The 57,671-nt window shown below is 71.5% G+C and carries 46 protein-coding genes (1 of these 46 cut by a window edge); 31 read left to right on the top strand and 15 right to left on the bottom strand.

Features of this window, described 5'->3' with window-relative positions; genetic code table 11:
* Nucleotides 1-493: 493 nt before the first annotated feature.
* Nucleotides 494-2,803 (bottom strand): beta-xylosidase/alpha-l-arabinosidase, encoded by a 2,310-nt coding sequence (locus ACZ5XS_RS00120; RefSeq protein WP_468646831.1) that lies wholly within the window; start codon nucleotides 2,801-2,803, stop codon nucleotides 494-496.
* A gap of 122 nt (nucleotides 2,804-2,925) precedes the next feature.
* On the opposite strand from ACZ5XS_RS00120, the gene ACZ5XS_RS00125 reads away from it, so the two are divergent.
* The 5 genes from ACZ5XS_RS00125 to ACZ5XS_RS00145 all read left to right on the top strand — a co-directional run bounded on the left by ACZ5XS_RS00125 (nucleotide 2,926) and on the right by ACZ5XS_RS00145 (nucleotide 8,466).
* Complete coding sequence (locus ACZ5XS_RS00125; RefSeq protein WP_468646833.1) at nucleotides 2,926-3,993, top strand: LacI family DNA-binding transcriptional regulator; 1,068 nt, start codon at nucleotides 2,926-2,928, stop codon at nucleotides 3,991-3,993.
* A 119-nt stretch (nucleotides 3,994-4,112) separates the two neighbouring features.
* On the top strand, nucleotides 4,113-5,459 hold the full coding sequence (locus ACZ5XS_RS00130; protein WP_468646835.1) for a glycoside hydrolase family 10 protein: 1,347 nt from the start codon (nucleotides 4,113-4,115) through the stop codon (nucleotides 5,457-5,459).
* Nucleotides 5,460-5,552: 93 nt separating this feature from the next.
* The gene (locus ACZ5XS_RS00135; protein ID WP_468646837.1) at nucleotides 5,553-6,614 is read left to right on the top strand and encodes an LCP family protein; all 1,062 of its coding nucleotides are present in this window, start codon (nucleotides 5,553-5,555) and stop codon (nucleotides 6,612-6,614) included.
* Between the two features lie 119 nt (nucleotides 6,615-6,733).
* Nucleotides 6,734-7,090: a YciI family protein gene (locus ACZ5XS_RS00140; RefSeq protein ID WP_217235189.1), complete on the top strand. Its 357-nt coding sequence runs from the start codon at nucleotides 6,734-6,736 to the stop codon at nucleotides 7,088-7,090.
* A gap of 74 nt (nucleotides 7,091-7,164) precedes the next feature.
* Nucleotides 7,165-8,466 (top strand): RNA polymerase sigma factor, encoded by a 1,302-nt coding sequence (locus tag ACZ5XS_RS00145; protein WP_468646839.1) that lies wholly within the window; start codon nucleotides 7,165-7,167, stop codon nucleotides 8,464-8,466.
* Between the two features lies 1 nt (nucleotide 8,467).
* Here ACZ5XS_RS00145 and ACZ5XS_RS00150 read toward each other — a convergent pair whose 3' ends face one another.
* Nucleotides 8,468-9,637 carry a THUMP-like domain-containing protein gene (locus tag ACZ5XS_RS00150; protein ID WP_468646840.1) on the bottom strand — a complete coding sequence of 390 codons (1,170 nt, stop codon included), beginning with the start codon at nucleotides 9,635-9,637 and terminating at the stop codon, nucleotides 8,468-8,470.
* A gap of 90 nt (nucleotides 9,638-9,727) precedes the next feature.
* Here ACZ5XS_RS00150 and ACZ5XS_RS00155 point away from each other — a divergent pair, with 90 nt between their 5' ends.
* The 7 genes from ACZ5XS_RS00155 to ACZ5XS_RS00185 all read left to right on the top strand — a co-directional run bounded on the left by ACZ5XS_RS00155 (nucleotide 9,728) and on the right by ACZ5XS_RS00185 (nucleotide 16,123).
* Nucleotides 9,728-10,624 carry a polysaccharide deacetylase family protein gene (locus tag ACZ5XS_RS00155; RefSeq protein ID WP_468646842.1) on the top strand — a complete coding sequence of 299 codons (897 nt, stop codon included), beginning with the start codon at nucleotides 9,728-9,730 and terminating at the stop codon, nucleotides 10,622-10,624.
* Nucleotides 10,621-11,439, top strand: a complete 819-nt coding sequence (locus ACZ5XS_RS00160; protein WP_468646844.1) for a polysaccharide deacetylase family protein — start codon at nucleotides 10,621-10,623, stop codon at nucleotides 11,437-11,439. Before ACZ5XS_RS00155 ends, ACZ5XS_RS00160 begins: the two co-directional genes overlap by 4 nt.
* Nucleotides 11,440-11,721: 282 nt before the next feature.
* Nucleotides 11,722-12,030 carry a co-chaperone GroES gene (gene groES, locus ACZ5XS_RS00165; protein ID WP_171145943.1) on the top strand — a complete coding sequence of 103 codons (309 nt, stop codon included), beginning with the start codon at nucleotides 11,722-11,724 and terminating at the stop codon, nucleotides 12,028-12,030.
* A 128-nt stretch (nucleotides 12,031-12,158) separates the two neighbouring features.
* Entirely contained in the window at nucleotides 12,159-13,784 is a 1,626-nt protein-coding gene (gene groL / locus ACZ5XS_RS00170) for a chaperonin GroEL (RefSeq protein WP_468646846.1), read from the top strand.
* Nucleotides 13,785-14,123: 339 nt separating this feature from the next.
* A complete protein-coding gene (locus tag ACZ5XS_RS00175; RefSeq protein ID WP_468646848.1) occupies nucleotides 14,124-14,438 on the top strand; it encodes a hypothetical protein in 315 nt (104 codons plus the stop codon).
* A 6-nt stretch (nucleotides 14,439-14,444) separates the two neighbouring features.
* Nucleotides 14,445-15,782 (top strand): hypothetical protein, encoded by a 1,338-nt coding sequence (locus tag ACZ5XS_RS00180; RefSeq protein WP_468646849.1) that lies wholly within the window; start codon nucleotides 14,445-14,447, stop codon nucleotides 15,780-15,782.
* Nucleotides 15,783-15,883: 101 nt separating this feature from the next.
* Nucleotides 15,884-16,123 (top strand): hypothetical protein, encoded by a 240-nt coding sequence (locus ACZ5XS_RS00185; protein WP_468646851.1) that lies wholly within the window; start codon nucleotides 15,884-15,886, stop codon nucleotides 16,121-16,123.
* A 69-nt stretch (nucleotides 16,124-16,192) separates the two neighbouring features.
* On the opposite strand, the gene ACZ5XS_RS00190 is transcribed toward ACZ5XS_RS00185, so the two are convergent.
* The 3 genes from ACZ5XS_RS00190 to ACZ5XS_RS00200 form a co-directional block, all read right to left on the bottom strand.
* Nucleotides 16,193-16,888 carry an ester cyclase gene (locus ACZ5XS_RS00190; RefSeq protein WP_468646853.1) on the bottom strand — a complete coding sequence of 232 codons (696 nt, stop codon included), beginning with the start codon at nucleotides 16,886-16,888 and terminating at the stop codon, nucleotides 16,193-16,195.
* Nucleotides 16,889-17,290: 402 nt separating this feature from the next.
* On the bottom strand, nucleotides 17,291-18,064 hold the full coding sequence (locus tag ACZ5XS_RS00195; RefSeq protein WP_468646855.1) for an SDR family NAD(P)-dependent oxidoreductase: 774 nt from the start codon (nucleotides 18,062-18,064) through the stop codon (nucleotides 17,291-17,293).
* A gap of 98 nt (nucleotides 18,065-18,162) precedes the next feature.
* Nucleotides 18,163-18,831, bottom strand: a complete 669-nt coding sequence (locus ACZ5XS_RS00200) for an MOSC domain-containing protein (protein ID WP_468646857.1) — start codon at nucleotides 18,829-18,831, stop codon at nucleotides 18,163-18,165.
* An 80-nt stretch (nucleotides 18,832-18,911) separates the two neighbouring features.
* Between ACZ5XS_RS00200 and ACZ5XS_RS00205 the strand changes: the two genes are divergently transcribed.
* The gene (locus ACZ5XS_RS00205; RefSeq protein ID WP_468646859.1) at nucleotides 18,912-19,808 is read left to right on the top strand and encodes a LysR family transcriptional regulator; all 897 of its coding nucleotides are present in this window, start codon (nucleotides 18,912-18,914) and stop codon (nucleotides 19,806-19,808) included.
* A gap of 130 nt (nucleotides 19,809-19,938) precedes the next feature.
* Here ACZ5XS_RS00205 and ACZ5XS_RS00210 read toward each other — a convergent pair whose 3' ends face one another.
* Nucleotides 19,939-20,262 (bottom strand): WhiB family transcriptional regulator, encoded by a 324-nt coding sequence (locus ACZ5XS_RS00210; protein WP_468646861.1) that lies wholly within the window; start codon nucleotides 20,260-20,262, stop codon nucleotides 19,939-19,941.
* A 381-nt stretch (nucleotides 20,263-20,643) separates the two neighbouring features.
* Between ACZ5XS_RS00210 and ACZ5XS_RS00215 the strand changes: the two genes are divergently transcribed.
* From ACZ5XS_RS00215 to ACZ5XS_RS00230, 4 genes are all read left to right on the top strand, one after another.
* Nucleotides 20,644-21,255, top strand: coding sequence for a response regulator transcription factor (locus tag ACZ5XS_RS00215; protein WP_003948568.1), 612 nt, complete (start codon nucleotides 20,644-20,646; stop codon nucleotides 21,253-21,255).
* A 266-nt stretch (nucleotides 21,256-21,521) separates the two neighbouring features.
* Complete coding sequence (locus ACZ5XS_RS00220; RefSeq protein ID WP_217235177.1) at nucleotides 21,522-22,109, top strand: sigma-70 family RNA polymerase sigma factor; 588 nt, start codon at nucleotides 21,522-21,524, stop codon at nucleotides 22,107-22,109.
* 175 nt (nucleotides 22,110-22,284) lie between these two features.
* A complete protein-coding gene (gene guaB / locus ACZ5XS_RS00225; RefSeq protein ID WP_468646863.1) occupies nucleotides 22,285-23,793 on the top strand; it encodes an IMP dehydrogenase in 1,509 nt (502 codons plus the stop codon).
* 116 nt (nucleotides 23,794-23,909) lie between these two features.
* On the top strand, nucleotides 23,910-25,034 hold the full coding sequence (locus tag ACZ5XS_RS00230) for a GuaB3 family IMP dehydrogenase-related protein (protein ID WP_468646864.1): 1,125 nt from the start codon (nucleotides 23,910-23,912) through the stop codon (nucleotides 25,032-25,034).
* A gap of 100 nt (nucleotides 25,035-25,134) precedes the next feature.
* On the opposite strand, the gene ACZ5XS_RS00235 is transcribed toward ACZ5XS_RS00230, so the two are convergent.
* Nucleotides 25,135-25,680: a hypothetical protein gene (locus ACZ5XS_RS00235; protein ID WP_468646866.1), complete on the bottom strand. Its 546-nt coding sequence runs from the start codon at nucleotides 25,678-25,680 to the stop codon at nucleotides 25,135-25,137.
* A gap of 146 nt (nucleotides 25,681-25,826) precedes the next feature.
* Nucleotides 25,827-27,035 (bottom strand): nucleotide sugar dehydrogenase, encoded by a 1,209-nt coding sequence (locus tag ACZ5XS_RS00240; RefSeq protein ID WP_468646868.1) that lies wholly within the window; start codon nucleotides 27,033-27,035, stop codon nucleotides 25,827-25,829.
* Nucleotides 27,036-27,325: 290 nt separating this feature from the next.
* Between ACZ5XS_RS00240 and ACZ5XS_RS00245 the strand changes: the two genes are divergently transcribed.
* On the top strand, nucleotides 27,326-29,032 hold the full coding sequence (locus tag ACZ5XS_RS00245; RefSeq protein ID WP_468646870.1) for a glycerol-3-phosphate dehydrogenase/oxidase: 1,707 nt from the start codon (nucleotides 27,326-27,328) through the stop codon (nucleotides 29,030-29,032).
* A gap of 202 nt (nucleotides 29,033-29,234) precedes the next feature.
* Here ACZ5XS_RS00245 and ACZ5XS_RS00250 read toward each other — a convergent pair whose 3' ends face one another.
* Nucleotides 29,235-30,278 carry a serine hydrolase domain-containing protein gene (locus ACZ5XS_RS00250; RefSeq protein WP_468646872.1) on the bottom strand — a complete coding sequence of 348 codons (1,044 nt, stop codon included), beginning with the start codon at nucleotides 30,276-30,278 and terminating at the stop codon, nucleotides 29,235-29,237.
* A gap of 169 nt (nucleotides 30,279-30,447) precedes the next feature.
* Between ACZ5XS_RS00250 and ACZ5XS_RS00255 the strand changes: the two genes are divergently transcribed.
* The 8 genes from ACZ5XS_RS00255 (at nucleotide 30,448) to ACZ5XS_RS00290 (ending at nucleotide 46,483) form a co-directional block, all read left to right on the top strand.
* The gene (locus ACZ5XS_RS00255) at nucleotides 30,448-32,667 is read left to right on the top strand and encodes a serine/threonine-protein kinase (RefSeq protein ID WP_468647495.1); all 2,220 of its coding nucleotides are present in this window, start codon (nucleotides 30,448-30,450) and stop codon (nucleotides 32,665-32,667) included.
* Between the two features lie 188 nt (nucleotides 32,668-32,855).
* Nucleotides 32,856-35,888: a protein kinase gene (locus ACZ5XS_RS00260; RefSeq protein WP_468646874.1), complete on the top strand. Its 3,033-nt coding sequence runs from the start codon at nucleotides 32,856-32,858 to the stop codon at nucleotides 35,886-35,888.
* Between the two features lie 177 nt (nucleotides 35,889-36,065).
* Nucleotides 36,066-37,880 carry a serine/threonine-protein kinase gene (locus tag ACZ5XS_RS00265; protein WP_468646876.1) on the top strand — a complete coding sequence of 605 codons (1,815 nt, stop codon included), beginning with the start codon at nucleotides 36,066-36,068 and terminating at the stop codon, nucleotides 37,878-37,880.
* A 68-nt stretch (nucleotides 37,881-37,948) separates the two neighbouring features.
* Nucleotides 37,949-39,268 carry a serine/threonine-protein kinase gene (locus ACZ5XS_RS00270; RefSeq protein ID WP_468646878.1) on the top strand — a complete coding sequence of 440 codons (1,320 nt, stop codon included), beginning with the start codon at nucleotides 37,949-37,951 and terminating at the stop codon, nucleotides 39,266-39,268.
* A gap of 92 nt (nucleotides 39,269-39,360) precedes the next feature.
* Nucleotides 39,361-41,049: a serine/threonine-protein kinase gene (locus tag ACZ5XS_RS00275; RefSeq protein ID WP_468646880.1), complete on the top strand. Its 1,689-nt coding sequence runs from the start codon at nucleotides 39,361-39,363 to the stop codon at nucleotides 41,047-41,049.
* 138 nt (nucleotides 41,050-41,187) lie between these two features.
* Complete coding sequence (locus ACZ5XS_RS00280) at nucleotides 41,188-42,882, top strand: serine/threonine-protein kinase (RefSeq protein WP_468646882.1); 1,695 nt, start codon at nucleotides 41,188-41,190, stop codon at nucleotides 42,880-42,882.
* 137 nt (nucleotides 42,883-43,019) lie between these two features.
* Nucleotides 43,020-44,633 carry a succinic semialdehyde dehydrogenase gene (locus ACZ5XS_RS00285; RefSeq protein WP_468646884.1) on the top strand — a complete coding sequence of 538 codons (1,614 nt, stop codon included), beginning with the start codon at nucleotides 43,020-43,022 and terminating at the stop codon, nucleotides 44,631-44,633.
* Between the two features lie 74 nt (nucleotides 44,634-44,707).
* Complete coding sequence (locus ACZ5XS_RS00290) at nucleotides 44,708-46,483, top strand: GMC family oxidoreductase N-terminal domain-containing protein (RefSeq protein WP_468646886.1); 1,776 nt, start codon at nucleotides 44,708-44,710, stop codon at nucleotides 46,481-46,483.
* A 140-nt stretch (nucleotides 46,484-46,623) separates the two neighbouring features.
* On the opposite strand, the gene ACZ5XS_RS00295 is transcribed toward ACZ5XS_RS00290, so the two are convergent.
* On the bottom strand, nucleotides 46,624-47,670 hold the full coding sequence (locus ACZ5XS_RS00295) for an LAETG motif-containing sortase-dependent surface protein (RefSeq protein ID WP_468646888.1): 1,047 nt from the start codon (nucleotides 47,668-47,670) through the stop codon (nucleotides 46,624-46,626).
* Between the two features lie 228 nt (nucleotides 47,671-47,898).
* On the opposite strand from ACZ5XS_RS00295, the gene ACZ5XS_RS00300 reads away from it, so the two are divergent.
* On the top strand, nucleotides 47,899-49,056 hold the full coding sequence (locus ACZ5XS_RS00300; RefSeq protein WP_468646890.1) for a hypothetical protein: 1,158 nt from the start codon (nucleotides 47,899-47,901) through the stop codon (nucleotides 49,054-49,056).
* A gap of 641 nt (nucleotides 49,057-49,697) precedes the next feature.
* On the opposite strand, the gene ACZ5XS_RS00305 is transcribed toward ACZ5XS_RS00300, so the two are convergent.
* Complete coding sequence (locus tag ACZ5XS_RS00305; RefSeq protein WP_468646892.1) at nucleotides 49,698-49,979, bottom strand: chorismate mutase; 282 nt, start codon at nucleotides 49,977-49,979, stop codon at nucleotides 49,698-49,700.
* A gap of 325 nt (nucleotides 49,980-50,304) precedes the next feature.
* Between ACZ5XS_RS00305 and guaA the strand changes: the two genes are divergently transcribed.
* A complete protein-coding gene (guaA, locus tag ACZ5XS_RS00310; RefSeq protein WP_468646894.1) occupies nucleotides 50,305-51,876 on the top strand; it encodes a glutamine-hydrolyzing GMP synthase in 1,572 nt (523 codons plus the stop codon).
* A 15-nt stretch (nucleotides 51,877-51,891) separates the two neighbouring features.
* On the opposite strand, the gene ACZ5XS_RS00315 is transcribed toward guaA, so the two are convergent.
* Nucleotides 51,892-52,359 carry a pyridoxamine 5'-phosphate oxidase family protein gene (locus ACZ5XS_RS00315; protein ID WP_468646896.1) on the bottom strand — a complete coding sequence of 156 codons (468 nt, stop codon included), beginning with the start codon at nucleotides 52,357-52,359 and terminating at the stop codon, nucleotides 51,892-51,894.
* 141 nt (nucleotides 52,360-52,500) lie between these two features.
* Here ACZ5XS_RS00315 and ACZ5XS_RS00320 point away from each other — a divergent pair, with 141 nt between their 5' ends.
* The gene (locus ACZ5XS_RS00320; protein WP_468646897.1) at nucleotides 52,501-53,310 is read left to right on the top strand and encodes a class II aldolase/adducin family protein; all 810 of its coding nucleotides are present in this window, start codon (nucleotides 52,501-52,503) and stop codon (nucleotides 53,308-53,310) included.
* 18 nt (nucleotides 53,311-53,328) lie between these two features.
* Here the strand turns inward: ACZ5XS_RS00320 and ACZ5XS_RS00325 are convergent, their stop codons facing one another.
* A complete protein-coding gene (locus tag ACZ5XS_RS00325) occupies nucleotides 53,329-54,222 on the bottom strand; it encodes a DUF4429 domain-containing protein (protein ID WP_468646899.1) in 894 nt (297 codons plus the stop codon).
* 155 nt (nucleotides 54,223-54,377) lie between these two features.
* Here ACZ5XS_RS00325 and ACZ5XS_RS00330 point away from each other — a divergent pair, with 155 nt between their 5' ends.
* Together ACZ5XS_RS00330 and ACZ5XS_RS00335 are read left to right on the top strand one after the other, a co-directional pair.
* On the top strand, nucleotides 54,378-55,667 hold the full coding sequence (locus ACZ5XS_RS00330; protein WP_468646901.1) for a hypothetical protein: 1,290 nt from the start codon (nucleotides 54,378-54,380) through the stop codon (nucleotides 55,665-55,667).
* A 223-nt stretch (nucleotides 55,668-55,890) separates the two neighbouring features.
* A complete protein-coding gene (locus ACZ5XS_RS00335; protein ID WP_468646903.1) occupies nucleotides 55,891-56,421 on the top strand; it encodes a DoxX family protein in 531 nt (176 codons plus the stop codon).
* Nucleotides 56,422-56,520: 99 nt separating this feature from the next.
* Here ACZ5XS_RS00335 and ACZ5XS_RS00340 read toward each other — a convergent pair whose 3' ends face one another.
* Both ACZ5XS_RS00340 and ACZ5XS_RS00345 read right to left on the bottom strand, forming a co-directional pair.
* Nucleotides 56,521-56,763 (bottom strand): hypothetical protein, encoded by a 243-nt coding sequence (locus ACZ5XS_RS00340; protein ID WP_468646905.1) that lies wholly within the window; start codon nucleotides 56,761-56,763, stop codon nucleotides 56,521-56,523.
* Nucleotides 56,750-57,671: the 3' portion of a PspC domain-containing protein gene (locus ACZ5XS_RS00345; RefSeq protein ID WP_468646907.1), read on the bottom strand. The gene runs 575 nt beyond the window's last position; the window shows 922 of its 1,497 coding nt (coding positions 576-1,497); its start codon lies beyond the right edge, outside the window — the gene reads right to left on this strand; its stop codon occupies nucleotides 56,750-56,752. The genes ACZ5XS_RS00340 and ACZ5XS_RS00345 overlap by 14 nt, the downstream gene beginning before the upstream one ends.

The following is a 57,671-nucleotide window of genomic DNA, read 5'->3' on the forward strand; positions in this document are numbered from 1 at the left end:
GCATGCCTGGCTCCGACGATGCCTGCGCCTCGGCGCCGAGCGTGCCCCGCCCCGGCAGCCACCCCGCCCCCGCTCCGGCGCCGAGTACGCCTGGCGCCGACCATGCCTTGCGCGGCGCGGACCATGCTCCCGCCTCGGCGGTCACCATGCCTTGCGCGGCGCGGACCATGCTCCCGCCTCGGCGGTCACCGTGCCTCCGCCGGGGCGGCCGCCGTGTCTCCGCCGGGCGGCCATCACGCCCCCCGCTGCGGCGCCGAGCACGCCTGGCGCGACCATGCCTTGCGCGGCGGTCGCCATGCGCCCCGCCCGGCGGTCACCATCCCTCCGCCGGGGCGGCCACCACGCCCCCGCATCGGCACCGAGCACGCCCCGCCTTGGCGCCGGGCGCCCCGTCCCGGCGCCCGCCATGCCTCCGACGCGGCGGGCTGCGCGGTCGCCGCGGCGATGGCTCGTCCTCGGTTCATGGCGGGCGTAGCGGCCGAGGCGGCCGAGGTCAGTCCACGCCGGACACCTCCGCCTCGCAGTGCAGCCTGCGGTCCGGACCCAGTACCCGCACCGGTCCCGTGAGGGTCAGCCGGGCCGTGTGGCGTACGTCCGCGCTGGAGACCGCCAGCCGCAGTTCCAGCGCGCCCGGTTCGACGACCCTTCGGCCGGAACGGTCGGTGAACGCCGACAGGTCCGGGTGGAAGCGGAAGGTGACCCGCGAGGACCGGCCCGGCTCCAGCTCCAGGCGCCGGTAGCCGATCAGGCGGACGTCGGGGCGGGTGACCGTGGCGACCGGGTCGTGCAGGTACAGCTGGACGACCTCGGCGCCGGCGCGGTCGCCCGCGTTGCGGACCGTGACCGACACGTCGTACGTCCCGTCGGTGTCCATCTCCGGGGCCGGGCCGCCCTGGAAGTCCTCCCACACGAACTCCGTGTAGGAGCGGCCGTGTCCGAAGGCGTACAGCGGTGTCGGGTCCAGGTTGCTCACGTCCGCGCGCAGGCCCAGCGGCGGCTGCAGGTACGTCCAGGGCTGGCCGCCGGGGACGCGCGGGACGCTGACCGGCAGCCGGCCGGACGGGTTCACGCGGCCCGACAGCACTCCCGCCACCGCCGGGCCGCCCTCCTCCCCGGGGAAGAACGCCTGGACGACGGCGGCGAGCCGGCCCTCCCAGCGGCCCAGGGCGTACGGGCGGCCGGTGAGCAGGACGAGGACGACCGGGACGCCGGTCGCCACCAGAGTGTCCAGCAACTCGGCCTGGACTCCCGGCAGCCGCAGGTCCGTCGCGTCGCAGCCCTCGCCCGAGGTGCCCCGGCCGAACAGGCCCGCCCGGTCGCCCAGTACCGCCACGCAGACGTCCGCCTCGGCCGTCCGTGCCACCGCCTCCTCGAAGCCGGAGGTGTCCGGGTCCGACACCCCGCAGCCCTGAGCGAACGCCACCTTGGCGTCCGGGAGTTCGGCCCGCAGGGACTCCAGGAGCGTGGGAATGTCCACGCCCGTCGGCACCTCGGGGTGCTGTGTGAGGACATGGGAGGGGAACGAGTAGCAGCCGAGCATCGCCAGCGCGTCCGCCGCCCTCGGGCCGACCACCGCGACGCGTGTGTCGGGGGCCAGGGGAAGCAGGCCGTCCGGGTTGTCCAGCAGCACCACCGACTCCTGAGCCAGGCGGCGGGCCACCGCCCGGTTCGCCGTCGAGTCGAGGTTGATGCGGCCGGCCGGCTCCGGGTCCCAGTCCTCGTCCAGCAGGCCCAGTTCGCACTTCTGGAGCAGCACCCGGTGGACCGCCCGGTCGATCAGGGACTCCGGGACCGCGCCCGCCCTGACCGCCTCCAGCAGCGGTTTGCCGTAGCACCTGAGTGTCGGCAGTTCCACGTCGACGCCGGCCGACAGCGCCGCGTGCGCCGCCTCCGCCTCGGTTCCCGCCACCCGGTGCTGGGTCTGCAGGAAGCCGATGCCGAAGTAGTCGGCGACCACCGTGCCGGTGAAGTCCCACTGCTCGCGCAGGAGTCCGGTCAGCAGGCCGGGGTCGGCCGAGGCGGGGACGCCGTCCGTGTCGGTGTACGCGGCCATCACCGAGCGGGCGCCGCCCTCCCGCAGAGCCATCTCGAACGGCGGGAGGACCACGTCGGCGAACTCGCGGACCCCCGCGCGCACGGGAGCCTGGTTGCGGGCGCCCGCCGAGGAGGCGTACCCGGCGAAGTGCTTGAGCGTGGCGATGATCCCGGCCGATTCGAGGCCGCGGACATAGGCGGCGCCGACCGTGCCGACCAGGTACGGGTCCTCGCCGATGGTCTCCTCGACGCGGCCCCACCGGGGATCCCGTACGACGTCCAGGACCGGGGCGAGGCCCTGGTGGACGCCGACCGAGCGCAGGTCCTCGCCGATGCGGCGGGCCATCTCCTCGACCAGCGCGGGGTCGAAGGCCGCGCCCCAGGCGAGCGGCACGGGGTAGGCGGTGGCCTGCCAGGCCGTGAAGCCGGCCAGGCACTCCTCGTGGGCGATCGCGGGGATGCCGAAGCGGCCGGCGTCGGCGATGCGGCGCTGGGCGCGGGCCAGTGCCTGCGCGCCCAGCGCCGGGTCCACCGGGGCCGTGCCGAAGGGGCGGGTGAGCTGGCCCAGGCCGTGGGTGATCAGCTCGTCCCAGTCGTAGTCGGTGGTCATCTCGCTCTGCAGGGGGGCGACTCCGTCGCCGTCCGTGGCGGCGCCCACCCACACGCCGTACAGCTGGGCGGTCTTCTCCTCCAGGGTCATCCGGGAGAGGAGGTCGTCGACGCGGGCGGCGGCGGGCAGGGCGGGGTCACGCCAGGGGGCGGTGGTCATGTAACTCCTGTCGGGGTCGATGGCCCTCTCGCGAATGTTTCGAGATGTAAGTCGAATGTTTTGGGAACCTAGGGCGGTGAGAGGGGTTCGTCAAGAGGTCGCGCAGGGATACGATCGCCGCCATGACACCCCCGGAGCCCGCAGAAACCCGGACGACAGCCCCAAGGGCCGGACGGTCCGCGCAGACCGCGACGCTCGCCGAGATCGCCCGCGAGGCCGGTGTTTCGGCGCCGACAGTTTCGAAGGTCCTCAACGGCCGTGCCGATGTCGCCCCGGCGACCCGCAGTCGCGTGGAGGGCCTGCTGCGCGCGCACGGCTACCGGCGCCGGCGTGCCGAGGCGAGCCGCTCGCCCCTGATCGACCTGGTCTTCCACGAGCTGGAGAGCGCCTGGGCGATGGAGGTCATCCGGGGCGTGGAGAACGTGGCGCGGGACGCCGGGCTGAGTGTGGTGCTCAGCGAGAGCGCGGGGCGGCTGACCCCGGGGCGGACCTGGGCCGACCAGGTCGCCGCCCGCCGGCCGCACGGCGTGATCCTCGTACTGTCCGGGCTCGACGAGTCCCAGCGCGCCCTGCTCGGCAGCCGCTCCATCCCGTTCGTGGTGATGGACCCGGCCGGCGACCCGGGCGCCGACGTGCCCTCCATCGGCGCCACCAACTGGCAGGGCGGCCTCGCCGCCACCCGGCATCTGGTCGAGCTCGGGCACACCCGGATCGGCGCGATCAGCGGACCGTCCCGGATGATGTGCAGCCGCGCCCGCATCGACGGCTACCGGGCCGCCCTGGAGACCGCCGGACTGCCCGTCGACCCGGGGCTGATCGCGGCCGGCGACTTCCACCACGAGGCCGGCTACCGGCGCGGCCTGGAGCTCCTGCGCCGCCCGGACCGGCCCACCGCCGTCTTCGCCGGCAACGACCTCCAGGCGCTCGGGCTGTACGAGGCCGCGCGCGAGCTGGGGCTCAGGATCCCGGAGGACCTGAGCGTGGTCGGCTTCGACGACCTGCCGGTGGCGCCGTGGGTGGGGCCGCCGCTGACGACCGTACGACAGCCCCTGACGGAGATGGCGGAGGCGGCCGCCAGGCTGGTCCTCGACCTCGGGCGCGACGCCGGCGCCACGTCGGCGGCGACCCGGGTGGAGCTGGCGACGAGTCTGGTGGTGCGGGCCAGTACCGGGACGCCGCCCACGGCGTAGGACGTGCCGGTGCGGAGGTCGCGGGGAGGCCTGTTTCCGTATTGACCGGTGTGGTGACGCACCCCACACTGCTCCGAAGCCAGTCGGTTGTTCGACCGAAACTTTCGGAGGCACCCGCAATGAGATCTCTGAGATCGGGCTCAACCCTCACATCACTGCTCAGCGGCGTCGCCCTGCTCGGCGCGCTGCTGGTCGCGGCGCCCGCGGCGCACGCCGCCGACACACCCCTGCGCGACCTCGCCGACGCCAAGGGCAAGGTCATGGGCACGGCGGTCACCGGATCCAAACTCACCGGGACGTACGGCGACACCGCCGCCCGCGAGTTCAACGCCCTCACCCCCGGCAACGCCATGAAGTGGGCCTCGGTCGAGCCGGCCCAGGGCACCTTCGACTGGGCCGAGGCCGACCAGATCGTCGCCTTCGCCGAGGCCAACGGACAGCAGGTGCGCGGCCACACCCTGGTCTGGCACAGCCAGAACCCGGGCTGGCTGACGAACGGCACCTGGACCGCGGCCCAGCTGAGCCGGCTGATGAACGACCACATCGCGCTGGAAGTCGGCCGGTACAAGGGCCGGCTGGCCACCTGGGACGTGGTCAACGAACCGTTCAACGAGGACGGCACCTACCGTCAGACCCTCTGGTACAACGGCCTCGGCGCCGACTACATCGCCCAGGCCCTGACCGCCGCGCGCGCCGCGGACCCGGCCGCCAGGCTCTACATCAACGACTACAACGTCGAGGGCGTCAACGCGAAGAGCACCGCCCTGTACAACCTGGTCAAGTCCCTGAAGGAGCGCGGCGTCCCGATCGACGGGGTCGGGCTCCAGGCCCACCTCATCGTCGGCCAGGTGCCGTCCACGCTCCAGCAGAACATCCAGCGCTTCGCCGACCTCGGCGTGGACGTGGCGATCACCGAGCTGGACATCCGGATGCAACTGCCGTCCGACAACGCGAAGCTGACCCAGCAGGCCGCCGACTACAGGGCGGTCGTCGGCGCGTGCGTGGCGGTGGCCCGGTGCGTCGGCGTCACGGTGTGGGGCTTCACCGACTCCGACTCCTGGATCCCGGACACCTTCCCGGGGCAGGGCGCGGCGACGCCGTACGACGAGAACTACGCGCCGAAACCGGCGTACCACGCGATCGCTCAGGCGCTCGGCGGCAGCCAGTCCACGGAGGGCTGCACGGCGACGTACAGCGTGACCAGTCAGTGGAACGCCGGCTTCACCGGGCAGGTGCGGATCGCCTGTGCGGGGGCGGCGCTGTCGTCGTGGAAGGCCGGCTGGACGTATGGCGCCGGCCAGCGGATCACCCAGGCATGGAACGCCACCTGCACCCAGACGGGGACGGCGGTCAGCTGCTCCAACGCCTCCTACAACGGGACGGTCCCGGACGGCGGGTCGGTCACCTTCGGGTTCAACGCGTCGTGGAGCGGGAGCAATCCGGTGCCGGTGGTGACACTGGGGTGAGACTGCCCTGAGAAAGGTGAGATTTTCTGAAGAAAACCGTCCCCCGATCCCGTCCCTAACATTCTCCTAATAATTCGGACTTACGTTCCTCCCGTGACCGGACGTGAAGAGAACGGCGACGAGGGCAGACGGAGGGGCCGGCGGTCGACAGCGCTCAAGGCCGCCGGTCTCACACTCGCGGGCGCACTGGTGCTGGGCACCGCCGCGGCGGGCTGGGCCTACTGGCACCTCAACAGCAACATCAAGAGCGTCGACATCAACAACGCGCTCGGCGACGACCGCCCCGCGAAGGCGGTGACGACACCGACCCCGTCCGGTTCCGCGTCGGCCACCGCCTCCCCGCTGCCCACCGAGGCGCTGAACATCCTCGTCCTCGGCTCGGACTCACGCAGCGGCGAGGAGAACCAGGAGCTCGGCGGCGGCGACAGCTCCGGCGCCCGGTCCGACACGGCGATGGTGGTGCACCTCGACGCGGGCCGTACGACGGCGACCGTGGTCAGCATCCCCCGCGACACGCTCGTCACCCGGCCGTCCTGCCCGCGGTCGTCCGGGGGGACGACGGCGGTGGCGTACAACTCGATGTTCAACGGCGCGTACTCGGTGGGCGGGCCGGTGTGCGCGGTCAAGACGGTCGAGTCGATCACCGACGTCCGCATGGACCACTACATCGAGATCGACTTCGCGGGCTTCGCCAAGCTGGTGGACGCGCTCGGCGGGGTCACCGTCACCACGGACCAGGACATCGACGACGACGACAGCCACCTGAAGCTGGCGGCCGGCACCCACGAACTCGACGGCGACCAGGCCCTCGCGCTCGCCCGCACCCGGCACGGCATAGGCGACGGCAGCGACCTCGGCCGCATAGGTCTCCAGCAGATGCTGGTGAAGGCCCTGCTGGAACAGATCTCCTCGACGAACCTGCTGTCCGACCCCGCCAAGCTGTACCGGGTCGCCGACGCGGTCACCGGCAGCCTCACCACGGACACCGGCCTCGACTCCCTGACCGAGCTGATGCGCCTGGGTGAAAGCCTCAAGGTACTGTCGGCGGACCGGGTGACGACGGTGACGATGCCGGTGGTGACCGCACCCTCGGACTCCAACCGGGTGGTGGCCGACGAGCCGGAGGCGGGCGAGCTGTGGGAATCGCTGCGCTGAGCGGACACGCGGGAAAACCCGGAAGATTTTCCTCGACCCTGTCGATCCGGGTGCCGCCCGGTCGACGCAGGGGTGAGAGGCCGGGAACAGCCCGGCCCACGACACGAGGAGGCGGCACCATGCCGCGCTATCTCTCCCTGGTCCAGATCGACGAGTCCACCGCCCCCGCCGAGGGCCCCAGCCCCGAGCTGATGCAGCGGATGGGCGAGCTGATCGACGAGATGACGAAGGCCGGGGTCCTGCTGGACACCGCCGGGCTGACGCCGACCGCGCAGGGCAGCCGGGTGCGCTGGGAGGGCGGGCAGCTGTCCGTCACGGACGGGCCGTTCACGGAGGCCAAGGAAGTCGTCGGCGGTTACGCGATCGTCCAGGCCAAGGACAAGGCCGAGGCGATCGAGTGGACCAAGCGGTTCCTGAAGGTGCACGAGGAGCACTGGACGGTGACGTGCGAGGTGCGGGAGATCGCCGAGGGCTGAGGACCGGCTGAGGACCGGCTGAGGACCGGCTGAGCGTTTGGCGGCAGGCCGGTGCGGGTGTCTGATGGTGGGCTGTGACACCACAGCCCACCGCCGACCCGCGCGGAGCCGCGGAAGATCCGCGCGGAGCCGCGGAGGACCCGCGCGGAGCCGTCGAAACCGTCTTCCGGATCGAGTCGCCCCGCATCATCGCGGGCGTCGCCCGCATCGTCCGGGACGTCGGCATCGCCGAGGAACTGGCCCAGGACGCGCTGGTCGCGGCCCTCGAACAGTGGCCGCGCGACGGCGTCCCCGACAACCCGGGCGCCTGGCTCATGGCCACCGCCCGGCACCGCGCCGTCGACCTGATCCGGCGCCGGGAGAACTACACCCGCAAGCTGGCCGAGATCGGCCGGACCCTCACGGACGCGGCCCCGCCGGAGGAGCCCGCCGACCCCGAGGACATCGACGACGACCTGCTCCGCCTGGTCTTCACCGCCTGCCACCCGGTCCTGTCCGCCGAGGCCCGCACCGCCCTCACCCTGCGTCTGCTCGGCGGCCTGACCACGCCCGAGATCGCCCGCGCGTTCCTGGTGCCCGAGGCGACGGTGGCCCAGCGCATCGTGCGCGCCAAGCGGACGCTGGCGGCCAGGAACATCGCCTTCGAGGTCCCCTACGGCCCCGACCGCGAGGCCCGCCTCGGTTCCGTCCTCGACGTCATCTACCTGATCTACAACGAGGGTTACGCCGCCACGGCCGGCGACGACTGGCTGCGCCCGGGCCTGTGCGAGGACGCCCTGCGGCTGGCCCGCGTGCTGTCCGCCCTGATGCCGAAGGAACCCGAGGTCCACGGCCTGACCGCCCTGCTGGAGTTCCAGACGTCCCGGTCCGCGGCCCGAACCGGCCCGAACGGCGAGCCCGTCCTCCTCAAGGACCAGAACCGCCGCCGCTGGAACCGCATGCTCATCGCCCGCGGCATCACCGCCCTCGGCCGCGCCGAAGCCACCGGCGCCCCGGGCCCCTACGCCCTCCAGGCCGCGATCGCCGCCTGCCACGCGATGGCGCACTCCTACGAGGAGACCGACTGGCGGACGATCTCCACCCTGTACTCCCTGCTCGCCGCCCGCGCCCCCTCCCCGGTCGTCGAACTCAACCGCGCGGTCGCCGTGTCGATGGCGGACGGCCCGGGCCCGGCGCTGGAGATCGTCGACGCCCTGGCCGCCGAACCGGCCCTGCGGGACTACCACCTGCTGCCGAGCGTGCGGGGCGATCTGCTGATGCGTCTTGGCCGTACGGCTCAGGCGCGGGCGGAGTTCCTGCGGGCGGCGGAGCTGACGCACAACACGCGGGAACGGGAACTGCTGCTGAGGCGGGCGGCCGAGGCCGGGGCTTCCTGAGTCAGACGGGGTGCCCGACGAGCATGGTCGGCGCCCCGGCGACCCGCGTCATGAACACGGTCGCCGAGTTCGGGCCGTGCTGCTTGGGCAGGGCCTTGCGGCGCAGTTCCTCCGGCTCGACCGCGGAGCCCCGCTTCTTCACGGTCAGGATGCCGACCTCGCGCTCCCGCAGCAGGGCCTTCAACTTCTTCACGTTGAAGGGCAGTCGGTCGGTGATCTCGTACGCGGAGGCGTACGGGGTCACGTGCCGCTCGTCGGCCGTGATGTAGGCGATCGTGGGGTCGATCAGCCCGCCGTCGAGCTCCTCGGCGACCTCGGCGACCAGGTGGGCGCGGATGACGGCGCCGTCGGGCTCGTACAGGTACCGGCCGACGGACCGGACCCGGGGGTCGGGCAGGCCCCGGCCGAGGAGCGTCCGCGGGCCCGGCAGCAGGGTCGCCCGTACCGTCCCCGGCTCCGTGCGGAACCACAGCACCGCCTCCTTGACGTCCCCGCCGTCCGAGATCCACTCGGCCTCCGCCTCGGCGGGGACGGCCTCGTGGGGGATGCCCGGGGCGACCTTCAGCGCGGCGGCGCGGGACGCCGTACGGGCGGCCTGGACGGCCCAGGACAGCGGTGGCGAGTACGCCTCCGGGTCGAAGATCCGGCCGCGCCCGCCACGCCTCGCCGGATCGACGAACACGGCGTCGTAGCCGGCGGTCTCCACCTCCGTGACGTCCGCCTCCCGCACCTCGATGAGGTCGGCCAGCCCGAGCGCGTCGGCGTTCGCCCGGGCCACCGCCGCCGTCGCCGGGTCCCGGTCCACGGCGAGCACCCTGATCCCCGCCCGGGCGAGCGCGATCGCGTCCCCGCCGATCCCGCAGCACAGGTCGGCGACGGACCGCACGCCCTCCGCCCGGAAGCGCGCGGCCCGGTACGACGCCACGCTCGCCCTGGTCGACTGCTCGACGCCGTTCGGCGTGAAGAACATCCGCCCGGCGTCCTCGGCCCCGAACTTCGCCGCCGCCCGCTGCCGCAGCCGCGCCTGCCCGAGCGCCGCCGACACCAGTTCGGCGGGGTGCTCGCGGCGCAGCCGGGTGGCGACGGCGAGTTCGTCGGCGGGGGCGGTGCCGCGCACCGCGTCGAGGAGGGCGCGGCCCTCGGGGGTGAGGAGGGGGGCAAGGTCGTTCACCGGATCATTGTGGGCCAGTCGGTGGACGGTGTGCCTCCGGTGGCGGTGTCGGCCCGGGTTCGCGACGGCGTCCTGCGAGGATCCGGCACCATGCGAACAGTAGGACAAACATACAAAAAGCGGTCAGCGGTGACGGTGCGGCCCGGTATCGCCGTTCTCGCCGTCGCGGCCCTCCTCTCCGGCTGTGCGCAGGGCGGCGGCGCCGAGGTGCGGCCGGCCCTCGGCCAGCAGCGCGCGAAGGAGGGGGGCGCGGCCAAAGTGAGGGCCGCGCGCCAGGCCAGGGTGGCGGCGGCGAAACGCTGGGGCCTCAGGACGGTCCCGCTCCTGCCCCCGCGCCCGCCTGCCGTCAAACCGACGATCACCACCCGCAAGGGCTTCGAGGTGGACGGCCACGCCGGCCTGCCACCGGTCTTCACGACGGTCCCCACCAAGCAGAAGATCGTCTTCCTCACCATCGACGACGGTGCCGAGAAGGACCCGGCGTTCCTGCGGATGATGAACGAACTGAAGATCCCGTACACCGCCTTCCTCAGCGACTACCTGATCAAGGAGGACTACGGCTACTTCAAGAAGATGCAGGACGCCGGGGTCACCCTCAACAACCACACCCTCCGTCACCCCTACCTGCCCGGTTTGTCGTACGCCCGCCAGAAGCGCGAGATCTGCGGCATGCAGGACGTGATCGAGGAGCGCTACGGCCGGCGCCCCACCCTCTTCCGCCCGCCCTACGGCAACTACAACGAGGCCACCCTGCGTGCCGCCGCGTCCTGCGGCATCAAGTACGCGCCCCTGTGGAACGAGGAGATCTTCGTCGACCGCTGGGAGTACCGCGAGTGGGACCGGGAGATCCGCCCCGGCGACATCGTCCTCAGCCACTTCCGGGGCCCGGAGATCTGGAAGGGCACCATGCCGGACATGATCCGCCGCTTCCTGAACAAGATCACCAAGGAGGGGTATGCCGTGGCCCGCCTGGAGGACTACCTGTGAAGTGGCGGGCGCTGACGGCCGGCGCGCTCGCCGCCACCCTCCTCACCGGCTGCGCCCGGTCCGTCGCCCCCACCGAACGGCCGGGCGAGAAGACGGCCCAGTGGACGGCCCAGCGGACGGGCCGGGACGGCCCCGAAGGCGCGGGTGAGCGGCCGTACCGCCGATGGGGACTCGCCGCCCCGCTGCGTCCGGCCCCGAAGCCGGCCGCCCGGCCCGCTGCCGCGCGCCCGGGCAGCCCGCCCGTCCTCGACCGCGTCCGCACCCCCGACCGGGTCGTCTTCCTCACCTACGACGACGGCGCCGAAAAGGACCCGCGCTTCGTCGACATGGTCCGTGAACTGCGGCTCCCGGTCAGCATGTTCCTCACGGACAGTGTCGCCGGGCCGGGATACGGCCAATTCGCCCGCCTCCGGTCGGTCGGCGCGAGCATCCAGAACCACACCCTCGACCATCCCGCGCTGCGCGGGCTGCCGTACGCCGGACAGCGCGCCGAGATCTGCGGCCAGCAGGACAAACTCCGCTCCCGCTTCGGCATCCGCCCCCGCCTCTTCCGCCCTCCCTACGGCACGTACGACGCCACCACCCTGCGCGCCGCCGCCGACTGCGGCCTCTTAGCGGTCGTCCTGTGGCGGGCCTCGGCGGAGAACGGCGAGCTGACCTTCACCAACGGCGCGAGCCGCCTGCGGCCGGGCGACATCGTCTCGGTGCCCTCGGGCGAACCGACCGACGACACGCTGACGGAACGAACCGTCCGAGTACTGCGGGAGATCCAGGGGAGAGGGCTGACGGTGGGACGGCTGGAGGACTACGTCTAGGCCGGCTTTCCGGTACGGGTGCAGGCCACTGACGGCGCGGGACAGGCATCCGCAGCAGGCGCCCCGAGGGCGGACGCCGGGGGGAAACCTCGGCGCCGCGCCGCACGGGATTGGCACTCCGCTTGACCGAGTGCTAATCACAGTCATAGTCTCGGACCTGGCACTCCCCCCTGGAGAGTGCCAACTAGCGACGGGCAGGTCCGGCACCCGCGACGACGGATCCACCTGGTCGCCACCTCAGACAGTTAACCCCGTGAGATCTCCGAAGGGGGAGGTCGGATCGTGACGACCACCAGCTCCAAGGTTGCCATCAAGCCGCTCGAGGACCGCATTGTGGTCCAGCCGCTCGACGCCGAGCAGACCACCGCCTCTGGCCTGGTCATTCCGGACACTGCCAAGGAGAAGCCCCAGGAGGGCGTCGTCCTGGCCGTGGGCCCGGGCCGCTTCGAGGACGGTAACCGTCTTCCGCTCGACGTCGCCGTCGGCGACATCGTGCTCTACAGCAAGTACGGCGGCACCGAAGTGAAGTACAACGGCGAGGAATACCTCGTCCTCTCGGCCCGCGACGTGCTCGCGATCATCGAGAAGTAATTCACCTCGCTTCGCCTCACCGCGAAGCACATTGCTTGAGCTGCGCCCCTGGCCCCCCGCGATCACATGAGCCGGGCGCCGGGGGCGCGGCTAATTTCACCTAGATTTCCGAGAGGGCTCACGCTCCCATGGCGAAGATCCTGAAGTTCGACGAGGACGCCCGTCGCGCCCTCGAGCGCGGCGTCAACAAGCTCGCTGACACGGTCAAGGTGACGATCGGCCCCAAGGGCCGCAACGTCGTCATCGACAAGAAGTTCGGCGCCCCCACCATCACCAACGACGGCGTCACCATCGCCCGCGAGGTCGAGCTCGACGACCCGTACGAGAACCTCGGTGCCCAGCTGGTGAAGGAGGTGGCGACCAAGACCAACGACATCGCGGGTGACGGCACCACCACCGCCACCGTGCTCGCCCAGGCTCTGGTGCGCGAGGGCCTGCGGAACGTTGCCGCGGGTGCCTCCCCGGCCGCCCTGAAGAAGGGCATCGACGCCGCGGTCAAGGCCGTCTCCGAGGAGCTCCTCGCGACCGCCCGCCCGATCGACGAGAAGTCCGACATCGCCGCCGTGGCCGGGCTGTCCGCCCAGGACTCGCAGGTCGGCGAGCTCATCGCCGAGGCGATGGACAAGGTCGGCAAGGACGGTGTCATCACCGTCGAGGAGTCCAACACCTTCGGTCTGGAGCTGGACTTCACCGAGGGCATGGCCTTCGACAAGGGCTACCTGTCGCCGTACTTCGTGACGGACCAGGAGCGCATGGAGGCCATCCTCGAGGACCCCTACATCCTCATCAACCAGGGCAAGATCTCCTCGATCCAGGACCTGCTGCCGCTGCTCGAGAAGGTCATCCAGGCGGGTGCCTCCAAGCCGCTGCTGATCATCGCCGAGGACGTCGAGGGCGAGGCCCTGTCGACCCTGGTCGTGAACAAGATCCGCGGCACCTTCAACGCGGTCGCGGTCAAGGCCCCCGGCTTCGGTGACCGCCGCAAGGCGATGCTGCAGGACCTGGCGGTCCTCACCGGCGCCACGGTCATCTCCGAGGAGGTCGGCCTCAAGCTCGACCAGGTCGGCCTGGACGTGCTGGGCTCCGCCCGCCGCGTCACGGTCACCAAGGACGACACGACCGTCGTCGACGGCGCGGGCAACTCGGCGGACGTCACGGGCCGCGTCGCCCAGATCAAGGCTGAGATCGAGAACACCGACTCCGACTGGGACCGCGAGAAGCTCCAGGAGCGCCTCGCGAAGCTGGCCGGCGGCGTGTGCGTGATCAAGGTCGGCGCCGCCACCGAGGTGGAGCTGAAGGAGAAGAAGCATCGCCTGGAGGACGCCATCTCCGCGACCCGCGCCGCGGTCGAGGAGGGCATCGTCTCCGGTGGTGGCTCCGCTCTGGTGCACGCCGCCAAGGTGCTCGAGGGCGGCCTCGGCAAGACCGGCGACGAGGCCACCGGTGTCGCCGTCGTCCGCCGCGCGGTCGTCGAGCCGCTGCGCTGGATCGCCGAGAACGCCGGCCTGGAGGGCTACGTCATCACCTCCAAGGTCGCCGAGCTCGAGGCGGGCCAGGGCTTCAACGCCGCCACCGGCGAGTACGGCGACCTGGTCAAGGCCGGCGTCATCGACCCGGTCAAGGTCACCCGCTCCGCCCTGGAGAACGCCGCCTCCATCGCCTCCCTCCTCCTCACGACCGAGACCCTGGTCGTCGAGAAGAAGGAAGAAGAGGAGCCGGCCGCCGCGGGTCACTCCCACGGCCACTCCCACTGAGGCACGGCACACCACCGAGGCCCGGCACCCCGCGAGGGTGCCGGGCCTCGGCGTGTGTGCGGATGCTTGGGAGACATGGCGGTCGATGCGGGTGAAGCCGTTCACAGGTGATCATGCCTGGCCTGTTCATGGCAGACTTGGCATGGACAGGCACATGTGCTCAGGCAATGTCACAGCCGGACGGGGGCGGACATGAGTTCGTGGGAAGAGGAGTGGGGCCAGCTCAAAGCGGATGCCCTGGGGCGTCAACAGCAGTCGGCTCACATGCAGTTGAACCAGCTCCCTGCCGATGGAGGCGCTTCCTCCGGCAGCCCGGGTGCTCGTGGAGACGGGTTCTCCGTGAACGCGGACTCCATCGACGGCAGTTCGCATCTGCTCATCGAGATCGCAGGCGTCCTCTACGAGGGGCGGATGGACGGAGAGAACGCGACGATGTGCCGCGTTCCCCGGTCCCACTCAGACGTGGCCTCGAACGTCGAGACCTTCGCCCGCTACGCCAAGGACCAGTACGACGACGCGGTCGTGCTGCTCGCGGCACTGGCCGGCCACCTGAGGTCTGCGAACACCACGTACACCAAGTACGACCAACACGTCCGTGGGCAGTTGAACGCCGTTCTCGTCCAGGGGAGCTACGTCGAAGCCAAGGACCGGTGATCCACCGTGGCCTACCGCAAGGACGTGGAGTTCCTGGACGACTCCAATCCGGCGCTCATCGGGCGCAGTGCAGCGGAGTTCACGCGCCTGTACAAGCTGATCGACACCACCGACGACGCCTTCCGCAAGGCGGTCAAGGTGGACTGGCAGAGCGAAGCGCGTGACCTGTACGTCAAACGCCTGGGCGAATCCAAGGAACTCACCGACGCCCTGGCGGGAGCCTTCAGCACGGTGGGAAAGGCCCTCTCCTCGTACGCGGAGGCGGTCACCACGGCCAAGAGCCACTACGAGAGCGGGCAGCACACCGAGGGCAAACTCTCCGAGGTGATGTCCCGGGAGGCCAGCGCGATCACCCCGACCGCACGTGCCGCCGAGCCTCTGCGGCAGTGGGAGGACCTCCGGGACTCCACCGGCGTGCTGGACTGGTTCGCCGAGCTGACCGTCGACGTGGACGCGATCCGCGAGGACGCCGAGCGCTACTACAACCAGACCAAGGGCCATTACGGTGACGCCCTGCGGGTGGAGTCCGAGGCGCGCGAGAAGTGCGTCGCCGACGTCAAGGCCGCGTACCGTTCCCTGCCCGACTTCCGCAGCCCCCTCGGCGACCCGGGGCAGTTCCTCAAGAACCTGGGCCCGCTGGGTGCCGAGGCGCGGCAGGCGACCGACAACCCCTACGCCCAGCTACCGGGCGCGGGGCCGAAGGTGGACGAGTTTCCCACGCTGGGTGACGACGTCGTCATCAGCGAGACGCTGTACCGCATCAAGATGCGCGTCGACGGTCTGCCGGAGGGCCAGGGCAACAACTACTGGCTGTGGTCCAACTCGGACGAGGGCCGTCGAGACTACATCTCGGGGAACAAGGAACTCATCAGAGCCGCCGCGGCGGACTCAGGGCTGCCGCCCGAGATGATCGCGGGTATCGCCTGGCAGGAGGTCGAGGGCGACCCCGGTTGGCTCGACGACGCCGCGTACGAAGGACGACGGAACATTCCCGGCCTCACCGACGCCGACCAGACCTCGATGGGCCCCATCGCCATCCAGGTCCGCCGGGCCGCCGAAGTACTCGGGTACGACCCGAACAACCTCACGGACATGCAGCGGGACACCGTCGTCGAAGCGACCAAGGACCCGGCCCAGAACATGTTCATCGCGTCCGAGTACCTGGCCCAGCTCAAGGCCGAGAGCGAGTTCGCGGACGTACCGCCGGAGCAGATGACCCGCGCCCAGATGCAGGAACTGGCCGCCCGCTACAACGGCGGCCCTTACTACGAGAGCGACGACGCCCAGGCATATGGTCGCGGCTTCGACCGGAAACTGGATGACGCGAAGGAGGCGCTCAGGTGAGCTCCAGCCCGACGGCGGACGTGCGCGAGGGCCGGCGGTCGAGGGCCTCCAGCTCGATCGGCACCGCCGTGTGCGCACTAGTGGTCGCTCTGGGAGCTCTCGTGACGGGCTATGTCGTGCTCACGGCCTACATGGTCGAGCCGGACGGCCCGTGGGACCGGCAAGCCGTCACCAATTCCGGCGTCGCGGCCGGTATCGGCTTGGCCTTCTCGATTGTGTTGACCCTGCTGACGTGGATGTTCGTCAGGGCACAGTGGTTGCGCCGGTGGTGGTACGCCGTCCCCACGGTGCTGGCCGTCGCCGCGCTGCTGCGACTGACGTTGCTCGCGCCGGAGATCTGACACGGCGAGCCAGGTCAAGGCAGAAGGAACCCCCACTCCGAAGGGAGCGGGGGTTTTCCCCTTCGCGGGTCACGGGGTCTGAGCGACCGCCCCCAACTGCTCCAGCAGACCCGCACGGTCGTACTGCCACCAGCCCTCGCAGATCATTCCGTCCCGGAACCGGTGCCAGGTCGTCCCCGTCATGGCGACCTCCTGCCCGGTGGCCGCGATCCCCAGGAACTCGCCCTTGTGGCGCCCCGTCCAGGTCCACCGCGTGCAGACCCGGTCCCCCTCGGCGACCTGGTCGTCCACCCGGAACGAGAAGTCGAAGGACCGCCGCCAGCCGGAGTACTCCTCGCGCGCCCCGCGCAGGCCCAAGTCCTGCGGATTGGCGGGATCATGATCCACGTAGTCGTCCGTGAACCGCTCGAACATGGCCTCAGCCTCGCCCCGGCCGGCGTCCACGAAGAACTCCCGCGCGACTCCGCGGTTGAGCTGCTCGTCGCGCACCACGTCCAGGTCGGTGAAGGTCGGCATCCCGTCACACAGGGCGACCAGCTCCCGGAAGACCCGCTCGGTCTCAGGCAGATTCGAGTTCCGCATCGCTTCTTCGTACGACGGAAACTCCACGATCTCCACGAAGTGCGACGCGTCCGACAGATCCTTCCCCACCACCGCGTGCGTCGCGGTCCGCTTCCCCCGGGTCTGCTCGACCCAGGCGTCCATCAGCCGATTCATCTCCTCGAACCGGCTGGTCCTGCAGTCGATGAGCTGTACAAACGTCATGACACCGCCTCCGGCCCCCCTGGGTCCGGCTGAACAACACCATTCTCCCACCAGGACCCCTCGGCGCCTCCTGCCGTCACCGGAGACCACAACAGTGTCCTGCTCGCCCCGCAGGTGCGCTCGGCCTGCTGGGAACAGGTCCGCAGGATCGCCCCGCCCGAACTGGTCGGCCGGGAGCGGGAACTGACCGACTGAACCCGCCACCGGGCGTAGGGATCGCGCCCTTCTTCGTGACGGCCCGTCCGGGCGCGCAGAACGACGTGACGGCGGCCCTGTCCTCGCACAGCGGTGGTCGGATCCCTGCCCAGCCCGCCCTGGTCAGGTGCCTTCCGGATGCGGTGCCGCTCGTGGTCAGGGAGGCGCTCCCCATGAAGACGGCCCGTCGTGGTGATCGTGCGGTGCCTACTGCGGCCCGTACTTCCGCCCGGTCCGCGAGCTGATCCCACCCAGCACCCCCCGAGGCATCACCTTCACCACCCCCATCATCGCCTTGTACCGAGGATCCGGAATCGACACGGTCCTCCCGCGCGCCAGATCCCCCAACGCCGCCGCCACCAGCTTGTCCGCGTCGAGCCACATCCACCCCGGGATGTTGTCCGTGCCCATCCCGGCCCGCTGGTGGAACTCCGTGCGGACGAAGCCCGGGCACAGCGCCATCAGCCGGACTCCGCTCCCCGCCAGGTCCTTCGCCGCCCCCTGCGTGAACTGTACGACCCACGCCTTGGACGCGCCGTACGTCCCGCGCGGCAGGAAGGCCGCCACCGACGCGACGTTGACGACGCCCCCGCGGCCCCGCTCCCGCATCGCCTCCGTCGCCGCCGACGTCAGTCGCAGGACCGCCTCGCAGTGCACCTTGAGCATCATCAGCTCGTCAGTCATGGACACGTCGAGATAGCGGCCCTTGTTGCCGAAGCCCGCGTTGTTGATCAGCAGGTCGACGGGGTTCTTGCGGTCGGCCAGGCGGGCGGCGACCGCTTCGATGCCGTCGTCGGTCGCCAGGTCGGCGGTGAGGACCTTCGCCTCGATGCCGTGCCGGTCGTGCAGTTCGGTCGCCTGTTCCCGCAGTCGCTTGGTGTCGCGGGCGACGAGGACGAGGTTGTGCCCGTCCGCCGCCAGCCGTCGCGCGAAGGCGGCGCCGATGCCCGCGGTGGAACCCGTGATGAGAGCCGTTGTCATGGCGCAAGGTTAATGACCCGGACTGTGCGCGTCCGCTCTCCGCACGGGGACTCCCACTGAGTGGAGACGTGGCGAGGGGCAGGGCCCGTGAACGCTCGTCAGGTTCCGTTCTTCGCCACGTACTCCCGCGCCCAAGCCCGTATCTCCGGGTGCAGCGCCTCACCCGCCACCAGCAGCCGCGGCTGCAGGCGCCGCTCGGTCGTGGTCGCCCGGAACACCAGGGCCACGGTCACGTCGTGGTCGGGGCGGTGGACGATCTCGACCGGGTCCCCGGCACGGATCTCGCCCGGTCGTATCACCCGCAGATACGCACCCGGCGCTCCCTTCTGCGTGAACCGCTTCACCCACCGCTCCTCACCCATATGGCCCTGGAAGGTGACGCACGGGATCCGCCCGCTGCTGACTTCCAGCACCACCTCGGATCCGACCCGCCAGCGCTCGCCGATCAGCGCGCCGGAGACGTCGATGCCCTCGGTGGTGAGGTTCTCGCCGAAGGAGCCATGGGGCAGTGCCCGTCCCAGCTCGCGCTCCCAGTCGTCCAGGTCCTCGCGTGCCACCGCGTACACCGCCTGGTCGTCGCCGCCGTGGTGCTGCCGCTTGCACACCGCGTCCCCGGCGAGCCCGCTGCCGCCGATGCCCTTGGGGCCGGGGGCCGACACCCGCACCGGCTCCAGCACCGGCTGTTTGTCGATGCCGGTGACACCTTCCGGACCATCCGTGTACGGCACGGCCTTCGGACGGCCCAGGTTCACAGAAAGAAGCCTCATGGCGGCACGGTACGGCGCGGGCGGCAAAGCGGCGACACATTATTCGGCATCTTCCCCAAGGCCCGCTTATGCTCGACTCCGTGATCGAGGCCCGTCATCTCCGCGTGCTGCGCGCCGTCGCCACCACCGGCTCCTTCTCGGCGGCGGGGCGCGAACTGGGCTGCACCCAGCCCGCCGTCAGCCAGCAGATGAAGGCACTGGAGGCGTCCGTCGGCACGCCGCTGCTCATCCGCAGCGGGCGCGAGATGCGGCTGACCCAGGCCGGCGAGGCGCTGGTGCGGCACGCCGCCGGGATCCTCGCCGGGCTCACCGCGGCCGAGGAGGAGGTCGCCGCCATCGCGGGCCTGCGCGCCGGACGGGTCCGGCTGGTCTCCTTCCCCAGCGGCAGCTCCACCCTCGTACCGACGGCACTCGCGGCCCTGCGCGCCGAACACCCCGGCACCCGGGTCTTCCTGGAGGAGGCCGAACCGCCGCAGTCCGTCGCCCTGTTGCGCGAGGGTGACTGCGACCTGGCGCTCGCCTTCCGGTACGAGGGGGCGGCGGGCGCCGAGGAGTGGGACGACCTCGTCGTACAGCCCCTGCTGACCGACCGGCTGGTCGCTCTCGTCCCCGAGAGGCACCGGCTCGCGCGCGCGGAGTCGGTCTCCATCGGCGAGCTCGCCGGGGAGCCGTGGATCGCCGGCTGCCCGCGCTGCCGCGGTCAGCTCGTCGAGGTGTGCGAGAGCGCCGGCTTCACCCCCCGCATCGACTTCGCGACCGACGACTATCCGGCGGTCGTCGGCCTGGTGGGCGCGGGACTCGGCGTCGCCGTCCTGCCGCAGCTCGCCGTCGAGTCCGTACGGCCACGGGGCGCTCGCACGGTGACGCTGGAACCGGCGGTCCGGCGGGAGATCGTCGCGCTCACGCTGCCCGACCTGGCTCAGGTGCCGGCGGTGGCGGCGACCCTGGACCAGCTGGCGCGCGCGGCGAAACGCTGACGCGCGCGCTCCGAGAAGATGCGCCCGGAGCACCCGGAGCACCCGGAGCACCCGGAGCAAAAATTAGGGGCACGCGTGCGCGTGCCCATATCGCAGAAACGTTCCTTCAGTTGTGCGGTCTTTCGGTTGCTCAGTTGCTCGAAGGGCCGTCCCCGGCCGCCGCCGACACCAGCCGGTGGCGTGCCCGCCCCATGAGCTCCTCGCGCTCGTCCTCGGTCAGCCCGCCCCAGACGCCGTACGGCTCTCTCACCGCCAGCGCGTGCGCCGCGCACTGCGCGCGCACCGGGCACCTCATGCAGACCTCCTTGGCCGAGTTCTCGCGAGCACTCCGGGCCGCACCGCGCTCACCCTCCGGATGGAAGAAGAGCGAGCTGTCCACCCCTCGGCAGGCGGCCAGGAGCTGCCAGTCCCACAGGTCAGCGTTCGGTCCGGGAAGGCGGGAGAAATCTGCCATTGCGTGACCCCTTGTAGCCGTTCTGGGCGGATACGGTGTCCACGACCGTACATCTACGATCTAAGGAGATGAAAATATGACTCATTGCGAATCTAGCCTCAGACACTAAGAAATGGGAAGAAAAGGGTCTGAATGGGGCATGGCTTGTGATGAAACGTTGCGGGTCCACCGCGCATGCCTGCACCGTGTCCGCGCCCTCACGTAGAGTGCCGAAGATGGCACACGGCCCCGTAACTCTTTCGAGTGACCGTCGTTGAGAGTGCGGAGGCGGTTGAAGCAACAAGGGCTCGGGCAGGCGTCCGAGACGGTCGACCGCACAGGTGACGATTTCGTACCAGCCTGGAGGCTCAAGGTGACGTGCATCAGCTGCGGAGGACGGCCATGACATCCGTCCTCGTCTGCGACGACTCCCCGCTTGCCCGAGAGGCGCTCCGCCGCGCGGTCGCGACCGTGCCCGGTGTCGAGCGCGTGACGACGGCGGCCAACGGCGAGGAAGTCCTCCGCCGCTGGGGTGCCGACCGCTCGGACCTGATTCTGATGGACGTACGCATGCCCGGTCTGGGCGGCGTCGAGACCGTCCGGCGGCTGCTGTCCGCCGACCCCGGTGCGCGCATCATCATGCTCACCGTCGCCGAGGACCTCGACGGCGTGGCGCTCGCGGTCGCCGCCGGTGCCCGTGGCTATCTGCACAAGGACGCCTCGCGCGCCGAACTGCGCGCCACCGTCACGCAGGCCCTCGCCGACCCGACCTGGCGGCTGGCCCCGCGCCGGCTGCGCTCCGCCGAGATGGGCGCCGCGCCGACGCTCACCGCGCGCGAGATCCAGGTCCTCGAAGGCATGAGTCACGGCCGCTCGAACGCCGAGATCGGCCGCGAGCTGTTCCTCTCCGAGGACACCGTCAAGACGCACGCCCGGCGGCTGTTCAAGAAACTCGGCGCCTCGGACCGCGCGCACGCCGTGGCGCTCGGTTTCCGCTGGGGCCTGGTGCGCTGAGCAGGGCCGGGTGTGTCGTAGCGGGGGTACGGAAATCCCCGCCTGCCGCATGGCGGGCGGGGGTGGCGACGGGGCCCACCGGGTGCCCGCTGCTCGTTTCGCCGCGGATGCCGCATCCTTGAGGTGTGGAGTTCCTCGGGGACGAGTCGATCGAGCGGGAGGGGAGGGCGCAAGGGATGAGTTCCGGCGCACCTGCTCATAACGCTTCGGTGCACAACGACCAGGGCGATGCCGCGCATCGGATGCCGTCAAGGCACCATGGACCGATGCGCGACGACGAGGCGGGCACTGCCCACGGGGCGATCGGCGGGCTCGTGCATCGCGCCGTCGACGGGGACGAGCAGGCCACACACGACCTGCTCGCCCATGTCCACCCCCTGGCCCTGCGCTACTGCCGCACCCGTCTGTCCCGCCTTCCCGGCGACGCCCGGCACTTCGTCGAGGACCTGGCCCAGGAGGTCTGCGTAGCGGTCCTCCTCGCCCTGCCTCGCTACAAGGACACCGGTCGCCCCTTCGAGGCGTTCGTCTTCGCCATCGCCGCGCACAAGGTCGCCGACCTGCAGCGGGCGGCGATGCGTCACCCGGGTTCGACGGCCGTCCCCTCGGACGAGATGCCCGAGCGGCCCGACGACTCGCTCGGCCCCGAGGAGCGGGCGCTGCTCAGCAGCGACGCCGAATGGGCCAAGAAGCTCATGGCCAACCTGCCCGAGAACCAGCGGGAGCTGTTGCTGCTGCGCATCGCGGTGGGCCTCACGGCCGAGGAGACCGGCCAGATGTTGGGAATGTCACCCGGAGCGGTCCGGGTGGCCCAGCACCGGGCCCTGAGCAGACTGCGGGCGCTGGCCGAGCAGTAGGGCCCGCCGCGGTGCAGCCCCGGATGACCAGGCCTGCGCCGGATATGAACAGGCGTCCGCGGAATTCCGTACGAACATACGAAGCCCGGAGTCATCCGGAACCGTGGAATTCGGGAGCTGAGCTTCCCGTTAGCATGGACATCCGCACCGAGCAAGGCCATTTGGGGAAGGTGTCATGACTGCCAACGTCGACGGAGTGCCCGGAAAATTCGCGACCCTCGGGCTGACCTACGACGACGTGCTGCTGCTGCCGGGCCCGTCGGACATGGCACCCGACGAGATCGACACCGCCTCGTACGTCTCCAAGAACGTGCGGGTCAACATCCCGCTCCTGTCCGCCGCCATGGACAAGGTCACCGAGTCGCGCATGGCGATCGCGATGGCCCGCCAGGGCGGTGTCGGCGTTCTGCACCGCAACCTCTCCATCGAGGACCAGGCCAACCAGGTCGACCTGGTGAAGCGCTCCGAGTCCGGCATGGTGGCCGACCCGATCACGATCCACCCGGACGCCACGCTCGGCGAGGCCGACGCACTGTGCGCCAAGTTCCGCATCAGCGGTGTCCCGGTGACCGACGGCAACAAGAAGCTGCTCGGCATCGTCACCAACCGCGACATGGCCTTCGAGACCGACCGTACGCGCCGGGTGCGCGAGGTCATGACGCCGATGCCGCTGGTCACCGGCAAGGTCGGCATCTCCGGTGTCGAGGCCATGGAGCTGCTGCGCAAGCACAAGATCGAGAAGCTTCCGCTGGTCGACGACGGCGGGATCCTCAAGGGCCTGATCACGGTCAAGGACTTCGTGAAGGCGGAGAAGTACCCGAACGCCGCGAAGGACGGCGAGGGCCGTCTGCTGGTCGGCGCCGCGGTCGGCGTGGCCGGTGACGCCTTCGAGCGGGCCCAGGCCCTGATCGAGGCGGGCGCCGACTTCATCGTCGTCGACACCGCCCACGGCCACTCCCGCCTGGTCGGCGACATGGTCGCCAAGATCAAGTCGAACTCGGCCGGCGTCGACGTCATCGGCGGCAACATCGCCACCCGCGACGGCGCCAAGGCGCTCATCGACGCCGGTGTCGACGGCATCAAGGTCGGTGTCGGCCCCGGCTCCATCTGTACGACCCGTGTCGTCGCCGGCATCGGCGTCCCCCAGGTCACCGCCATCTACGAGGCTGCGCTCGCCGCCAAGGAGGCCGGCGTCCCGGTCATCGGCGACGGCGGCCTGCAGTACTCCGGCGACATCGCCAAGGCGCTGGTCGCGGGTGCCGACACGGTGATGCTCGGTTCGCTGCTCGCGGGCTGCGAGGAGTCGCCGGGCGAGCTGATGTTCATCAACGGCAAGCAGTTCAAGTCGTACCGCGGCATGGGGTCGCTCGGCGCCATGCAGTCCCGCGGCGACCGCAAGTCCTTCTCCAAGGACCGCTACTTCCAGGAGGGCGTCGCCTCCGACGAGCAGCTCGTCCCCGAGGGCATCGAGGGCCAGGTGCCCTACCGCGGCCCGCTCTCCTCGGTGGTCCACCAGCTCGTCGGCGGCCTGCGCCAGTCGATGTTCTACGTCGGCGGCCGGACCGTACCCGAGCTCCAGGACAACGGCCGGTTCGTCCGGATCACCTCGGCGGGCCTCAAGGAGAGCCACCCGCACGACATCCAGATGACGGTCGAGGCACCGAACTACAGCCGCAGCAAGTGACCCGCACGCGCGCGTGAGGCTGGCAGGGGGCGGCTCCGGGGCATCCGGGGCCGCCCTTGTCGTACCCGTCGGCGATACTGGAAGACGCTGAAACGCATCAGGGAAAGGCCACACACGTGACTGAGATCGAGATCGGGCGCGGCAAGCGCGGCCGCCGGGCGTACGCCTTCGACGACATCGCCGTCGTCCCCAGCCGCCGTACGCGGGACCCGAAGGAGGTCTCGATCGCCTGGCAGATCGACGCCTACCGATTCGAGCTGCCCTTCCTGGCCGCCCCCATGGACTCGGTCGTCTCCCCGGCCACCGCGATCCGCATCGGTGAGCTCGGCGGTCTCGGGGTGCTGAACCTCGAGGGCCTGTGGACGCGGCACGAGGACCCGCAGCCGCTGCTGGACGAGATCGTCGGCCTGCCGGTCGAGGCCGCGACCCGCCGCCTTCAGGAGATCTACGCCGCTCCCATCAAGGAAGAGCTGATCGGGCAGCGCCTCAAGGAGGTGCGCGACTCGGGCGTGGTCACCGCGGCGGCGCTCTCCCCGCAGCGCACCGCCCAGTTCTCCAAGGTGGTCGTGGACGCGGGCGTGGACATCTTCGTCATCCGCGGTACGACGGTCTCGGCGGAGCACGTCTCCGGTTCGCACGAGCCGCTGAACCTGAAGCAGTTCATCTACGAGCTCGACGTGCCGGTGATCGTCGGCGGCTGCGCCACGTACACCGCGGCCCTGCACCTGATGCGCACCGGTGCGGCCGGCGTCCTGGTCGGCTTCGGCGGCGGCGCGGCGCACACCACGCGCAACGTGCTGGGCATCCAGGTCCCGATGGCGACGGCGGTCGCCGACGTGGCGGCGGCCCGCCGCGACTACATGGACGAGTCCGGCGGCCGGTACGTGCACGTGATCGCCGACGGCGGTGTCGGCTGGTCCGGCGACCTGCCCAAGGCCATCGCCTGCGGCGCCGACGCGGTGATGATGGGCTCCCCGCTGGCCCGCGCCACGGACGCGCCGGGCAAGGGCCACCACTGGGGCATGGAGGCGGTGAACGAGGAGCTGCCGCGCGGCAAGAAGGTCGACCTCGGCACGGTCGGCACCCTGGAGGAGGTCCTCGCGGGCCCGTCCCACACCCCGGACGGCTCGATGAACTTCTTCGGAGCGCTGCGTCGGGCGATGGCGACCACCGGGTACAGCGAGCTGAAGGAGTTCCAGCGCGTCGAGGTGACCGTGGCGGATTCGGTGCACCGGCGGTAGTTCGCGAGTCCCTGTAGTCCCCGTAGTACGTGAAGGGGCCGCCCACCATCAGGTGGGCGGCCCCTTCCGGGTACGGACCGGGTACGTACGCGGTACGTCGTTACGCGGCGGCCTTCTTGGCGCCGGAGAACGCGGCGAACGCGCCGACGCCGAGGAACACGAACGTCAGCACGTCGGCCTCCTCGCTCCAGCTCTTGGTCACCAGGTCGAAGTGGTCCGTGAAGATCGTCATCACGGACATGCCGCTCGCGTCGGCGCCGATCATGGCGATGCCGATGAGCTGGCCCGCGTAGACGGCCCCGAGCGACAGGACCGCGCTCACCACCGGCAGCACCGGGTGCGGGCCGCCGAGCTTGCCCGCGGCGAGGCCGATGAGGAAGCCGACGCCGACGGCCGCGTAGCCGATCTCGTACTCGGTGGCGCCGACGATGGCGCCGTAGATGCCGGCGGTGACCAGGGCCGCGACGACGGCGACGACCAGGCCGAGGGCGACGTTGCCGCGGGCCGGGGCGGGCGGCGCGGGGGCGAACGGTGCCGGGGCAGGCGACATGGCGCCCGGCTGCTGGGCGTACGGGTTGCCCTCGGCGGGCTGCGGGGCGTACGGGTTGCCCTCGGCGGGCTGCGGCGGTGGCGTTGGCTGGGTCATGACAGAAATCCCCCCATGTCCCTCGCGGGACCGATGAACGAGCGGTGTGGTGTGCGCACGAGAGTGCGACGGACTCGCGCACGCATGTGCGACGAGTCGCCGAACAGTAGCAGGCACCCCTGCCCGGTTCACCCGGAAATTCGCCCTCAGATTCGATGGGCCGCCCCGGTCGGCGTCGCCCCCCGCGTGTCCAGCAGCAGCTGGGCCTTCACCGACAGGCCCTGGAGGTCGTACGTGCGGTGGTTCTGGAGGAGGATCGTCAGGTCGGCCTCGGCGGCGGCCTCGTAGAGGGAGTCCGCGCGGGGGACCGGGCGGTCCAGGACGTTCCAGGACGGGATGTGCGGGTCGTGGTAGCTGACGGAGGCGCCGAGCTCCATGAGGCGGGTCGCGATCTCTCGGGCGGGCGTGGACTGCTGGTCGGCGAGGTCGGGCTTGTAGGTGACGCCGAGGAGGAGGACGCGGGCGCCGCGCGCTGACTTGCCGTGCTCGTTGAGGAGGGTGGCGGCGCGCTGGATGACGTATCGCGGCATCTGGTGGTTGACCTGCTGGGCGAGCTCGACCATGCGCAGGGTGCGGCCGGCCTGGCCGGTGAGGTCCTGGGGGACGGCGTGGCCGCCGACACCGGGACCGGGGCGGAAGGCGTGGAAGCCGAACGGCTTGGTCTCCGCGCAGCGGATGACGTCCCAGAGGTCGACGCCCAAGTCGTGGCACAGGACGGCCATTTCGTTGACGAGGGCGATGTTGACGTGCCGGTAGTTGCTCTCCAGGAGCTGCACGGTCTCCGCTTCGCGCGGTCCACGCGCGCGTACCACCTTGTCCGTGAGACGGCCGTAGAAGGCGGCGGCGGACTCGGTGCAGGCGGGGGTGAGGCCGCCGATCACCTTGGGGGTGTTGGCGGGGGTGAAGTCTCGGTTGCCGGGGTCGACACGGCTGGGGGAGTAGGCGAGGTGGAAGTCGCGGCCCGCGCGCAGTCCGGAACCCTCCTCCAGGAGGAGGCGCAGGAAGCCCTCCGTGGTGCCCGGGGGGACGGGCGACTCCAGGATGACCGTGGTGTGCGGGCGCAGGTGTGCGGCCAGGGTGCGGGCGGCCGCTTCCACCTGGCCGAGGTCGAGTCCGCCGTCCGCGCCCTGTGGGGTGGGGGCACAGATGACCGCGGTGCGCACCCGGCCGAGCTCCGCCGGGGAGGTGGTCGGCCGGAAGCCCCCCGAGAGCATCCGGCGGACTTCGGCGGGGCTGAGGGAGCCCGGCTCGGGGCCGGTGCGGTAGCCGAGGGTGGGGATGCCGGCGGTGACGGCGGCCTGGGCCAGGGGCAGTCCGTAGGGGCCGAGTCCGATGACGGCGAGATCTGCGGGCATGGCGTGGACCGTCCTTCCCAGTAGCCGAAGCGGGACAGGTGTGCAAGCCCTGTGGACAGGATGGGCGAGCGCAATGTCAGACTAGGAGTAAATATGACCGATACGCGGGATTTATTACGTGTGTCTCCCTGTGGGTCCGTGAGCGTTGTTCCACACGTCGTGAAGGTTGTCCACAGGCTGGGGCCACTGGTGGCTGAACTCGGGCAAGCCGGTCAGAATTTGGGCATGGGGGATATGAACCGGGCCACTCCTCCGGGGTGAACCGGCACGACCGACAGCGGGAGGCAGCGGTGAGGACAGGGACACTGGGCCCGGCGCAACGCGCCGAGTCACTCGCATCAATGGCCGAGCGCGAGCTGGACGTGCTGGTGGTGGGCGCGGGAGTGGTGGGCGCGGGCACCGCGCTCGACGCCGTGACCCGGGGCCTGTCCGTGGGCCTGGTCGAGGCGCGCGACTGGGCGTCGGGCACATCGAGCAGGTCCAGCAAGCTGGTCCACGGCGGCCTGCGCTATCTGGAGATGCTCGACTTCGCCCTCGTCCGTGAGGCGCTGAAGGAGCGCGGCCTGCTGCTGGAACGGCTCGCTCCGCATCTGGTGAAGCCGGTGCCGTTCCTGTATCCGCTCCAGCACAAGGGCTGGGAGCGGCTGTACGCCGGATCGGGTGTCGCTCTCTACGACGCCATGTCGATGGCCCGTGGTCACGGCCGGGGCCTGCCCCTGCACCGGCACCTGAGCCGCCGTCACGCGCTGCGGGTCGCGCCCGCCTTGAAAAAGGACGCGCTGGTCGGCGCGTTGCAGTACTACGACGCCCAGATGGACGACGCCCGCTTCGTGGCGACCCTGGTGCGTACGGCGGCCTCGTACGGCGCGAAGGTCGCCAACCGCGCGCGGGTGACCGGATTCCTGCGCGAGGGCGAGCGCGTGGTCGGCGCCCGGGTGCAGGACGTCGAGGGCGGCGGGGAGTACGAGGTCCGTGCCAAGCAGGTCGTGAACGCGACCGGGGTGTGGACCGACGACACCCAGGCGATGGTGGGGGAGCGCGGGCAGTTCCACGTCCGGGCGTCCAAGGGCATCCACCTGGTCGTGCCCAAGGACCGGATCACCTCGTCGAGCGGCCTGATCCTGCGCACCGAGAAGTCCGTCCTGTTCGTCATCCCGTGGGGCCGCCACTGGATCATCGGTACGACGGACACCGACTGGGACCTCGACAAGGCCCACCCGGCCGCGTCCAGCGCCGACATCGACTATCTCCTCGAGCACGTCAACTCGGTGCTCTCGGTGCCGCTGACCAGGGACGACGTCCAGGGTGTGTACGCGGGTCTCAGGCCCCTGCTGGCCGGAGAGTCGGACGCCACCAGCAAACTGTCGCGCGAGCACACCGTGGCGCATCCGGCGCCCGGGCTCGTCGTGGTCGCCGGCGGCAAGTACACGACATACCGGGTGATGGCCAAGGACGCGGTGGACGAGGCGGTGCACGGGCTCGACATGCGGGTCGCCGAATGCGTGACGGAGGACGTCCCGCTGCTCGGCGCCGAGGGCTACCGGGCGCTGTGGAACGCGCGAGCGCGGATCGCCGCGCGGACGGGCCTTCACGTGGTGCGCGTGGAGCACCTGCTGAACCGGTACGGCACGATGGCGGAGGAGGTGCTCGACCTCATCTCCTCGGACACCTCGCTCGGCGAACCCCTCCACGCGGCCGACGACTACCTGCGCGCCGAGATCGTGTACGCCGCCTCCCACGAGGGTGCCCGGCACCTGGACGACGTCCTGACCCGGCGCACCCGCATCTCCATCGAGACCTTCGACCGGGGCACCCGCAGCGCCCATGAGGCCGCCGAACTGATGGCGCGGGTGCTCGGCTGGGACAAGGACCAGATCGAACGCGAGGTCCAGCACTACGAGAAGCGGGTGGAGGCGGAGCGGGAGTCGCAGCGGCAGCCGGACGATCTGACGGCGGACGCGGCGCGGCTGGGGGCGCCGGACATCGTGCCGCTGTAGGGCGTTCGGGGCGTGCCGCGCATCCGGTGGCCGTGGCGTGTGGCGCCGCGAGCCGCCGAGCCCGCGAGCGCCCCCGAGCCGCGGCCCCGAGCCGTGGCCCCGAGCCGTGGCCCCGCAGCCGGGGCCGGGCGTTGGTCGTGGTGGGCGAGCGTCACTCGAACGAGTGTCGCGAACCGGGATCTTCGTTCGGAACCCGGCCGTTCTACGGGGTGCGGGGGCAGAACTCGGCAGCGAGCAGCCGGGGTTCGAGGCCGGGATCTGTCACCGCTGTCGTGTTCACGCGGAAGGTGAGGACGCGACGGCCGCCGACCGTGGCTGCGGTGCGCACGTAGCTGCCGGTGATGCGGCCGTTGTGCCCCCACACCGTGGTGCCGCACGGCAGCTTCACCGGGAACAGGCCCATGCCGTACGAGCCGTGTGCGGTGCGGGTGTCGAGCATCTCGCGCAGCCGGCGCGGGGGCAGGAGCCGTCCGCCGAGCAGGGCGGCGTAGAAGCGGTCCAGGTCGGCGAGCGTGGTCACCAGCTCGCCCGCGGCGCCGGCCCCCCGTGGGTCGAGTTCGGTGACGTCGGTTCCGTCGGCGTCGTAGGCGCGGCCGTGCGGTGAGGGGAGCGTCGTGCGGGAGCCGGGGAAGGAGGTGCCCGTCAGATCCAGCGGAGTGATGATGCGGCGCTCGGCCTCGATGGCGTACGAGTGGCCGGTGACCTGCTCGACGACCATGCCGAGCAGGATGTAGTTGGTGTTCGAGTAGGAGTAGCGGCCGGGGTCGGCCGGGGGGTGGGTGAGCGCTATGCGTACGGCTTGAAGAGGGGCGACGGGGACGACGCCGATGGTGTCCGCGGTGAAGTCGTACAGGCCGCTGGTGTGGGTGAGCAGGGCGCGCAGGGTCAGCGCGCGGCCGTCGTTGCCCGCTCCGCGCACCAGGCCGGGCAGGTACTGCTCCACGGTGTCGGACAGTCTCAGCCGGTCCTCGGCGGCCAGTTGCAGGACGAGGGTCGCGATGAAGGTCTTCGTGATGCTGCCGGCGCGGAAGTGGTCGGCGCGGGCGATGCCCGGACCGCTCTGGACATAGCGGGTGCCGGTCTCCTCGCGGGCCAGGAGGGCTGCGACGGGGGCGCCACCCCGCTTGACCAGCAGCGGAAGGACCGCGTCCGTGGGCGGGACCATCGGTGCCGAGGAGGCGGCGGGGACCAGGGCGAGGACTGCCAGGCACACGGGCACGGCCGACAGCGTCCGAAGCGGTGGCATCGCGCGGGTCCTCCCTTGTCGGGGCCCATCATGCAGGGCGGGGGACGGCGGCTTCACCGGGACCCCGCGTGGAGGGCTGCCGGTGCCGTCAGGGGCACCCTGGGCGTTGGGCACTTGTCGGGTGAGGGACAATGGAGGCTCTGTCAGGGCGGGTTGCATGAGGGGACGCATGTCGGAGGCGGAGCGGGCGGGCACATCCCGTCAAGACACTCGTCAGGACAACAGCGGGCGTCTTCTCGCCGGGCGGTACCGGCTGGGAGGTGTGCTCGGCCGCGGTGGCATGGGCACGGTGTGGCGTGCCGAGGACGAGACCCTGGGGCGGACGGTCGCCGTCAAGGAGCTGCGGTTCCCGTCCAACATCGACGAGGACGAGAAGCGTCGGCTGATCACCCGCACGCTGCGCGAGGCCAAGGCCATCGCGCGGATCCGCAACAACAGTGCGGTGACGGTCTTCGACGTCGTCGACGAGGACGACCGGCCGTGGATCGTGATGGAGCTCGTCGAGGGCAAGTCACTCGCCGAGGTCATCCGGGAGGACGGCCTGCTGGAGCCCAGGCGGGCGGCGGAGGTCGGCTTGGCGGTCCTCGACGTGCTGCGGTCCGCGCACCGCGAGGGCATCCTGCACCGTGACGTGAAGCCGTCGAACGTGCTGATCTCGGAGGACGGCCGGGTCGTGCTCACCGACTTCGGCATCGCCCAGGTCGAGGGCGACCCGTCCATCACCTCGACCGGCATGCTCGTCGGCGCGCCCTCCTACATCTCCCCGGAGCGGGCCCGCGGACACAAGCCGGGACCGGCGGCCGACCTGTGGTCGCTGGGCGGGCTGCTGTACGCGTCGGTCGAGGGCGCTCCGCCGTACGACAAGGGGTCGGCGATCGCGACGCTGACCGCGGTGATGACCGAGCCGCTGGAGGAGCCGAAGAACGCGGGGCCGCTGAAGGACGTCATCTACGGCCTGCTCAACAAGGACCCCGCCAAGCGGCTCGACGACGACGGCGCGCGAGCGATGCTCCAGGCCGTGATCCACGCGCCCGAGCCGAAGACGGCCGAGCCGGAGCAGGCCCCGGATGCGACGAAGGTCGTGCCGCTGCCCCCGCAGCCCGACGAGCGGGCGGACCGGGGCAAGCGGGGCGAGGAAGCCGGCGAGCGGTTCCGCGGGGCCTTGCGTTCCGTGCGGAAGGCCGCCGGGGCGGCGGGTGCCGTGGCTTCCTCCGCGGCCGCTTCCCGGACCAAGTCCGGTGCCGGCACGGCTGCTTCGAGTGCGGACGGCAACGGGACCGCAGTGTCACCATCCGGTGGTACGTCGGGTGCCGGGGGCGGTGGCCGTACGGCGGGCGCCGGGGCGGCTGGTGGCGGTAAGGGCGCGTCGGTTGCCGAAGAGGCCGGCTCGTCGGGGAAGGCCGCGTCGAGTGGGGCGGCGGGGGCCGGTTCGGGCTCGGGCTCGGGCTCGGGCTCCGGCTCGGGATCGGCTGCCGGCGGGGTGCCCGGTCCTCGTGACCGGAGTACCCAGGGCGCGAGCGCTGCTGCGGGTGGCGCGGGTGCGGGTGGCGCGGGTGCCAACACCTCCACGGGTGGGCGCAGCTCCGGGTGGCCCGTGATGACGCCGCCGGATCTGCCGCCCAGGCCCGTGCCGAGGGCGCCGCTCACCGACGTGGTGCCGCGACGGACGCTGGTCGTCATCGCGGTGGTCGTGGTGCTCGCCGTGATCGGCACCGTACTAGCCCTCACGCTCGGTGACGACGAGGGCTCCGACGGGGCCGCCGGCAAGGGCGGCAAGGCGTCGGCCAGTGCCAGCGCGAGTGCCGACACCAAGGAGGACGAGAGCGGCGGGACCCGTACCGACGGCCCGGCCACCGAGTCCGCGGCGGCCGGGTCCGGGAACACGTCCAGCGCCGAAGCGGGCGCGTCCGGAGGCAGTGGCTCGGGCGAGGGTTCCTCCGGTTCCCGTGACGGCAACGCGGCGGAGACGACGCACAAGGGAAGCCAGGGGTACTCGATCGGGCTGCCCGCCGGGTGGAAGTTCCAGTCGACGGTATCGGCGGGGGACCGTTTCACCGGGCCGGACGGACAGAAACTGCTCGTGGCCTGGACGTCCACGCCGAAGGGCGACCCGGTGGCGGACTGGAAGAGCCAGGAGCGGTACATGACGCGCTCTCAGTACAAGAGGATCCGAATAGCGGAGGTGGACTACCGCGGCTGGAACACGGCCGACTGGGAGTTCACCTACTCGGAGAGCGGCACGACGTACCGGACGATCGACCGGGGCTTCGTCGTCAACGACCAACTCGGGTATGCGCTGATGTACACCGCGAAGGACGCCCAGTGGGACAGCGACCTGCGTGAGGGCACCTGGAAGACGCTGGCCGAAACGTTCGCACCGAAGTCGTGAGACCGCGTGCGGCGTGATCGACATCTTGTTCGGTTTCCCGTTTGCGGCGTGAGATCTGGAATCCCCTCTTGGTGAGTTGCCTCCGGCACGTATCGTGAGTGCTTGCGGACCGTACGCAGCCAGGAAAGTAGGCGGAACGGGCCGCGAGGCGAACGGAATTGACCAACCGGGCGGCCGGGGGAGGCAACGTGGACGACTATGCGGGACGGGTACTCGCCGACCGCTACCGCCTGCCGCTGCCGCCCTCCGACGAGTACGAACTCACCGAGAGCCGGGCCTTCGACACCTACAGCGGGCAGGAAGTCCTGGTCAGGCAGGTGCCGTTGCCCGAGGTCGTCGAGGCGGAGGTGCTCGACGCGGAGGGGCTGCCGGAGGGATTCACGGCGCGCGATCCACAGGGGCTCCGGGACCGTGGAGCGCGGCGGGCCCCGGCGGGTTCGGCGGCGCGGCGGCCCACGGATCCGGCCGTACGACGGGCCGTCGAGGCCGCGCAGTCCGCGGCCCGGATCCCCGACCATCCTCGGCTCGACCAGGTCTTCGACGTGTTCGCCGACGGCGGTTCGCTGTGGATAGTGAGTGAGTTGGTGTCCGCGCGGCCGCTGGCGGCGCTGCTCGCGGAGAAGCCGCTCACGCCGTACCGGGCGGCCGAGGTCGCCTCCGACGTCCTCATGGCGCTGCGGGTGCTGCACGCGCACGGCTGGGTGCACCGGAACATCACCGCACGCACGGTGCTCGTCTGCGACGACGGCCGCGTGATGCTGACCGGCCTCGCGGTCGGCGCGGCGGAGGAAGCGCTGTGCGGGTACGACCCGGTGCCGTCCGAACAGGCGGAATGGAATGCCGAGGGCGGGGAGTTCGGTGACGGGCCCGGGGCTGGGCCCGTGCCGGGAGGGCCTGGTGGACCTGGCCGGCCTCTGGGCGCGGAGGGTGCTGGGCGCGCTGGTCGTGCCGGGGCCGCTGGAGGAAGCGGCGGCGTAGGCGGGCCTGGTGGAGGCGGTAGTGCCGCTGGGATCCGTGGAGTTGGTGGCGCCGGTGTGCCCGTCGGGCCCGGTGGTGGTCGTGGATTTGGGGGCGCCGTCCCGGTCGGGCCCGGTGGTGCGCGAGGCACCGGCGCTGCCGGCCTCGGCGCGGCGGATCCCGAGGCTGCTCGGCGGGCCGCCATCGAGGCGCGGGAGGCCGGAGGGCTTCCGGCTGCCGGGGCGGAGCCGGGGAGCGCTAACGAGGCAGGAGCTTCGGCCGCGGTTGCCCGGCGGGACGTCGACGGCGGTGCGGACGTCAGGGCGGCGCGGGCCGGGGCGATCGCCGCGTACCGTGCGGGGGCCCGGGCCGCGGCCCGGGTTCAGGAGGCGCAGCAGAGCGGCCGGGCGGCACTGCCCGGGGCCCGCCCCGCGCCCGAGGGTGACCCGGCCGCACACGCGAACGGGGCGGCGCAGTTGCCGCCTCCCCCGGCGAACGGTGCGCAGCAGTCGCCGTATCCCGGTGCGCAGGGTGGGCGGACGCCGTATCCCGGAGGGAATGGTGCGGCGCAGGCGCCGTACTCCGACCCGAACGGTGCGCAGCAGTCGCCGTATCCCGGTGCGCAGGGTGGGCGGACGCCGTACCCCGGAGGGAATGGCGCGGCGCAGGCGCCGTACCCCGGTGGGAACCGTGGGCGGGACGCGTCCGGGGGTGTTTCCCCGGGGCAGATTGCCGACCCCTACGGCGTGCGTCCCGCGTCCTGGCACGGGGCCGCTCCCCGGGGCGGGGTCGGTGGGGTCACCCCGTCGCCCGGCGCGCCGGCCGGTGGTGTCCCGTCGGCGGGGCTCGGTGCGACGGCGGCCGGTGTTCCGGTGCCGTCGGCCGGCGGCGTCGCGGGCCCGGGTGTTCACGGCTCCCCCGCGCCCGCGCTTCCCGGTGCTTCCGGTGCGCCCACCGGCCGGTGGGACGACCTGGCCGCGAGGGCGCCCGTGCGGCGGGGGCCGACCACCGCGCTGGCTGCCGAGCGGGCTCGCCAGGCGCGGATGGCCGTGGTGGGGCCGGTGACGGAGCGGTGGGCCCCGGAGCAGGCCGGGCCGGTGCACGAGAACTGGCAGTTGGCGGCGCCGATCGGGCCGCAGACCGACCTGTGGGCGCTCGGGGCGTTGCTGTTCAGGGCCGTACAGGGGCACGCGCCGTATCCGGAGGAGTCGACGGCCGAGCTGGTGCAGCTGGTGTGTGCGGAGCCGCCCGCGTTCGCCGAGGAGTGCGGGCCGCTCAGGCCGGTGGTCGAGTCGCTGCTGCGGCAGGACCCGACCGAGCGGCTGGACTTCGAGGAACTGCGCGGCTGGCTGCGCTCGCTGGTGCGTTCGGCGCCCGAGCCGGAGGCCGGCGCGCACGTCGTGGCCGCGCCGCCCGCCGACAGGAGCCGCCTGCCCGTCGTACGCCGTCGGGGCGAGCTGGTGCGCAGGCGGCGGGCCGGGCTGCCCGCGACGAGTGCGCACGGGCGGCACAAGCGGGCGCGGGAGCAGGCCCGTTCGCCGAGGAGTCTCGGGCGGACCCTGCTGGTGCTGATCCTGCTCGTGCTGGCCGGGGCGGTCGCGTACGCCATGTTCTTCATGCCGAAGGCGGATCCGGGCGACCAGGGCGCCGGGGACCGGACCGGCACCGCCGGCGAGGTGAGCCAGGCGCCCGAGCAGTCCCCGGAGGCGAGCAGCGAGCCGCGGCCCGACCAGACCTCGCCCGGGCCGTCCCAGGGCAGTCCCTCGACGTCCGCGGGTTCCACCGAGCCGCAGACCGAAGGGCCCGAGGTCGCCGACGGCTTCACCCTGCGCAAGGACACGGAGGGCTTCCGGGTCGCCGTGGCCAACGGCTGGGAGCGCACGGCGGAGAACGGGCGCGGGCAGATCGTGTACGCGCACGGCAACTTCGAGCTGATCGTCGTACCGGGGCGGGACAGCGCGGCCGAGGACGGCAGCGATCCCATGGTGTACCAGCGGGAGAAGGAGCCCGAGTTGCAGCCGTACCGCGACTCGAGCTGGGCCACCGCGACCGGGCTGAAGACGATCCAGGTGGGCGGGCGGACCATGGCCGAGGGGCAGTTCACCTGGACCGGCGACGACGGGCGCGAGCTGTTCGTGCGCAATCTGGCGTTGCTGGTCGACGGGAAGTACCACGTGGTGCAGGTGCGTGGCCCGGAGGCGGAGCGGGACGAGGTGACGCGGTTGTACGAGCAGGCGGCGGAGACGTATCAGGCCACCGGCTGAATTCCGGGCCGGAAGTGGCGGCCCGGCGGACGCCTCTGGCTGCTCGTTGGTTTACTTTCGCCCCTCGAAGCGACAACCGTCACAGTGCGGTCTCCTTGGTGCGCCCCTGGTTCCTTTCGGCACCGGCGGGTCCTTAGTCTGACCCTGTCAAGAGCATTGCGGGGCAACGTGAATCAGATGCAGGGCCAGCTCGTCGCGGGGCGCTACCGGCTCGCCGAGCCGATCGGCAGGGGCGGCATGGGCCGGGTCTGGCGCGCCCACGACGAGGTGTTGCATCGGGCCGTCGCGATCAAGGAGCTCACCGCCGCGCTCTACGTCTCCGAGAGCGACCGGACGGTCCTTCTCGCCCGCACCCGGGCGGAGGCGCGCGCGGCCGCCCGGATCAACCACTCCGCGGTCGTCACCGTGCACGACGTGCTCGACCACGACGGCCGGCCGTGGATCGTTATGGAGCTGGTCGAGGGCCACTCGCTGGCCGACGCGGTCAAGGAACAGGGGCGGGTGGAGCCGACGGAGGCCGCCCGCATCGGCCTGTGGGTGCTGCGCGCGCTGCGCGCCGCGCACGCCGCCGGGGTCCTGCACCGTGACGTGAAGCCCGGCAACGTCCTGCTCGGCCGCGACGGCCGTGTCCTGCTCACCGACTTCGGCATCGCGCAGGTGGAGGGCGACACCGCCATCACTCGTACCGGCGAGATCGTCGGCTCGGTCGACTACCTCGCCCCCGAGCGGATCCGCGGCCACGACCCGGGTGCCTCCTCCGACTTGTGGGCGCTCGGCGCCACGCTGTACACGGCGGTCGAGGGCAGATCGCCGTTCCGCCGCACCACGCCGCTGACCACCATGCAGGCCGTGGTCGAGGAGGAGCCCCTCGACCCGCGTTACTCCGGCCCGCTCGGGCCGGTCATCGCCGCCCTGCTGCACAAGGACCCCGCACTGCGGCCCGACATGGCCGAGGCCGAGCAGATGCTCGCCGAGGCGGCGGAGGGCCGGCGGCCGAGCGCCGCGCAGGCGTACGTGCCGACGCAGCACGTGGGGGTCGAGTCCGGGTCCCAGTACGGGACGGGGCCCCACACCGGGGCCGGAACGGGGCCCCACACGGGGACGGGCGTCGGGGGGCACGGCGGGACGCACCGTGGTCCGCGAGGCGGTGTCCACGGTGGTGCGCAAGGTGGGGCCCATCGTGGGGGGCACAGTGGTGCGCACGGTCAGGCGCACAGTGGCGCGCGCAGTGGGGTGGGCACGCCGGTCACCGGGACGCCATATCCCCCTGTGACAGGGGCGACCAGTGTGACGCCCGTCGGCGGACCGGCGAACCCTGCCGCCGTCGCCGCGCCGGCGGCGCCGTCCGGGCGTCGTCGGCTGCGCACCCTCGCCCTTGTCGTCGCCCTCGCCGCGATCATCGGCGGAAGTACGGCGGTGTGGGTGCAGGAATGGGACGAAGGGCGGCGGCAGGCGGCCGACGTCACCGCCTCCGCCTTGCCGAGCCGCACGGGTGCGCCGACTCCGGGGGGCTCCGTTTCGGACACCTGGGTCTCCGTCGCCGACCCCGCGGGCTTCAGCCTCTCGTTGCCCAAGGGCTGGAAGCGGTCGGTCTACAGCAGCGAGGGCGGCATCGACCAGATCGACTACTCACCCGACGGCGGCGAGCACTTCGTCCGCATCGCCGTCGACGAATCACCGGACTTCGGCGACCCGTACGCCCACCAGCTCGACCTGGAGGAGCAGCTTCGACGGCTGGTCGACTACGACCGGGTGAGGCTGGAGAAGAACGTCTACCGCGACCGGGACGGCTCCCTGTGGGAGTACACGTGGACCGCGCAGGCCAAGGACGCGCCGCCGTCCCCCGGTCCGCGCCGCGCCATCGAGGAGACGTACCGCGCTCGGGACGGCGTCGAGTACGCCATCTACATGTCGTCGCCGATCGAGAGTTGGGCGAAGACGCGCAAGCAGTTCACTGCGGTACTGCAGGGGTGGCAGCCGGGGACCGGCTGACACGCGCCCCCGGGAATGGCCGGTCGCCGACCCGGAGGGGGTCCGTCCGGTGCGGCATCATGAGGCGCATGGGGACCGAGGGGGACAACGTCCGTGTGATCGCGGGTCGTTACCGGCTCGAGGAGCGGCTCGGGCGCGGTGGCATGGGGGTCGTCTGGCGGGCGACCGACCAACTCCTCGGACGGCAGGTGGCGGTCAAGGAACTTCCCCTGGACGACACGCTCTCCGCGGACGAGGCCCGTCGGCAGCGCGAACGCACCCTGCGCGAGGCGCGTGCGGTCGCCCAGCTGAGTCATCCGCACATCATCGTCGTCCACGACGTGGTCGAGGACGGTGAACGCCCCTACATCGTCATGGAGTTGATCCACGGAGGCTCGCTGGCCGACCGGATAGCGGAACGCGGCCCGATTGACGCCGTCGAGGCCGCCCGGATCGGCATCGCCCTGTTGGGCGCGCTGCGGGCGGCGCACGCGGCAGGGGTCCTGCACCGTGACATCAAGCCGGCGAATGTCCTGCTGGAGGAGAACGGCGCCGGCGGGAACGGCCTGAGCATCACCAACGGCCCCAAGAGCACCGGCCACCCCGACAGCACCCGCCAGGGCAACGGCACCGGCCAGGGCAACGGCACCCCGAACACCAACGGCACCGACCACGACGGTTTCGACCGCGTCGGCCCCGGACGTGTCGTTCTCACCGACTTCGGCGTCGCTCAGGTCGCCGGCGCCTCCACGCTCACCGAGAGCGGGGCCTTCGTGGGCTCGCCCGAGTACACCGCGCCCGAGCGGATGTCCGGGGCGGTGACCGGGCCCGCCTCCGACCTCTGGTCGCTGGGCGCGCTGCTGTGCACCGCGCTGAGCGGCGAATCGCCGTTCCGGCGCGACTCGTTGGGCGGCATCCTGCACGCGGTCGTCTCCGCGGAGATACGGCCGCCCGCGCAGGCCGCGCCGATCCTGCCCGTCGTCCAGGGCCTGCTCGAACGCGATCCCGGGCGGCGGCTCGACGCGGGGGAGGCGGAGCGGATGCTGCTCGACTTCCTGGAGACGGGCCGCACGACGAAACGATTCGGCACGGGGGAGCGCCACGCGTACTCCCCGCGCAGCGTGCTGGTCGCCGCGCTGTTGGTCACCGCGATGGCGGGGGCGGGCGTGTCGGCGGCGGCCCTGCTGATGGACCGCGAGGGCGGCGGGGGTGTGGTGCCGGTGCCGACAAGTTCGGCGCCGCCCTCTGGCGGTAGGTCGAGTACGCCGAGTACGCCGGGTGCGCCGAGTACGCCGGGTGCGTCGGGGACGTCGAGTACGCCCCCCTCGTCCAGCCCTTCCGCCGGCCTCTCCACCTCCGCCTCCGCCCCCACCTCCGCCCCCACCTCCGCCCCCACGAACCGCGAATAAAGGGCAGATAAGCGGCAACCTGAGTCACGGGTCTGTGACCGGAAAGCGCCAGAGGTGGAAGCGGAAGCGCTTGGCGCGATATTGATGGACCCATGAGCAGCAACGGGGGAGCCCCTTACGGATCCGAAGAGCCAACGAGTTTCGGTCTGCAACCGCCGAACCCGCACGCGGCGGTGCCGCACCCCGACAACCCGTACGCGGCGCCCACCCAGGTCGTGCCGCCGCAGGCCGCCCCGCCGCGGACCCCTCCGCAGACCGCGCCCCAGCCCGAGCCGCAGCCTGCCCAGGACCCCGGCACCGGTCGGCTGATCGCCGGCCGCTACCGGCTGCTCGCCAAGCTCGGGCACGGTGGCATGGGTACGGTGTGGCGGGCCAAGGACGAGACGGTGGACCGCGAGGTCGCCGTCAAGGAGCCCCGCGTACCGGATCACCTTCCCGACCGCGAACGTGCCAACGCCTTTGAACGCATGCGCAGGGAGGCGCGCGCGGCGGCCCGGCTCGACCACCCCGCCGTGGTGAACGTGCACGACGTGGCGGTCGTGGACGGCCAGCCGTGGATCGTGATGGAGCTGGTGCGGGGCCGTTCGCTGGGCGACGCGCTGCAGGAGGGCACCCTCGGGGCCCGGGATGCGGCGAGAATCGGCCTGGAGGTGCTGGGCGCGCTGGAGGCAGCGCACGCGGCGGGCATCCTGCACCGTGACGTCAAGCCGGACAACGTCATGCTCGGCCGGCACGACCGGGTCGTCCTCACCGACTTCGGGATCGCCCAGATCGAGGGCGAGACCAACCTGACCGACACCGGCGGGTTCGTCGGCTCGCCCGAGTACATCGCGCCGGAGCGGGTGCTGGGCCAACGCCCCGGCCCGGCCAGCGACCTGTGGTCCCTCGGCGTGGTCCTGTACGCGGCGACGGAGGGTGTGTCCCCGTTCCGCCGCAGCAACACCCCGGCGACCCTCCAGTCCGTCCTCAACGCGGCTCCCGCGCCGCCCGCCTCGGCGCAGGGCCCGCTCGCCGAGGCCATCAACGGGCTGCTCCAGAAGGACCCGGCCCGCCGCCCGAACGCCGCCCAGGTCCGTGACCTGCTGGAGCGCACCGCCAACCCTCCGGCTCCGGCCCCGACGCAGGTCGTCCAGATCACCGGCGCTCCCGCCCCCGGCGGCGTCCGGCTCGGTCGCAAGACCCTGACAGGCCTCGGTGCCGCTGTCGTGGCGGCGGCGGTGGCGGCGTATCTGGTGATCGCGGACCCCTTCGCGGGACCGTTGCCGGACGGCTGGAAGACGGTGCCGGTGAAGGACGTCGCCGCGACCCTGGCGGTGCCCGACACCTACAAGGTGTCCGTGCCCGACCGGGAGTCCGACGAGAGTCACTGGGTGACGTACACCGATGCGAGCGGGGCCATCTGGATCAGCCTGTCGCTCGCCAAGAAGGCCGAGGACACCGGCAGTGAGATCGCGGGCTCCGCGGCCGCCGAGATGTACGACGACGACGGCGTGTTCAGGCAGAGCGGCAGCTACGAGCTCAACATGCCCGCCGAGAAGCTGAAGACCCAGCCCGAGAACACGACGTACCAGGGCAGGAAGGCCGCGGAGAACACCGTCGTCTACACCACTGACGACACCGAGAACCCGCGTCCGCGCGAGCTGCGGATGTTCTACTACAAGACCTCCGCCGGCGACATGTACAAGCTCTCCATCGGCTATCCGGGCAGGGGGGACTTCACGGAGCGGGGGCGCGAGGTGGCGAGGACGGCGATCGCGAACCTCGACGTCGACAAGCTGTGAACCGATGCGAGCCGACGGCTCGAATCGTCGGACGGTGACCGGCGCGGGGCGTACGCACTCCTCGTTCGCGTGATGCCGGTCGCCGAGCAGGACTGAGCCGCGTCGACAAGCGGCCACCCCGCACGGTACTCATGGGGCATGAGCAACGACGGTGACTCCGGAGGCGGCAAGGGCCGGATAGTCGGGGGGCGTTACCGGCTGGTCGAGCGGATCGGGTCCGGTGGGATGGGCACCGTGTGGCGGGCCGTCGACGAATTGGTCGGGCGGGAGGTCGCCGTCAAGCAGCCGCGGCTGCCCGGGGATCCCGAGGACGAGAGTCATCAGCGGGCCGCCCACCGGCTCTACCGCGAGGCCCGCGCCGCCGCCCGCGTCGACCACCCCTCCGCCGTCACCATCCATGACGTCGTCGCGGAGGAGGAGGACGGACTGCCCTGGATCGTCATGGAGTTGGTCCGCGGCGAGTCCCTCCACGAAGTGCTTCAGCGCGGGCCCGTCGAAACCGCCGAGTCCGCCCGCATCGGCCTCGCCGTCCTCGGCGCCCTGCGCGCCGCGCACTCCGTCGGCATCGTGCACCGGGACGTCAAGCCGGCCAACGTCCTGCTCGGCCCGCACTCCCGCGTCGTCCTCACCGACTTCGGCATCGCCCACGTACAGGGCGAGGAGTCCCTCACCGTCAGCGGCGAGTTCATCGGCTCGCTGGAGTTCATCGCACCCGAGCGGATGTCCGGCCGGGACGGCCCCGCCGGCCCCGCCTCCGACCTGTGGTCGCTCGGTGTGCTGCTGTACGCCGCCGTAGAGGGCTGGTCACCGTTCCGCCGTACGACTCTGGAGTCCACCCTCGCCGCGATCCTCGCCTCCGACACGCCGGAGCCCAAGCAGGCCGGTCCGCTCGGGCCACTCATCGTGCGGCTGCTGGACAAGGACCCCGAGCGGCGTCCGGACGCGGCGGAGGTCGCCGCGGCGCTGGAAGCGGTGGCGAAGGGGTGGCCGGTGCCGGGCCCCTCAGAGGAGGAGCCGGAGGCGGAGAAGCAGGACGCCTCTGGGCTCAGGGAGTTGGCGGAGGACGCCGGGACGGTACGGCTGGGGGAGGCCGTAAGGACGCCGGAGCCGACCCCCGAACCCGGCCCCGCACCAGCCACAGCCCCCGCACCAGCCCCCGCCTCCGAACCCGTAACCGCCGCCACCCCGAAGCCGAAGCGCCGCCCCCGCTTCCCCCTCCCCGCCGCGCTCCTCACCACGCTCCTCGTCGGCGGCATATGGCTGGGCACCTCCACCTACCTCACCGAGACCGACAGCGGTTCCGCCACGGAACTGACCCCCACTCGCGCCCCCGCGCCCACAACCACCCCCACTTCCGCCCCCACCGCCTCCTGGACGACACACCCCGAGCCGGCCATGAACGCCACCCTCGCCCTCCCCGTCGCCTACCAGGAAACCGCCCGCGACGGCGGCGCCGAGGACCCTTCCCGCTTCGTCGTCTACGACCTCGACGACACCGTCCAGGTCCGCCTCACCCAGTGGGGCGAGGCCCCCCGCTCCCCGATGGCCCAGGCGCAGGCGGCGCAGGACACCTGGGGCAGCCGCGACGCGGACGCGAGCACGCAGAAGACCCGCACCAGCTTCCACGGCCACGAGGCGGCGCTCGTGGACACCACGTACGACCGGGACGGTCGCCCCACCCGGGTCATGCAGTTGGTGATCCGCACCGACGACAGCCGCATGTACGAGCTGCGCGTCGACATGCCCAAGGGGACGCCGGACGAGAAGAAGGGCACGGCGGTGTTCAAGGCGGCCCGTGGCCGCCTCGAGATCGGAAGTGACGCAAGCGACTGAACTCCCGGCGGTCACCACTGGCCAACGCCCTGATCAGCGCATTCCCTGCCAGCGGCCACTGGCACCGTGTCAGCACTCGGTGAATCACTATTACCGCCGGGTACACAAAGCCTTCCCCACGTCATACCCTGCGGCTCATGACGGACGCGCAGGCCCCGGCCAAGACCGGCACGAACCCCATCGCCCCCGCCCCCGAGGGCGCCCGCACCGCGGCCGACGTGGTCACCCCGGAGCTGGTCGCCCAGCTCACCAAGGGCGTGGCCGGATCCGGTCGGACCGCGAACCACACGCCGTTCACCGGTGAGAAGCTGGCGGACCTGCCCGAGTCGACGCCCGAGGACGTACAGAAGGCCTTCGACGCCGCCCGTAGGGCACAGTCGGTCTGGGAGCAGACGCCGGTACGGCAGCGCGCCGCCGTGCTCCTGCGTTTCCACGACCTGATCCTCGAACGCCAGGCCGAGGTCCTCGACCTGATCCAGCTGGAGACCGGCAAGGCCCGCCTGCACGCCCACGAAGAGGTGCAGGCCGTGGCCGTCGCGGCCCGGCACTACGGTCGCAGGGCCACCGCGTATCTGAAGCCCAAGCGGCACGCGGGCGCCGTCCCGGCCCTCACCAAGGTCACCGAACTGCGCCACCCGCGCGGTGTCGTCGGCCAGATCGCCCCCTGGAACTACCCCCTCGAACTCTCCGTCGGCGACGCGCTCCCCGCCTTCGTCGCGGGCAACGCGGTCGTGATGAAGCCGGACACGGAGACCTGCCTCACCGCGCTCTGGGCCCGCGACCTCCTCGTCGAGGCCGGTCTGCCCGCCGACGTCTTCCAGGTCGTCCTCGGCGAGGGCCCGGTCATAGGCCCCGAGGTCGTCAAGCACGCCGACTACGTCTCCTTCACCGGCTCCACGCGCACCGGCCGCGAGGTCGCCCAGGGCGCCGCCGCCCGCCTGATCGGTGTCTCCCTCGAACTCGGCGGCAAGAACGCGATGCTGGTCCTGGAGGACGCCGACATCGAGAAGGCGGCCGCGGGTGCCGTCCGCGCCTGCTTCTCCTCGGCCGGCCAACTCTGCATCTCCATCGAGCGGTTGTACGTCCATGAGTCCATCGCCGACGCCTTCCTCGAGCGTTTCGCCGCCCGCACGAAGGCGATGCGCCTCGGCACGTCCCTCGCGTACGGCGCCGACATGGGCTCCCTGGTCGGTGAGCGGCAGCTGGAGACCGTCACCCGGCACGTCGAGGAGGCCGTCGCCAAGGGCGCGAAGGTCGTCGCCGGCGGGACGGCCCGCCCGGACATCGGCCCGTACTTCTTCGAGCCGACCATCCTCGACGACGTCGAGGCGCCGATGTCCGTGTGCGGCGAGGAGACCTTCGGCCCGGTCGTCTCGATCTACCGATTCGCATCCGAGGACGAGGCGGTCGAGCAGGCCAACGCCACGCCGTACGGCCTCAATTCCTCCGTCTGGACGAAGGACGGCCGGCGCGGCCGCGAGGTCGCCGCCCGGCTGCGCACCGGCACGGTGAACGTCAATGAGGGCTACGCCCCCGCCTACGGCAGCGTGCAGTCCCCGATGGGCGGCATGAAGGAATCCGGCCTCGGCCGCCGCCACGGCTCCGAGGGCATCCTCAAGTACACCGAGGCCCAGACCGTCGCCCAGCAGCGCCTGCTGCCGATGGGCCCCTCGCTGGGGATGACCGACGAGGCGTACGCCCAGTTCATGAGCAGGAGTCTCCGGCTCATGAAGGCATTCCGGTTCCGGTAAGGACCTCCAGGGGCGCGGGGAACTGCGCGACCGGCCACGAATTACCTGCACGCGAAACTCAACGAGGAGCACCCGTGCCCCAGGACACCTACGACTACGACGTCATCGTCGTCGGATCAGGCTTCGGCGGTTCGGTCACCGCTCTCCGTCTGACGGAGAAGGGCTACCGCGTAGGCGTCCTGGAGGCCGGCCGCCGCTTCACACGCGAAACCCTCCCCAGGAACTCCTGGGACCTGAAGAACTACCTCTGGGCCCCGAAACTCGGCATGTACGGCCTCCAGCGCATCCACCTGCTGGGCAACGTCATGGTCCTGGCCGGCGCGGGCGTCGGCGGCGGCTCCCTCAACTACGCCAACACCCTCTACGTACCGCCGAAGCCGTTCTTCGAGGACGCGCAGTGGCGTGACATCACCGACTGGCAGGAGGAGCTGGCGCCGTACTACGACCAGGCGCGGCGCATGCTCGGCGTACGGCTCAACCCGACGACGACCCCGTCCGACGTGCACCTCAAGGCGGCCGCCGAGCGGATGGGCGTCGGGGACAGCTTCCACATGGCGCCGGTCGGCGTGTTCTTCGGGGACGGCGAGGACGCCGACGGCGCCTCGAAGGCCAAACCCGGTGAGGAGGTGGACGACCCCTACTTCGGCGGCGTGGGCCCGGCCCGCAAGGCCTGCAACGAGTGCGGGGAGTGCATGACCGGCTGCCGGCACGGCGCCAAGAACACCCTCAACGAGAACTACCTGTACCTCGCCGAGAAGGCGGGCGCCGTCGTGCACCCGCTGACGACGGTCGTCTCGGTCACGGACGACTCGCAGGGCGGCTACGCGGTGGCCACGCTGCCGACCGACCGGAAGAAGCGCGGGGGCCGGACCTTCAAGGCCCGCCGGGTGGTCCTCGCGGCCGGCACCTACGGCACCCAGACCCTCCTGCACCGGATGAAGACGGGCGGCCAACTGCCCTACGTGTCGGACAGGCTGGGCGAGCTGACCCGCACCAACTCCGAGGCGCTGGTCGGCGCGCAGACCAGCGACCGCCGCTACCGCAAGATCACCGGCGAGCACAAGGTCGACTTCACCCGCGGGGTGGCCATCACCTCGTCCATCCACCCGGACGCCAGCACCCACATCGAGCCGGTCCGCTACGGCAAGGGCTCCAACTCGATGGGGAGCCTGTCGATCCTCCAGGTCCCGTATGCCGAGGGCTCCTCCCGCGCCCTGGCCTGGCTGCGCAACGCGGCCCGCCACCCCGGCCTGGTCCTGCGCTCCCTCTCCAACCGCCGCTGGTCGGAGAAGACCATCATCGGCCTGGTGATGCAGTCGCTGGACAACTCCCTGACGACGTACCTGAAACCGGACGGCGTGGGCAAGGGCCTGCTGACGGCCCGCCAGGGTCACGGGTCCCCCAATCCCAAGCAGATCAAGGCGGCCTCGGAGGGCGCGTCGGCCATCGCGGCCGAGATCAACGGCTTCGCCGGCTCCAACGTCGGCGAACTGATGGGCACCCCGCTCACCGCCCACTTCCTGGGCGGCTGCCCGATCGGCTCCTCCCGCGACACCGGCGTCATCGACCCGTACCACCGCCTCTACGGCCACCCCGGCATCTCGGTCGTCGACGGCGCCGCGGTCTCCGCGAACCTGGGAGTGAACCCCTCCCTCACCATCACCGCCCAGGCCGAGCGCGCCATGTCGTACTGGCCCAACAAGGGCGAGGCGGACCCGCGTCCGGCACAGGGCGCCACGTACGAACGCCTCAAGCCGGTCGAGCCGAAGTCCCCGGCGGTCCCGGCGGACGCCTTCGGCGCGCTGAAGCTGCCGTTCCTGGGGATACCGGCGGTGCCGCCGAAGAAGTAGCCCCGAGCGGACCGCCGTACACAAAAGAGGCCGTACACAAAAAGGGCCGTACACAAAAGAGAAGGACCTGCACCCCCCTCCGAGCGCAGGTCCTTCTCTGTTCTTGCAGCCTTACCGGGCCTTACTCGGCCTGTCGGGCTCTACGCCTGTGCACCGGACTTCCGGCGCCGCACCACGAACACCGCACCGGCACCGGCGACGACCGCGACGCCACCGACGAGGCCGATCATCGGCAGCGCCGAGCTCGAACCCGTCTCGGCCAGGGTGCCGGTGGCGGAGACCTCGTTCACGTCCGTGAGGTCCGTCTTGCCGCCCTGCGGCTTGGCGTCGTTCGGGTCACCGGCGTCGGAGCCGGCGGCGAGGATGTCGAAGAAGTAGACCCAGCCGTTCGGGTCGTCGGCGACCCAGCAGCCCTCGTCGTCCGCGTACTCGGCGAGGCCGCCGGTCAGACCGAGGGAGTCCGGCACCTTGCCGCTCACGCTGAGGCGCAGCTTGTACGAGATCGACTGGCCGGCGCCGAGCGAGAACGAGGGGAACGTGCCACCCTCGCCCGCGGCGTCCGCGATCGTGTCCCACGAGTGGGTGGCCGTGTTGAAGACCTGGACCTTGATCTGGCCGGAGTAGTCCGCCGCGTCGTCCCAGCCGATCGCGGCGACGCCGATGAGCGGCTTGATGTCCTTGATCTCGTCGTCGCCGTGGTTGGAGACGTTGAACGCGAACCCGGTCCAGCCGCTGCCGGCGACGATCGTCTCGGGGAGCCCGGACAGGCCACTGGTCACGTCGTCGCTGAGCTCGGCGGTGCTGTTGCCGTCCTCGTCGACGCAGAGCTCCGGGTCCTCGTCCTCGGGCGCGCTCGCGCTCGGGGAAGCGGAGATGGAGGCGGAGGCGGAGGCGGCCGGGGAGCTCGCGTCGCCGGCCGGGGTGCTGGTGTCCGCGGCGGGCGTGCTGGAGTCGGCGGCCGGCGTGCTCTGGTCCGCGGCAGGAGTGCTGGTGTCCGCGGCGGGCGTGCTGGTGTCCGCGGCCGGGGTGCTCGCGTTGGCGGAGGGCGTGGTCTCCTCGGCCGCGGGGCTGCTCGTCGACGTGTCCGGAGTCCCGTCCGTCGCGAACGCGGCGGGCGCGGAGAGCAGGGCGAGCGGGGCTATGACGGCCGTCGCGGCCGCTGCGGCCATGGCACGGCGAAGCTTCATGCAAACCTCGAAAATCCGGTGTGCCGCGGGCGGCAGCAGCTTGAGAGGCCTCCGCGTGTGGGACGCGGGTGTGGCCCTTGATTCGCAAGGTTTGATCCGCGAAGCCTGTGAATGGTTGCCCTCCCTTTCACAGAATTCTTATGTGACCTGGATCACTTCCTGGGCCGGATGGGGGCTGACGTACGCTCAGCTGCCCGGAAATCCACTCGCAGAAAGGCGCATGGCGCCGTGGTCGACAGATCGTCCGAAGAACCGAGATCCGGTTCGGGTGAGGGGGACGACTCCTCCTCCATACCCGACGAGGCGTGGCAGAAGTTCGTCCAGGACAGCGAACGCGACGTGCGTGCCGCGGCCCCGAAGGAGCCCTCCGCCCGCGCTCGCATGGTGACCGAGCGGCTGCGGCAGCAGGAGGCGCGGGGCGAGCTTCCCGCCGGCTGGCGCACGGGTCCGGCCTGGGAGGAGACGAACGGCCGCCCGGCCCGGCGCCGTCGGCTGTGGGCGGTCATCGGCGTACCCGTCGCCGTCGCCGTGGCCGTCGTGGCGCTGAAGCCCTCGCTGCTGCCGGGTGACCCCTTCGGCACCGGGACACCTGACGCCGGCGCGGCCTCGCCCCTGGGCGAGGAGACCGCCGCCCCGACCGCGCCGCCCGCCGCCGCGGACTTCGAAACCCCCACCCTGGACGAGCCGTTCGCCGGTTCCCCGGCGCGGCAGTGGGCCGACGGGGCGGCCGGCATCGTCCTTCCGGAGGCGAAGGCCGTCGGCGGGCTGTCGAAGGACCGGGTCGGCCTGGCGCTCCGGCTGACCAAGAAGCTGCTGGTCGGAGCGAACCTGGACCCGAAGACCGTACGCGGCGGACGCCCCGAGGCCGCGCTCGCGGTGCTCGACCCGAAGCAGCCGGAGTTCGTCGACGGCCTGAACCGGTCGTTGCGCGCCCCCGACGAGGAACACGACCCGCTGGACCTCTTCAGCCGCTTCGACCCGGCGGACGTCCGACTCGTCGGTGACGTGATCAAGACGCGCGGCAGGATGACCTTCGAGAAGGGCGACCAGGACGGGGTGGCCGTGCACGCCGACTACACCTTCGTCTACCCGGTCGTCCGCACCGACGGTTCGACCGAGGTCACCCGTACCGTCGTGCGCCGCGTCCTCGACGTCGAACTCCTCGACCCCGCCCGCTACGTGTCCACCCCCGACCGCCTGAACGTCCTGCACTTCGACCGGGACGTCGGCAACACGTCCTGCGAGATCAACGACGGCTATCTGCGCCCGGAGTTCCCGTCGACCACCCCCGCGGACGAACCGGCGAGCGGCCCGACCGTCGATCCCTACGACCGCAGCCGTGACATCGGCGAGGACGGAACGTGCGGGACGGCATCGCGAACCTGACGCCTGACGCCTGACGCCTGACGCCCGGCGCCTGACGCCTGACGCCTGACGCCGGACATCGACGTGGCGTGCGAGCAGTGCATGAGAAGGGCCCCGCAGGCCGAAGCCGCGGGGCCCTTCCTTTCCTTCATCAGCACCGACGTCAGGGCAGCGTCGGTGCCTGGGGAGCGGCGCCGGGGGGTTGCGCCGCTTGCCTTGTGTGCCCTCGGTCGGCGCCCCGGCGCATTCGGGGCGCACGGTTGGTCTCGACCTTTGGCAGTACGGCGATGTGCCCATGCAATTGTCAACGGCGGGACTTCGGGGGCTTTCCTGGCATCGTGCTCGATGGATGCTGCCGCCGCAACCGTTTGACTCAGACTTGGACATTCCGACTCGGACATTTTGACTTGGACGTCCCGTCGGCCGGCCCCGGGCGTCCCCGGAGCCGGCCGTTCTCTTGGGTGACCGGGCTGCTGTCCCCTGCCGTCCGGTCACTTGTCCGGAGCGAGGTCCCACGACGCACGGCACGATCCGTACGTCTCATCGCTCCAGCGAGCCACGCGTGGTTCTTTCGGGCCCGCCCCTGGCTGGCACGGACACCACGACCAACGAAGCGCTTCGCGTCGCGGTCACGCGCCGTACGGGTGAGAGCGGCACCGAACTCAGATGCGACCCCGGCACAGTTCGAGCAGCGTCATCGCGAGGGACGTACCGGGCTTGCCCAGCGCCCGGCTGTAGTGGTTCAGGACGTCCATCTCGCGGGAGAGGTTCACGCGCCGGCCGCCGGAGGTGATCCGCGCCTCCTGGATGACGGCGGACACGGCCATCCGTTCCTGGATCAGTCCGATGATCCGGTCGTCCAGCGCGTCGATGCGCTCACGCGCGCCGGAGATCACATCGGCGGCCTCGGGGGTACGGGCGCCGGTCACGTCGATGGCGGTCATGTCGGGGCTCCTCATGGGATGGGAAGGGCAAGGGGTGCGGGATGACCCGGAGCGACACGACCCGGAAAACGACAGGCGCCCCGGGCCTTGTCGGCCCGGGGCGCCTGGGAAGTCGCTTGTCAGTTGCTCAAGCAGCACGACCATGGCAGCCGGCGGGCCGGTTGCCATAGGTAAAGAGGAAGGTCGGGTGCGTGAGCATGCGGTCAGTATGCCACGGAACTTTTCGGCGCCGGGCCGTACATCTCAGACGCCCGGGACCCCACCCCCGCCCACCTCGGTAGAATCGGGTCACACAGAGACCCCGCCCCACCGCCGGAAGGCCCCCGTGTCATCAGCGACCCCCGCCCCCGACACCGTCCTGGTCGTCGACTTCGGCGCGCAGTACGCCCAGCTCATCGCCCGTCGCGTCCGCGAGGCACGGGTCTACAGCGAGATCGTGCCGAGCACCATGCCGGTCGCGGAGATGCTCGCCAAGAACCCGGTGGCGATCATTCTCTCCGGCGGTCCCTCCTCGGTGTACGCCGACGAGGCCCCCCGCCTCGACCGCGAGATCTTCGAGGCCGGCGTCCCCGTCTTCGGCATGTGCTACGGCTTCCAGCTGATGGCGCAGACCCTCGGTGGCACGGTCGACAACACCGGCGCCCGTGAGTACGGCCGTACGCCGCTGCATGTCTCCCGGTCGGCCTCCACCCTCTTCGAGGGCACCCCGGACGAGCAGTCGGTGTGGATGTCGCACGGCGACGCCTGCTCCGCCGCCCCGGAGGGCTTCTCCGTCACGGCCTCCACGGAGGTCGTCCCGGTCGCCGCCTTCGAGAACGACGAGAAGAAGCTGTACGGCGTCCAGTACCACCCCGAGGTCATGCACACCACGCACGGCCAGCAGGTGCTGGAGCACTTCCTCTACCGGGGTGCGGGTCTGACCCCGTCCTGGACCACGGGCAACGTGATCGAGGAGCAGGTTGCCGCGATCCGCGAGCAGGTCGGCGACAAGCGCGCCATCTGCGGCCTGTCCGGCGGCGTGGACTCCGCCGTCGCCGCCGCCCTCGTCCAGAAGGCCATCGGCTCCCAGCTGACGTGCGTGTACGTCGACCACGGTCTGATGCGCAAGGGCGAGACCGAGCAGGTCGAGAAGGACTTCGTCGCGGCCACCGGCGTCCAGCTGAAGGTCGTGGACGCCGAGGAGCGCTTCCTCACCGCGCTCAAGGGGGTCAGTGACCCCGAGGAGAAGCGGAAGATCATCGGCCGGGAGTTCATCCGGGTCTTCGAGCAGGCGCAGGCGGAGATCATCGCGGACGAGGGCCCTGCGGTCGAGTTCCTCGTCCAGGGCACGCTCTACCCCGACGTGGTCGAGTCCGGTGGCGGTACCGGCACCGCCAACATCAAGTCCCACCACAACGTGGGCGGGCTGCCGGAAGACCTCGAGTTCCAGCTGATCGAGCCGCTGCGCCAGCTGTTCAAGGACGAGGTCCGGATGGTCGGCCAGGAACTCGGCCTGCCGGACGAGATCGTCCAGCGCCAGCCGTTCCCCGGCCCCGGCCTGGGCATCCGTATCGTCGGCGAGGTGACCAAGGAGCGGCTCGACCTGCTCCGGGACGCCGACGCCATCGCCCGCGAGGAGCTGACGGCCGCCGGTCTCGACCGCGACATCTGGCAGTGCCCGGTGGTCCTGCTCGCGGACGTCCGCAGCGTCGGCGTCCAGGGCGACGGCCGCACCTACGGCCACCCGATCGTCCTGCGCCCCGTCTCGTCCGAGGACGCCATGACCGCCGACTGGTCGCGGCTGCCGTACGACGTCCTCGCGAAGATCTCGACGCGGATCACCAACGAGGTCGCGGACGTCAACCGGGTCGTGCTCGATGTGACGAGCAAGCCGCCGGGCACCATCGAATGGGAGTGACCTCCCCTTCGAAGGTCAGGTCCGCTTGAGCGTGCGCACCGGCGCTCCTGGCGTCCAGACCTGGACGACCAGGTAGGTGTCGTCCTCGACGGAGGTCCGTACGACCTCCGTCAGCTCGGTGCGGAAGAGGTGGAGCGGCTCCGGCGGTTCCACCTCTTCCACGTACCCGGCCTTGGCCTCCGGATCGTCCACCTCGATCGCCCGACCGCTGATCCGCACGTCGCCGCCGCCCATGCCGGTGCCTTCCCCGGGGTTGGCCTGGAGCGCGAACCGCGGGTCGCGGCGCAGGTCGAGCGCCTTGAGCGAGCCCGGCATCATGCCCAGCCACAGCTCGCCGTTCAGGAAGCGCACCTCCAGGCCGGTGGTGCGCGGCGATCCGTCCTTGCGGAGGGTCGCGAGGACGTGGTGGGTGTAGGCACCGAACCGTTCTTCGACGGTCTTGGCCAGGTCGGGTTCCGCGGCGGAGAAAGCTGCCCAGTTCATAACAGCCAGTCTTCCTGCGATACCTGACATCTTCTGTCGGATATCGGCCGGGTGCACCATCTTTACCGACCAGCGCTGTTCTCCCGCGCTGACCGACGGTAACTTCCGCCCGTAAACCAACCCAGTGCCGGAGGACGACACATGCACGGGACGCCCGAAGCCGGGCCCACTCCACCCCCGCCGCTCCCCACCGACCGGCTCCGGTTCGCCATGCCACCGAGGCACGAATCGGTCGACGACGAACGCCGGCACCGCAGGGAACGGCTCGCGGGCGCCCTGCGGATCTTCGGGCGGCTCGGCTTCGAGGACGGGGTCTCCGGACACATCACCGCCCGCGACCCGGAGTACAGCGACTGCTTCTGGGTCAATCCGTTCGGGATACCGTTCAAGCACGTCACCGTGAGCGACCTGGTCCTCGCCAACTCCGACGGCCAGGTCATCGAGGGCCGCTACCACGTCAACCAGGCCGCCTTCACCGTGCACGCCCAGGTGCACGCCGCCCGCCCCGACGTCGTCGCGGTGGCCCACTGCCACTCGGTGCACGGCCGCGCGCTGTCGGCCCTGGGCGACTTCCTGGACCCGATCACCCAGGAGAGCTGCGCCTTCTACGAGGATCACGCCCTGTACGACGCCTACACCGGCGTCGCCGTCGACGCCGACGAGGGCCGCCGCATCGCCACCGCCCTCGGCACGCGCAAGGCGCTGGTGCTGCGCAACCACGGGCTGCTGACCGTCGGCGACTCGGTGGACGCGGCGGCCTGGTGGTTCCTGTCCCTGGAACGGTCCTGCCAGGTCCAGCTCACCGCGAAGGCGGCCGGACGGCCCGTCCTGATCGACCACAAGGCGGCGGTGGCCACCCGGGAGCAGCTGGGCGGGGACCTGGTGGCGTGGATCAACTACCAGCCGATGTGGCAGGACATCAGCCGCAGCGAGCCGGATCTGCTGAGCTGAGGCTGCTGAGCCGAGGCGTCAGAATCCCCGGAGGACGGCGGCCTTCGTCATCGCGAACTCCTCGTCCGTGAGCACCCCGTCCCGGTGCAGCTCGCCCAGCTCCCGCAGCCGCCGCAGGAGTACGTCGTGATGGTCGGCCTGGGGCGGGACGGTCGCCGTCAGCGGCCGCCGGGCGGTCCGCTCACCGCTCTCGACGGCGGCGCGGGTGGAGGGGTGCGGCAGCCGGGCGGTGACCGCGGTGGCGACGAGGGCCGTGAGCAGGTCGCGGCGGGCGCTGCCCCACAGGTCCAGGGCGTAGGGGTCCTTCTCGGGCGGCAGTTTGGACAACGTGGTCTCGCGGGTCACGAAGCGCAGGAAGCCGTCCTCGTAACCGGAGTTGGGCAGCCACTCGACCTGGACGAGATCGCCGAGGTCGATGATGCGGGGGCCGGTCGCCCGTTTGACCCGTTCGGAGGTGTCGGCCCAGTCGATGCGGACCCGGGTGCCGTCGAAGGAGACCGTGCCGTCGGAGGAGCGGACCGAGACCGGGACCGGCGGGCCGGGCAGGAGGTACGCCTTGGCCGGCTCCGTGGGGATCTGGTCCAGCAGCAGGGAGCGGCGGATCTCCTCGGCCACGTACTCGGCGACCCCCGCCCGGTCCACCTCCACCAGCAGCCGGTACGGATCGGCCGGGTCGGGCAGGCGGCCCCCGGTCGCGTGCAGGAGCGGGTCGGCGCCCTCGCGCAGCCGCATGCGCAGCCGGCCGCGCTTGCGTTCGGGCTCGAAGGCGACGCCCGCGATGGCCTCCAGGGGCACGGCGATCTCGCCGTACGTCTGCCGGAACAGCGGCACGGAGCGGTGGAGTCCCGGCGTGATCCTGACCGTGCTCCCGTCGAAGGCCCAGGTCCCGTCGCGCTGGATGATCTCGGCCATGGACGAATTCTCGCAGCCGGGTCAACACGGCGAACCGCCCTTCCCCCGCCCTGACCGGACCTGCCCGGCACGGACCGTGTTCCGTAGGGCACAATTCGCTGTCATCGCACGGGTGTAGTGAGGCACAAAATGGCGGGGAAGGCGGGGAATCGGGCGTGGCGGTGCAGGAGGCGAGACAGAGCGCGGACTCGGGCGCGCACGGGAGCGCGCACGGAGGTGGCTGCACCTGCGGGGGCTGTCCCCACGGGGCGCGTGCGGGACACCGTAGGGCGGTCGCCGAATTCCTGCTGATGCGGGACGAGTTCGCGGCCGGACAGGGACTTCCGGCGGCGGTGGCGCACTCGGCCTCCGCCTCCCGCCAGTGGGTCTCGGAGGAACTGACGCAGTCCGCGGACCTCGTCGCCGAACGCGGCCGGGCCGAGGGCGAGGCCTGGCTGGCGCGGCTGTGGCGCCGTACGGCGGGCACGGTGTGGGCGCTGGTCCTGCTGCTCCTGCTCGTGCAGGCGCTCACTGCCATCGGCGCGGGCTGGACTTCGGCCCGCACGGCCGGACTGCTCGCCGCCCTGGTGATGGCGGGCGCGCTGACCGCGGCCTCGTGGTTCCACCGGGCACGCGGCGGCGCGCTGGCGCCACTGATCGGCGAGGACAACCGCCTTTCCACGTCACGGGCGGTCGCGATCGGCTGGGTGCTGTTCGTCGCGTACGCCGTACTCGTGCTGGTGGGCCGCCTGGCGGCGGCGTCCGAACACCCCGAGCGCGACGCGCTGATCGCCGGGTTCGACCTCGCCGGTGCCGCCGGCGTGGTGACCGTCCTGGCCGTGGTGTGCGCGATCGCCGTCCTGGTGCGGCGGGTGGTCGGGCTGCGGGTGCTCGGGCAGCGGCTGCAGAAGGTACGGGCGGACCGGCCGCGTGCCGCCGACCTGCTGACGGACGACGCGGGCCGGGGGACCTTCGCCGACATCCAGTACGTCGTCATCAACACGGTGGCCCTCCTGTTCGCTGCCGTACGGCTGGCCCGGCGCCCCGACCAGCTGCCGGACCTGCCCTGGGGTCTCGCGGTGGTGGTCCTGGTGTCCGCCGCGACCTACCTCGCCGGGAAGTACGCGGAGGGCGGGCGGCCGGTGATCCTCTCCGTCGTCCGCGCCCGCGAGGCCGGCGACCTCGACGGGCCGATCCGCACGGGCGACGACATCGAGATCCGCGGCGCCGCGTTCGTGCCGCCGGGAGCACAGGGCGCGGACCGGCTGTCCCGGATGGTCGTCCGCATCGGCCCGGTCAACGTGCACGTACCCCTGGTCCCGGTGACCGGTGGCTTCAGCAACCCCACGGACGCCGTACTGACCGTGCCGGTCCCGGCCGACGTGGAGCCCGGCCGAGTGGACGTCCAGGTGGTGACGGCGGCGGGCGTCGAGACGAACCGGTACGCGATCGATGTGACCGACTGATCCGTGCGGGTCTGCCGAGGCAGGGGAGCGGCCCCCTTGTTCATGGGCTGTTCGGTATTGATGGGCCGTTCGGTGTCGTGGGCATGGCCGAACGAGGTCAAGTCGGAGAAACTGGTCGCGACAGGGGCGCAACCGGTCACGACGGGATTGAGCGGGACCTCCCTGTCGTACGTATCGTCACCTGAGGGGTCACGGCACGGCGGGCGAGAGGCGGCTAGCAGCTATGACTCACGGCATCCGTACGGACAGGCACTCCCCCTACGCCAACGGCGGCCCGGACTGGCGGGACACCGCCAGCCGCTACGCCCTCCTTCCGCTCCGCATCTTCCTCGGCGTCACCTTCATCTACGCAGGCCTGGACAAACTCACCGACAGCGCCTTCATGCAGGACTCCGGTTCCGGCTCGGTCGGCGACCTGATGCGCACCGTGCGCGACTCCTCGGCCATCCCGGCCCTGGTCGACCTGTCCCTGAAGAATCCCGTCGGGTTCGGCTACGCCATCGCCTTCGGTGAACTCGCCGTCGGCATCGGCACCCTGATCGGTCTGCTCACCCGGCTCGCCGCGCTCGGCGGCGCGCTGATCTCGCTCAGCCTGTGGCTGACCGTCAGCTGGGCGTCCGACCCCTACTACTACGGCAACGACCTCCCCTACCTGATGGCCTGGATCCCCCTCGTCCTCGCAGGCGCCCCCGTCCTCTCCCTCGACGCGGCCCTACGGGCACGGCGACGACGGCGAGTGGGGGACTACCGGTAGCTCCGCGGGTGCGGGTGCGGTGCGAGTGTGCGTGGCGCGTTGGGGGCCGGCGCCGGGTGCCGCTGCCGGCGGGGCGGTGTTCTTGTCGCGCCGTCCCCGTCAGCGCGGTTCCACCGGTTGCGCCCCGGCAGCAGCCGTACGGCTCACCGCGCGGCGTCTGCGTACGGCCCGGGTCAGCACTCCCACCGCGCCCGCCAGACAGAGGCCGCCGACGACGACGGGGATGACCGCGAACCACGGGGTCTCCCAGGTGCCGCCCGCGTCACCGGCGTAGATGACGCCCGCGAGGATCAGGAAGAATCCGGCGACCAGCCTTCCGGGCTGGAACTCATGACGTAGCACGGCTCACCTCCGCCTGTCCGATGCCGACCCTGAGATCGAGGTCCAGTGTCCCGGTGGCCTTGACGCCGGCCGCCGGTGTCAGGGTCACCTCCTTGTGCTTGCCCGGTGCCACGTCCACGTCCTGCTCGTCGTCGCCCGGCAACTGGATGTCGCCCACCCCCACGTCGATGCTCACCTTCACGGTCACGTCCGCGGGCACGATGATCAGCAGCCGTCCCATGCCCACGTCGGCCTGTGTGGCCACCGTCTGCCCCTTCGCCAGGTCCAGCCGGCTCAGGTCCAGGGTGCCGACGCCGGTGCCGAGGTCGTACTGCTGCTGGACCTGTGCCACGGCGGCGGGCCGCCAGTTCGCGCGCTCCCAGTGCGTGCCGATGTCCCCGGGCAGGGCCGCCGCCCCGGCGAGCAGACCCGCCGTGACGATCGCCAGGAAGACCGACCCCGCCCCCGTGCGTCCCAGGAACGAGCTGATCGCCATGCCCACGCCGAGGACGATCAGCGCGCAGGCCAGGCCGGTCTGCAGGCTGGTGCCGAGGGTGTGGTCCTCCCACGTCAGGTGGGTGCCGAGGCCGCCCGCCAGCAGGGCGAACAGGAGCACCCAGCCGCCGATCCAGCGGGGGCCGCGCGGTTTGGGCGGCGGGGTGTACTGGGTGCGTATGTCCACGCGGGTGCGCCAGGAGGTGCCCCGGCCGATGTTGACGGCCGCCGCCACGTCCCGGTCCCGGGGGTTTCCGGAGTCCTCGGGGCCCCACAGATAGCCCGTGCCGCCCACGTGCGTGCCGTCCTTGACGATGGGGTCGCGCCACCAGGACGGGTAGGCGGCGGGCACCGGCGGCGCCTGGGCCTCCGGCGGAGCGTCGGCGACGGCCTGGGCGGACAGTGGATCGGTGTCGGGGGCGCCGCGCTGCCGC

Source organism: Streptomyces sp. NPDC033131 (assembly GCF_055578365.1).

Coding starts and splice junctions, on each gene's coding strand:
- ACZ5XS_RS00315 (WP_468646896.1), bottom strand. CDS start 52,359: ATGAACTGGGCAGCTTTCTCCGCCGCGGAACCCGACCTGGCCAAGACC.
- ACZ5XS_RS00125 (WP_468646833.1), top strand. CDS start 2,926: ATGACACCCCCGGAGCCCGCAGAAACCCGGACGACAGCCCCAAGGGCC.
- ACZ5XS_RS00295 (WP_468646888.1), bottom strand. CDS start 47,670: ATGAAGCTTCGCCGTGCCATGGCCGCAGCGGCCGCGACGGCCGTCATA.
- ACZ5XS_RS00200 (WP_468646857.1), bottom strand. CDS start 18,831: ATGAGGCTTCTTTCTGTGAACCTGGGCCGTCCGAAGGCCGTGCCGTAC.
- ACZ5XS_RS00220 (WP_217235177.1), top strand. CDS start 21,522: ATGCGCGACGACGAGGCGGGCACTGCCCACGGGGCGATCGGCGGGCTC.
- guaB (WP_468646863.1), top strand. CDS start 22,285: ATGACTGCCAACGTCGACGGAGTGCCCGGAAAATTCGCGACCCTCGGG.
- ACZ5XS_RS00325 (WP_468646899.1), bottom strand. CDS start 54,222: ATGGCCGAGATCATCCAGCGCGACGGGACCTGGGCCTTCGACGGGAGC.
- ACZ5XS_RS00270 (WP_468646878.1), top strand. CDS start 37,949: ATGGGGACCGAGGGGGACAACGTCCGTGTGATCGCGGGTCGTTACCGG.
- ACZ5XS_RS00240 (WP_468646868.1), bottom strand. CDS start 27,035: ATGCCCGCAGATCTCGCCGTCATCGGACTCGGCCCCTACGGACTGCCC.
- ACZ5XS_RS00210 (WP_468646861.1), bottom strand. CDS start 20,262: ATGGCAGATTTCTCCCGCCTTCCCGGACCGAACGCTGACCTGTGGGAC.
- ACZ5XS_RS00285 (WP_468646884.1), top strand. CDS start 43,020: ATGACGGACGCGCAGGCCCCGGCCAAGACCGGCACGAACCCCATCGCC.
- ACZ5XS_RS00250 (WP_468646872.1), bottom strand. CDS start 30,278: ATGCCACCGCTTCGGACGCTGTCGGCCGTGCCCGTGTGCCTGGCAGTC.
- ACZ5XS_RS00275 (WP_468646880.1), top strand. CDS start 39,361: ATGAGCAGCAACGGGGGAGCCCCTTACGGATCCGAAGAGCCAACGAGT.
- ACZ5XS_RS00215 (WP_003948568.1), top strand. CDS start 20,644: ATGACATCCGTCCTCGTCTGCGACGACTCCCCGCTTGCCCGAGAGGCG.
- ACZ5XS_RS00265 (WP_468646876.1), top strand. CDS start 36,066: ATGCAGGGCCAGCTCGTCGCGGGGCGCTACCGGCTCGCCGAGCCGATC.
- ACZ5XS_RS00280 (WP_468646882.1), top strand. CDS start 41,188: ATGAGCAACGACGGTGACTCCGGAGGCGGCAAGGGCCGGATAGTCGGG.
- ACZ5XS_RS00255 (WP_468647495.1), top strand. CDS start 30,448: ATGTCGGAGGCGGAGCGGGCGGGCACATCCCGTCAAGACACTCGTCAG.
- ACZ5XS_RS00320 (WP_468646897.1), top strand. CDS start 52,501: ATGCACGGGACGCCCGAAGCCGGGCCCACTCCACCCCCGCCGCTCCCC.
- ACZ5XS_RS00120 (WP_468646831.1), bottom strand. CDS start 2,803: ATGACCACCGCCCCCTGGCGTGACCCCGCCCTGCCCGCCGCCGCCCGC.
- ACZ5XS_RS00155 (WP_468646842.1), top strand. CDS start 9,728: ATGCGAACAGTAGGACAAACATACAAAAAGCGGTCAGCGGTGACGGTG.
- ACZ5XS_RS00130 (WP_468646835.1), top strand. CDS start 4,113: ATGAGATCTCTGAGATCGGGCTCAACCCTCACATCACTGCTCAGCGGC.
- ACZ5XS_RS00140 (WP_217235189.1), top strand. CDS start 6,734: ATGCCGCGCTATCTCTCCCTGGTCCAGATCGACGAGTCCACCGCCCCC.
- groL (WP_468646846.1), top strand. CDS start 12,159: ATGGCGAAGATCCTGAAGTTCGACGAGGACGCCCGTCGCGCCCTCGAG.
- ACZ5XS_RS00305 (WP_468646892.1), bottom strand. CDS start 49,979: ATGACCGCCATCGACGTGACCGGCGCCCGTACCCCCGAGGCCGCCGAT.
- ACZ5XS_RS00190 (WP_468646853.1), bottom strand. CDS start 16,888: ATGACGTTTGTACAGCTCATCGACTGCAGGACCAGCCGGTTCGAGGAG.
- ACZ5XS_RS00235 (WP_468646866.1), bottom strand. CDS start 25,680: ATGACCCAGCCAACGCCACCGCCGCAGCCCGCCGAGGGCAACCCGTAC.
- ACZ5XS_RS00195 (WP_468646855.1), bottom strand. CDS start 18,064: ATGACAACGGCTCTCATCACGGGTTCCACCGCGGGCATCGGCGCCGCC.
- ACZ5XS_RS00335 (WP_468646903.1), top strand. CDS start 55,891: ATGACTCACGGCATCCGTACGGACAGGCACTCCCCCTACGCCAACGGC.